The organism is Planosporangium flavigriseum (genome assembly GCF_011947225.1).
In the GTDB taxonomy this organism is placed as follows: Bacteria; Actinomycetota; Actinomycetes; order Mycobacteriales; family Micromonosporaceae; genus Planosporangium; species Planosporangium flavigriseum.
Genome location: NZ_JAATVW010000010.1, coordinates 113,474 through 170,358 on the forward strand (window position 1 = coordinate 113,474; position 56,885 = coordinate 170,358).

Below are 56,885 nucleotides of genomic sequence, written 5' to 3' on the forward strand. Positions count from 1 at the left end.
CCGGGCACCAGGCGACGGTACGAGTTGACCGTGGGGTTGGTGAACGCGCACAGGCTCGGCGCGTGGCGGAGCAGGCCGCCGATGTACCAGCGGGCGGTGTCGGACAGGCCGGCGTACCCGGTCTCGTCGTAGAACAGCGGTTCACCGTGCAGCGCCAAGCTCTGGTGCGTGTGCATGCCGGAGCCGTTGTCACCGAACAGCGGCTTGGGCATGAACGTGGCCGTGTGGCCGGCCGCCCAGGCGGTGTTCTTGACGATGTACTTGTACAACTGCAGGTTGTCCGCGCAGCGCAGCAACGAGGCGAACGCGAAGTTGATTTCGGCCTGGCCCGCGGTGCCGACCTCGTGGTGGGCCTTCTCCACGGTGAAGCCGGCGTCGATGAGGTGACGAACCATTTCGGCGCGCAGGTCGGTGAAGTGATCGACCGGCGGGACGGGGAAGTAGCCACCCTTGTACGGGGTCTTGTAGCCGCGGTTGCCGCCGGGCTCGTCCCGTCCGGTGTTCCACCACCCCTCGACCGAGTCGATGCAGTAGAACGACTCGTGCGTGGAGGTCTCGTACCGGATCGAGTCGAAGATGTAGAACTCGGCCTCGGGCCCGAAGTACGCCGCGTCGGCGATGCCGGTCGCGGTCAGGTACGCCTCGGCCTTTCTGGCGACGTTGCGTGGGTCGCGGCTGTACGGCTCGCGGGTGAACGGGTCGTGGACGAAGAAGTTCAGCGCGAGCGTCTTCTCCGTACGGAACGGGTCGACGAAGGCGGTCGACGGGTCCGGCAGGAGCAGCATGTCGGACTCGTGGATCTCCTGGAATCCCCGGATCGACGAGCCGTCGAAGGCCACCCCGTCGTGGAACATGCTCTCGTCGAACGTCTCGGCCGGCACGTTGAAGTGCTGCATCACGCCGAGCAGATCGCAGAAGCGCACGTCGACGAAGCGGACGTTCTCGGTGGTGAGGTAGCGCAGGAGCTCTTCCGAATTGGCGAACACAGATCCTCCCGACGAAGGCGGGCGAAGGCAACCTGATAGTGAGCCAAGCGTGACGTTAGAACCGGGGCGTTGCTTCGGCATGTCCCGCCGATTTCCGACGTGTTTCGCGCCCGCCGGGCCGCCCTGATCGGCGCTGCGGCGCCCCCTCGGCCGCGCCGCGCGACAGTAGGCTCTCGACAGAGAGGGGGAGCCATGACGTCCGTACGGAATCGGTCCACCGGGAGACCGACCCTGGATCAGGTCGCCTCTCTGGCAGGGGTGGGGCGGGGCACGGTCTCCCGGGTTGTCAATGGATCCGAGCAGGTCAGTGTGCGGGCCCGGCAGGCTGTCGAGCAGGCCATCGCGGAGTTGGGCTACGTGCCCAACCGCGCCGCCCGGGCGCTCGTCACTCAGCGGACCGACTCGATCGCGTTGGTGGTGCCAGAGCCGGGGGAGCGCTTCTTCACCGAGCCGTTCTTCGGCCGCATCGTGCAGGCGATCTCGGCCGCGTTGGCCGGCAGTGAACTGCAGATGCTGCTGATGATCGCGCAGTCGCCGGACGAGCGCCGGCGGCTGGACGGGTACCTGAGCCGACAGCACGTCGACGGTGCCCTGTTGCTGTCACTGCACGGAAGCGATGACGCGCTGCCCGAGCGGTTGGAGGAGCGCGGGGTGGCGGCCGTACGCGTCGGCCGGCCGGCTCACCCCGGTCCCGCTTGCTACGTCGACGCCGACAACCGGGGTGGTGCCCAGAAAGCCGCGTCGTACTTGGTCGAGCAGGGCCGGAAGCGGATCGCCACGATCACGGGGCCGCTGGACATGGCGGTGGGCCTGGATCGACTCGGCGGCTATCGCGATGTGGTGAAGTCCGGTCCGGTGGCCGTGGCCGATTTCAGCGAGGAGAGCGGCGCGGCGGCGATGCGGTGGCTGCTGGAGCACTATCCGGACGTCGACGCGGTCTTCGCGGCGTCGGACCCGATGGCGGCGGGCGCCCTGCGGGTCATCAAGGAGAGCGGCCGCCGCGTACCCCACGATGTCGCCGTGGTCGGGTTCGACGACTCGTTCATCGCCCGGCACACCGATCCGCACCTGACGACTGTGTACCAGCCGGTCGAGGCGATGGGGAAAGAGCTGGTGCGCCTGCTGCTGGCCAAGTTGGCCGGGGAGTCGCCAGACCGCCAGCAGGTCGTCCTCGACACCCACCTGGTCGTGCGCGACTCGGCGTGAGGAGCCCCCATCCGTCGTTGTCGTGACCGGTGGATGGTTATCCCGGCCACTGCCGCACGTCGACGGCGGAGGCGGCGACCTAGAGTCGGGATCATGCGGGAATCTCGGGTGCGGCAACGCCGAAGCCTTCTCCTGCCCGCCTTTGCGGTGGCCCTCGTCCTGCTCGTTGTCGTGATCGCGGTCGTGCAGCTGACCCGGTCGAGCGGTGGTGACCGGCCTGCCGCGCCCGGGGGAGGAGTCGGCGCGCCGACGCCAGGCGACGCGCCGGCGGGTGGAGCGCCGGCGCCGGGCGGGTTGCCGGCGGCACCGATGAACGGGACCGTGACGGGCCAGGTGCCGACCGACTGCCGGGTGCGCAACGCCGCGAACGGGCAGCCGCTGCCAGACCCCACCTGCACGCCCGGCGTGATCAGCACCGAGGTCACCCAGGACAACCTCAGCTCCACGATCTGCCGGTCGGGCTACACGAAGACGGTCCGCCCCCCGCAGTCACAGACCGGCGCGTTCAAACGCAAGGTGATGGTGGCTTATCACCAGTCGGGTCCGCTCGGCGAGTACGAGCTCGACCACCTGATCAGCCTGCAACTGGGCGGCAGCAATGACGCCGGAAACCTCTGGCCCCAGTACAACGACCGCCCCGGCCGGGAGTCCAACAGCAAGGACCCGGTCGAGACCGCGCTCAACCGGGCCGTCTGCTCGCACCGGATCACCCTCGCCGCCGCGCAGGCCGCGATTGCCACCGACTGGACCACCGCGCTCGCCAGGCTCGGGCTGCCGCCGGTGGGCTCGGCGCCCGAGCAGTTCGCGCCGGTCGACTAGCCGGGGCCCCGGCTAGCGCGGGCCGGTGCGCTCCCGGCGTACCGTCGCCTTCTTGCCCTTGATCGTGCTTCCGCGCAGCGCCGCGATCACGTCGTTCGCCGCGGACTCCGGCACCTCCACGAGAGAGAAGCGGTCGGCGATCTCGATGGCCCCGATGTCGCGACCGCTCAGGCCCGCCTCGCCGGCGATCGCGCCGACCAGGTCCTGCGGCCGGATTCCGGCGCTGCGGCCGGCGCTGACGAAGAGGCGGGTCATCCCAGCGGACGGGCCACGCCCACGCCGCTCCTCCCGGCCGGCAGGGCGCCCGCCGGCCGGGCGCCCGCCGAAACGTCCGCCCTCGCGCGGGCCGCGGCCCTCCCGGGCGGTGACCTCCGGGATCTCCTCCTCATCGGCCGCCGCGCCGCCGGCTTCGTGCGCCAGTTTCACCGCGGCGAGCGCCACCTCCATGACGTCGAACTCGGTCGAGAGCGTGTCCACGACGACCCGGTATCGCTCCAGATCGCCCTCCACGATGTTCTCCTCCAACGCGGCCCGGGTCAGTTCCAGTCGCCGGGCCCGCAGGTCCGCGATGGTCGGCACCTTCTCCATGGCGATGCGGCGCTTGGTCACCCGCTCGATGGTCTGCAACATCCGGTGCTCCCGCGGCTCGACCAGGGTGATCGCCACGCCCTCGCGGCCGGCCCGGCCGACCCGGCCCACCCGGTGCACGTAGGACTCCGGTGCGGACGGGACGTTGTAGTTAACCACGTGCGTGAGTTGCTCGATGTCGAGGCCACGGGCCGCCACGTCGGTCGCGACGATCAGGTCGGCCGTACCACTGCGCAGCCGGGCCATGACCCGGTCACGCTGTTCCTGGCCCATCCCGCCGTGCAGCGCCTCGGCGCGGTAACCACGCCCGTTGAGGCTCTCCGCGAGGTCGTCCACCTCTTCCCGGGTACGGCAGAAGACGATCGCGGCTCTGGGCGCCTCCACGTCCAGCACCCTCCCGAGCGCGGCCGGCTTGTACGCCCGCGGCACCAGGTAGGCGCTCTGCCGTACCCGCGGCGCCTGGCCCGGCGCCGGCGCGGGGCGGGCGATCTCGATGCGTACCGGGTCCTGGAGGTGCTGGCGGGCGATGCTCTCGATGCGCGGCGGCATGGTGGCGGAGAAGAGCAGCGTCTGGCGGTCCGCTGGGGCGTCCTGCAGGATCGCGTCGATGTCCTCGGCGAACCCCATGTCGAGCATCTCGTCGGCCTCGTCCAGGACGACCGTCTGCACGCCCTCCAGCCGGAGCGTCCCGCGGCTGATGTGATCCGCCGCCCGGCCAGGGGTCGCGACGACGACGTCCACCCCGCGGTCCAGTTCTCGCAACTGCCGGCCGATGGGCTGACCGCCGTAGATCGGTAGCACCCGCGTGCCCAGGTCGTGACCGTACCGGTGGATCGCCTCCGAAACCTGCATGGCGAGCTCGCGGGTGGGGACCAGGATGAGGGCCTGCGGCTCCCTGTGCCCGCCGTCCGGGGCCAGCCGCTGAAGTATCGGAAGTGCGAACGCCGCCGTCTTGCCCGTTCCCGTCGCGGCCTGCCCGAGCAGGTCACGACCCGCCAACACCGGGGGGATGGCCTCCCGCTGGATCGGGGTCGGCTCCTCGTAACCCAGTTGGGAGATCGCGTGCAGGAGTTCGGGGCGCAGCGACAGGTCAGCGAAGCTGATGGTGTCGGTTGCTTCGGCTACCGCTTCGGCGACCGTGGGGCCGGTCGTGCCACCAGGCACGTCGCCGGTCGGGCGAGCGGTTGCGCCGGTGGTCGGGTCGGCTGTGTTCGGGTCCATGATCGGGCTCCTCGTTGCGGGTCGGATGGGCGCCGCACTCACCCTCAACACTTCCACTTCCGATGCGCGACGCGTCGCGCAGGCCGGCGGGCGGCGGACGGGAGGCCTGAGATCAGTGCCGGGAGGCCACAACGAGGGGTAGAACACGCCCCGGGGCGGAAGAAAAGCCGACCGGCGGCGGTTGAAGGACCTTGTGATCAACGTGCCCCTGTCAGTTCTTGACCTCGCTCCGGTAGCCGCCGGTACCACTCCGGGCGAAGCCCTTCGCCACACCACCGAACTCGCCCGCCGCACCGAGCAGTTGGGCTACAACCGCTTCTGGGTCGCGGAGCACCACAACATGCCCGGAATCGCCAGCTCGGCGCCGGCCGTGCTGATCGCGCACCTGGCCGCGGCCACCTCCACGATCAGGGTCGGCTCCGGTGGGGTCATGCTCCCCAACCACGCTCCGCTGGTGGTCGCCGAGCAGTTCGGCACCCTGGAGGCGCTGCACCCGGGCCGCATCGACCTGGGTATCGGCCGGGCGCCCGGCACCGACCAGATGACCGCGCTGGCCCTGCGCCGGACCATGGAGGGGCTCTCCGCGGAGGCGTTCCCGCAGGAGCTCCAGCACCTGATGGGGTACTTCGCCGGCGACGAGCGCCTGCGGATCACGGCCACCCCGGGCCGCGGCGACATGCCCGCGATCTGGCTGCTGGGCTCCAGCGGGTTCAGCGCGCAGCTGGCCGGCCTGCTCGGGCTGCCGTTCTCGTTCGCCCACCACTTCAGCGCCCAGAACACGGACGCCGCGCTGGCGCTCTACCGCGAGAACTTCCGCCCGTCGCAGTGGCTGGACAAGCCGTACGCGATGGTTGCGGTCAGCGCCGTCTGCGCCGACACCGACGAGCGCGCCGAGTGGCTGTCCTGGCCGAGCGCGCTGTCGTTCATCCGGCTGCGCGAGGGCCGGCCGGGGCCCATGCCGACGCCGGCGGAGGCTGCCGAGTACCCGTACAGCGACCTGGAGCGGGAGTTCGTCCTCTCCCGCCGCGAGGGTCAGGCGATGGGCTCGCCGGAGACGGTCCGCCAGCAGTTGGAAGCGCTGCTGCGGCGCACTGAGGCCGACGAGCTGATGCTCACCACCCAGGTCTACGACATCGCCGACCGGGTGCACTCGTTCGAGCTGATCGCCGAGAAGGTCGTCGGCGGGTTGCGCCGGGAGGGCTGACCGCCGCCGCACGCCATTACCGGCGTGGTTGTCGACCCGAGATGAGGGGGCGATGGCCACGCCGGTTTGTCGTTACTGGGCGATAAGGACATTTAACGGCTTTTGCGACTATTTCAACACAGCGAAGTGAACCTTTACTTAGCGTTGCTAATTGAATGCGGTGAGTGGTAAACAGGCGAAAGGAGCACCTTTACCCGTGTGGCGCATCGTTTGAGCGACCCAGGGAGTTTTGATGTGTGGAGTCGTAGGTTGGGTTGATTTTGGCCGCTCGCTGACGCGCGAGCACGCGCCGGTGCGGGCGATGGCGGCGACCATGGCCTGCCGTGGACCGGACGCCGAAGGCCTATGGTTCGGCGAGCATGTCGGGCTCGGCCACCGACGGCTGGCGGTCATTGACCTTGCCGGTGGCGCGCAGCCGATGCTCGCGCGAGGGGACCCGAGCGCGGGCCCCGCCGGCGTCGTCACAGGCGCGGACTCGATGACCTCCGGCGGTGCGGCTCACCAAGGCTCGGTGATCGCGGCGCTGACCTACAGCGGCGAGGTCTACAACTTCCGCGAGCTGCGCGAAGAGCTGCGCGCGCAGGGGCATCAGTTCCGCACGTCCAGCGACACCGAGGTGGTGCTGCGAGCGTACCTGCAGTGGGGTGACGGCTTCGTCGAGCGTCTCAACGGCATGTTCGCATTCGGGCTGTGGGACGGCCGCCGCCAGCGGCTGCTGCTCGTGCGCGACCGGATGGGGATCAAGCCGCTGTTCTACCACCCCAACGCCGACGGGGTGGTGTTCGCCTCCGAACCCAAGGGGATCCTCGCGCACCCCGAGATCGACGCCGTCGTCGACACCGACGGGCTGCGTGAGCTGCTGGCCTTCGTGAAGACGCCGGGCCATGGCAGCTACCGCGGCCTGCGCGAGGTACGCCCGGGCGAGATGGTCGTCGTCGACCGCGCCGGCGTGCGGCCGCGCCGGTACTGGAGCCTGACCGTGCGGCGGCACACCGACGATCTGGAGACGACCGTACGCACCGTGCGTGAACTTCTCTCCGACATCGTGGCCCGGCAGCTGATCACCGACGTACCGCTGTGCACGCTGCTCTCCGGCGGCCTGGACTCCTCGGCGATCACCGCGCTGGCCGCGTCCGCCCTGCGCCGTAACGGCGGGGGACCGGTGCGTTCGTTCGCGGTCGACTTCGTCGGGCAGACCGAGCACTTCCGGCCGGACGAGCTGCGCAGCACGCCTGACGCGCCGTACGTGCACGAGGTCGCCGAACACGTCGGCGCCCAGCACACCGACATCGTCCTGGACACCGCGGCGCTGATCGACCCGCTCTACCGGACCGGGGTCCTGACGGCGAGCGACCTGCCCAACTCGATGGGAGACATGTACACCTCGCTGTACCTGCTGTTCCGCGCGGTGCGGCAGCACTCGACCGTAGCGTTGTCGGGCGAGTCCGCCGACGAGGTGTTCGGTGGCTACTCCTGGTTCCACGACGAGCAGGCGGTCAATGCGGACACGTTCCCGTGGATGAGCGTGATACGGCCCGGCGGGAGAGATCCCGAGACCGTCACCGAACTGCTCGACCCCGACCTGGCCGGGCTGCTGAACCTGGACGAGTACCGCGATGCCGCGTACCGGCAGGCGCTGGCCGAGGTGGACCACCTGCCGGACGAGGACGGCCGGGAGCGCCGCATGCGGGAGGTGTGCTACCTGCACCTGACGCGGTTCGTCCAGGTCCTGCTCGATCGCAAGGACCGGATGAGCATGGCCCACGGCCTCGAGGTCCGCGTACCGTTCTGCGACCACCGTCTGGTCGAGTACGTCTACAACACCCCGTGGTCGATGAAGACCTTCGACGCCCGCGAGAAGAGCCTGCTCCGCGCGGCCGTGGCGGACCTGCTGCCCGAGTCGGTGGTGCAGCGGCGCAAGAGCCCGTACCCCTCGACGCAGGATCCGGGGTACGAGCGCGCGCTACGCGACCGCCTGGCCGAGATGCTCGCCGACGGCGAGGCGCCAGTGGTGCCCCTCCTCAACCCGAAACGGGTCGAGGAAGTACTGAACACTCCCGTGGACAGTACCGGGTTCGGCCAGGGGCGCCGCGCCGTCGAACTGGCGCTCGCCCTGGACCGGTGGCTGCGTCGCTACCCGGTCCGGCTGGCGTTCGACGGCGGGTGACCGCGCCGGTCACGTCATCGGCGAGTACTCCGTGGGCGCCAGGATCGAGTTCTCGATCCTGGTGGTCAGCGGGCCGTCCCGTTCGGACTCGGCGCGCGCCTGGAGCCACTCCGGGTCGGTGCTGAACGCCGCCCACCGCTGCTCCCGTTCGGCCAGGTTCTCCCAGCGCAACAGGTAGGTCAGCTGCATGTTGGACGGACCGATGTAGGTCGTCCAGAACCCGACCGGCGTGATGCCGTGACGGGCGAACAAGCGCAGCGTGTGGTCGGTGAAGCGGGCGTGCAGCGCGGGGAGTTTCCCCGGTGCGGCCTCGTAGACGCGCAGTTCGTACAGCACGATGACCTCCTACTCACGGTATGGGGAAGATATGGGGAAGATACTGTGCTCACGGCTGTGGACTGCGGTCGCGGTGGCCGGCGATGATGTCGGCGACCGCCGCGACCAGGGCGACCAGTACGAGGGCGATCGCGACGAACAGGGCGGTGCGGAAGGCCTGCGTCCAGTGGCCGTGGGTCGCGGCCAGGCGGGCGAAGAAGACCGATCCCACACACGCGATCCCGATCGCGGCGCCGATCCGCTGGCCCGTCTGGATCATCCCACCGGCGCTGCCGCCCCCGCGGGGTGGTACCTCGGACAGCGTGATCGTCTGGTTGGGTGTGATGACCAGGCCGCTGCCGAGACCGGCGACGAGCAGGGGAGCAGCGGCGGCGAGCGGCGCGGCGTGCCCGGGGAAGAAGCGCACCGCGAGCGCGGTGCCCGCGAGGCCGATCGCGACCAGCGCGAGGCCGGCGGCGACCAGGGGGCGCCCGAGCCGGTTGACGAGGCGTCCGCCGAGGGCGGCGGCACCGGCGGACCCGAGCGCGAACGGTGTTATCGCCAGCCCGGCGAGCAGCGCGCTGTAGCCCAGGCCGTTCTGCAGGTACAGGGTATAGATGAAGAAGATCGCGGTGAAGCCGGCGAAGTAGAGCAGCCCGATCAACGCGCCGAGAGCGTACGACCGCTGGCGGAACAGGTCCAGGTCCACGACCGGTTCGGCGCGTCTCTCGTGGTGGCGTTCCCAGCCGACGAACGCGGCCAGCACGGCCGCCCCGGCGACCAGCAACAGCCACTTCGCCCGGCCGGGCCACTCCTGCTCCTGGACCAGCGGCAGGAGGATCAGAACCACGCCGGTGCCCAGGAGGACGACGCCCAGCGGGTCGAGGCTCTCCCGGCGACGCCGCTCCGGCGGGCGCGCCGGGATCAGCCGCCAGCCCAGCACGATGGCGGCGGCGCCGATCGGGATGTTGACGTAGAAGACCCACCGCCAGCCCTCGTGCGCGCCCGCGAGCTGGATCAGCGCGCCGCCCAGCAGGGGACCGATCGCCGTGGAGACACCGATGGTGGCGCCGAGCAGGCCGAACGGTCGGCCGCGCTCGGCCGGCGGGAACAGCACCTGAACCAGGCCGACCACCTGCGGGTTGAGAATTCCGGCGGAGAAGCCCTGGACCAACCGCGCGACGACGAGCCAGGTCGCGTTCTGGGCGAGCCCGGCCGCGGCGCTGGACAGGGTGAACAGGGCGAGGCCGGCGATGAAGACGTTGCGCCGGCCCCGAGCGTCGCCGTACCGCCCGGCGGGAACCAGGGCCAGCCCGAACATGAGCGCGTACCCCGACAGCACCCACTGCACGTCGCTCGTGGTGGCGTGCAGACTGGTGCGGATCGATGGGATCGCCACGTTGACGATGCTCACGTCGAGCAGCGTCATGAACGCGGCGACGAGGCAGACAGAGAAGGCCCGCCATCGTCGCCGGTCGGCCTCGGTGCGCTCCGGACTGGTCTGTTGAGCTTCGTGCGTCATACCGGGCTGTTGCCCGGTCCTGCCCGTTGCTATCAAACGGCCGGCGCGAGCGCCCGCATCATCTCGTCGGCTCGGCGGGTGGCGGACGTCGGATCGGCGTCGGGCGAACCGATGAGCGGATCCCAGTTCAGGTCGTAGAACACCTCCGTCACCCCCGCCTCGCCGAGACGGCGGGTGTCCGCGCGAATCTGTTCGTACGACCCGGACAGCGGCTGGCGCTCGCCACCACCTGTCGGCTCGCCGACCCGCACCACCCCGCGGGAGACGATCCGGAGCGACTCCGGATCCCGACCGGCTTCGCGCGCGGCGCCGTGGATGACGGCCACGCTCTCGGCGATCTGCGTCAGGTCCATGGCGCTCCCGCTGACCCAGCCGTCCGCGGCCCGGCCAGCCCGCCGCAGCGCGCTCTTGGCGGCGCCGCCGAGCAGGACCGGCGGGCCCGGTCGCTGGATGGGCTTGGGCGCCATGCGACTCGGCGGGATGGTGTAGAACTCGCCATCGAACTGGCTCACCTCGTCGGCCCAGAGCGTGCGCAGCACCTTCAGGTACTCCTCGGCCCGGGCGCCACGCCGTTCCATCTTTGCGCCGGTCGCGATGAACTCGGCTGGTGACCAACCGGCGCCGAGGCCGAGGTCGTGCCGGCCGCCGGAGAGCACGTCGAGGCTGGCGGCCTGCTTGGCGAGGTAGGCCGGCGACACGAACGGGAAGTTCACCACCGCGACACCCAGCCGGATCCGGGTGGTGTGGGCGGCCGCGTACGCCAGCGACACCAGTGGATCGAGCACACTCTGGTACACCGGAGCCAGTTCTTGGTCTGCGCCGACGAGCAGCCGCTGGAAAGTCCACAGTGAGTCGTAACCGAGCTGTTCAGCCTGAGCGGCGAAGCGTGCAATGTTGTCCGGGGTGGCCCACGCGCCCGACACCGGCAGTCCGAATCCGATCCGCATGCGGTCTACCGTAGGGGATGCAAGCGCCGGGGGCGCCCTGCCCTCGGCGGCGGCCGGTGCTGCCCGGTGATCGGTTTGGCTGCTGTCGTGGCGGGCATGACCCCGCGCATGGGCAGATTCGTGGCCAGGCTGGAGCGGCTGACCGCCCTCGATGGAATCGCCGAGCGGGCGCGCAAGCTGGTACGCGGCGCGATCCGTTCCCGGCGGGTAGCCGACCTGCTGCACGGTGTCTGGCTGGGCCACCCGCTGCATCCTGCCCTGGTCCAGGTTCCGTTGGGGGCGTGGACGAGCGCGGCCGTCCTCGACGTGCTGCCAGGACAACGCGCCGCCGCGACGACGCTCGTCGCCATCGGTACGGCCAGTGCCGTGCCGGCCGCGCTGGCGGGCGTGAACGACTGGGCGGCGCTGTCGCGCGAGCAGCGTCGGGTCGGCCTCGTGCACGCGGCGGCGAACACGATGGCGTTGACGCTGTACGGCGTCTCGCTCAGTGCGCGCATGCGCGGCCGACATACGATCGGCCGGCGACTGGCGTACCTCGGGCTCGCGGTGGCCAGCACCGGCGCCTACCTCGGCGGTCACCTGTCCTACGCGCTCGGCGCGCAGGTGAATCAGTCCGTGCCGGGTCTGTGGCTGCTGCGCGGTACGTGGCAACGCGTCGGGAACGTCGACGAGTTCAACGAGGGCGAGCCGGCCGTGCGCAAGCTCGGGGAGACGCCCGTGCTGGTGTATCTGGAGGCCGGCCGGTTCACCGTCATGCTGGAGCGCTGCGCCCACCACAACGGCCCGCTCGGTGACGGCAAGGTCGTTGAGATCGACGGCTGGCCCTGCGTGGTCTGCCCATGGCACGGGAGCACGTACCGGCTGGCCGACGGCGTGGTCGTACACGGTCCGGCCGCGACCGACCAGATTACGCTCCGCACCCGGATCGTGGACGGTCGCCTCGAAGCCGCTCCCGTCTGACCGCGCGTCGGTGTGATTTCTCGCGGAGTCCACTGTGGCGTGACGGCGGTACGATTCGCGCCCATCGCCGCTGTCGCCCACAATGGGTCCGCGACCCACGCCACCGTTCCGAACCCTGTTCGTCCTGACCATCGCCGTCTCCGCCTGTCCTGTGTGGATAGGGGGCCTGGGTCGGCGGTCCGAATGAATCCACGCAGCGCGAAGCTGTGCCCTGGGAGAGGGGGCAGGAGATGGCCAAGAAAGCCGTCACCTGGGCTGTCATCGCGTTTCTCGTATTTTTCGTCGCCTTCCACCCCGACACCGCTGCCCGCGTGACCCGTTCCCTGGGCACCATGGTCGTCAACGTCGGAAAGGGCTTCGGCGACTTCTTCACGAGGGTGGCTGGCTGAGGCCGGGCACTCCCGTGCGGTCAGCCGAATGTCGGGCTGACGACTGCCGCGGCGGCCATGAGGGCGGCGGTCAGCCAGCCGACTGCGGTCGCGAGACGCCTGTTGACGTGGTCGGGTGAACGGGTCGCCGGCAGTTAGTTGTAGCATGCTAAAAGTTGTATTAGTGCAAGTAACTTGGGGTACCACGTGCCTGAGCTCGACCGCCGCAGGCGGATGCTCGTCCTGGCCACCTGCTGCATGAGCCTACTCATCGTCAGCCTCGACAACACGATCGTGAACGTTGCGCTCCCGTCCATCCGGCGGGACCTGCACGCGCCGATGTCCGGCCTGCAGTGGACCATCGACGCGTACACGCTCGTCCTGGCCAGTCTGCTGATCCTGGCCGGCTCGACCGCCGACCGGGTCGGTCGGCGACGTACGTTCCAGACCGGGCTGGTCATCTTCACGATCGGTTCCCTGCTGTGCAGCCTCGCGCCCAGCCTCGGCTGGCTCGTCACCGCTCGGATGGTGCAGGCGGTCGGCGGCTCGATGCTCAACCCCGTGGCGATGTCCATCATCACCAACACGTTCACCGAGCCGAAGGAGCGCGCCCGGGCCATCGGCGTCTGGGGATCGGTCGTGGGTATCAGCATGGCGCTCGGGCCGGTCGTCGGAGGGGTGCTGGTCGCGGCGCTGGATTGGCGGTCGATCTTCTGGATCAACATCCCGGTCGGGCTGTTGGCGCTGGTGCTGACCGCGCGATTCGTGCCCGAGTCCCGGGCCGGGCATCCCCGCCGCGTCGACCCGGTAGGCCAGGTGCTCGTTCTCACCGTTCTCGCGTCGTTGACGTACGCCATCATCGAAGGCCCGAACGCCGGCTGGTCCTCGGCGGAGATAATCGGATTCTTCGCCCTCGCCGCCGCGGCGCTTGTCGTACTGCTCCGCTACGAGGCGCGCCGCGATGAGCCACTGCTGGACCTGCGCTTCTTCCGGAGCGCGCCGTTCTCCGGGGCGACCCTGATCGCGGTCAGCGGGTTCGGCGCAATGAGCGGTTTCCTCTTCCTCAACACGCTGTACCTGCAGGAGGTGCGGGGGCTGTCGGCGCTGCACGCCGGGCTGTACACGGTACCGATGGCGGCGATGACGGTGGTGTTCGCCCCGCTCGCGGGGCGGCTCGTCGGCAGCCGGGGGCCGCGCCTGCCGCTGCTGCTCGCCGGCGCGGCGATAGTCGTCAGCATCCTGCCGTTCACCTGGTTGACCGCCGACACACCCGTGAGCTGGCTGATCGCGAGCTACATCGTTTTCGGCTTCGGGTTCGGGATGCTCAACGTCCCGATCACCAACACCGCCGTCTCCGGCATGCCCCGGTCCCAGGCCGGCGTCGCGGCGGCGATCGCCTCGACCAGCCGGCAGGTCGGCCAGTCCCTCGGGGTGGCGGTCGTCGGGTCGGCGGTGACGGCCGGCTTCCGCGGCGACATGGCGACGCGGTTCGCGCAGGCGAGCCACCTCGGGTGGTGGATCGTCGTGGGCTGCGGCGTGGCCGTGTTCGCCCTCGGTGCGATCACCACGAACCGCTGGGCGCGGCGAACCGCTGAGGACGCCGCGGCCCGTATCACCCCCGCCCGGTCCGCGACCCCGGCCGGTACGCGGTGATCGAGCGCGCTGAGACCGTGCGCGCCGAGACCGTGCGCGCCGAGACCGCGGACCGGGCCTGGCAGGGGATGAGGGCCCTGGTGCTCGAGCGACACGACCGGCGCCGGGAGGTGTGCGGGGCCCTCGACATGAGCTTCATCCGGGTCAAGGCGCTGCGGTCGTTGGCCGGCGGTCCCATGACGATGCGGCAGCTGGCCGAGCGGCTCGCGACCGACCCGCCGTACACGACCCTCGTCGTGGACGACCTGCAGAAGCGCGACCTGGTCCGGCGAAGTACGCATCCGACCGACCGGCGACAGCGGATCGTGACCTTGACGCCGGCCGGGGCCCGGGCCGCCGAGACGGCCGACCGCATCCTCGGCCGCCCACCGACGGCTCTCCTCGAGCTCGGCGACCGGGAACTGGCGGCGCTCGACCGGATAGTGGCGAAACTCCTCGGGTAGGGGCCGCGGAGTGACGATCTGATCATTTGAGAGATCACCCCGGGTTCTGCTCGTGTCTTGCGTTTTTCTGGGTAGTCGGTTCGCCTGGTACCAGCCGGCTCACTTCGGTCACGCGGACGCGTCGGGAGCGGTCGGCCGGGTTGGGTGATGTGAAGGCGCCGCCGGCCAATGCGGCTTGCGGATCTGGGTTCGTAGGTCATCGGGCCTGACAAGGGAGAACGGAAATGCCACAGGGCACGGTGAAGTGGTTCAACGCCGACAAAGGCTTCGGGTTTATCAGCCAGGACGGGGGCGGCCCCGACGTGTTCGTTCACTTCTCCGCCATCCAGTCCGGCGGTTACCGCTCGCTCGAGGAGGGCCAGCGGGTCGAGTACGAGGTCACCCAGGGTCAAAAGGGACCGCAGGCGGAGCAGGTGCGCCCTATCTGATCGCCACCATGAACTGAGCGCCAACATCGTGGTGCGAACACTGTCCCCGGCGGAGGGTCCCGACTGGGTCGGGCCCTCGCTGCCGCTGTCGCCGTTGTCGCGGGTACGCCTCGACCAACTGCTGCAGGAACTGCTCGACCGCGTCGGCGAGGTGACAGCGAGCCGGGAGCGGCTGCGCGCCCTGCTCGATGCGGTCATCAGTATCGGCACGGATCTCGACCTGCGCTGCACTCTCGAACGCCTCGTGGCCGCGGCCTGCCGCCTGACCGACGCCGAGTACGGCGCCCTCGGTGTGATCGGTCCCGACCGTAGCCTGGTGGAGTTCGTCACCCACGGCGCCAGGCGGGAAGACCACTGGCTCATCGGGGCGCTGCCGCGCGCGCCGGGCGTGCTCGGCCCGCTGGTCGAGGAGCCCCGGCCGGTCCGCTTGCCCGACATCGCCGCGTACCCGGGAGTCGACGGCCTGCCGCCGCAGCACCCGCCGATGCGGGGCTTCCTGAGCGTGCCGGTACGCGTTCGCGAGCAGGTGTTCGGCAACCTGTACCTGGCTGAGAAGCGCCGGGGCAGCCAGTTCACCGACGACGACGAAGAGTTGATGACCGCGCTGTCCGTCGCGGCCGGCATCGCAATCGAGAATGCCCGGCTGTACGCGCAGATGCGCCGCCGGCAGCGGTGGCTGGAGGCGGCGGCGGAGATCACTGCCGTGCTGCTCGGCGAGGTCAACCGCACCGCCGCGCTGCGGCTGGTCGCCTCCCGAGCCCGCGAGGTGGCCGAGGCCGACATCGCGCTGGTGACGGTCTACGACGAGGCCTATGACGCGCTGACCGTGGAGGTCGCCGCCGGGGTCGTGCCGCCCGGGCTGGTGGGTGCACGCGTGCGTTGTTCGCACAGCGACTTCGGCCCGGTGCTGGCCGACCGGCACATCGTGGTGGTGGACGACCTCGGAAATGCCGGTGAATGGCCGGTGCCGCTGGAGACCGCGACGGCGCTGCTGGTGCCGCTCGCCGCTGGTGGGGAGGCCCTGGGAGCGCTTGTGGTGGCGTACCGGCGCGGCGTGGCGTTCGCGGAAAGCTCGGACATCCCGCTGGTCGAGACGTTCGCCGGGCAGGCGGCGCTCGCCCTGGAGCGTTCCCGCGCCCAGGAGGAGCGGGAGATGCTGGCCGTCCTCAGCGACCGCGAACGAATCGCCCGTGACCTGCACGATGTGGTGATCCAGCGGCTGTTCGCGGCCGGGATGCAGTTGCAGGGCACGGCCCGCTACGAGGTCCGGTCGGAGGTCAGCGCCCGTATCGACGCGGTCGTCAACGACCTAGACACGACGATCCGCGACATTCGCGAAGCGATCTTCGAACTGCGTACGAGCGACAAGGGCGATCTGCGCGGTGAGATCCGCGGCTTGCTCACCGAGGCGCGCGGGCCACTCGGCTTCCGGCCGCATCTGACGCTCGGCGGGCCGCTCGACAGCGCCGTACCCGAGTTCATCGGCCCGGTCGTGCTCGCGGTGCTGCGCGAGGCGCTCTCCAACGTCGCCCGCCACGCCCGGGCCGGCCTCGTCGAAGTGAGCGTCCGGCTGGACGGCGGTCGGCTGGTCGTGATGGTTGCTGACGACGGAGTCGGCATCGGTGCCGCGGACGATCACCGGGGGACCGGGGGCCTGGACAACATGCGCAGCCGCGCCGAGGAGTTGGGTGGCGCGTTCACGATCGGGCCCGCCCGGCCGCGGGGAACGGTCCTCACCTGGAGCGCGCCGGTCTAGCCCCGGTTCAGCAGTTTCGCCGCCAGTACGGCGGCTTGGGTGCGCCGTTCCATGCCGAGCTTGGCAAGCACGCTCGACACGTAGTTCTTGATGGTCTTCTCCGACAGGAACATCCGCTGGGCGATCTCCCGGTTGGTCAGCCCTTCGGCGACCAGGGCGAGGATGCGCCGCTCCTGTTCGGTGAGGTCCCGGAGCGCGTCGGGCTGTTGCGGGCCGCGGCGGATGCGATCGAGTACGCGGGCGGTGACGGCCGGGTCGAGCAGGGACTGGCCGGCGGCGACCCGGCGGACGGCGTCGACGAGATCCGTGCCTTTGATCTGCTTGAGGACGTAGCCGGCGGCACCGGCCATGATCGAGGCGAACAGCGCCTCGTCGTCCTCGTACGAGGTGAGGATCAGCGCCTGGATCGTCGGGTCGACCGATCGGATCTGGCGGCACACGTCGATGCCGCTGCCGTCGGGCAGCCGGGTGTCGAGGACGGCGACGTGCGGGCGTAGCGCCGGGATCTGGTGCCCGGCGTCCACGGCGGACCCGGACTCGCCGACGACCTCGATGTCGCCCTCGCCTTCGAGCAGGTCACGCAGGCCGCGCCGGACAACCTCGTGGTCGTCGAGCAGATACACCCGGATCATCCGGCGTCTGTACCCCGTCCAGTGCCGGGTACGGCCGGCCGAAGGCCTGAAAAACCGACAACGCCGTGGCCAACCGGGAGGCCCGCGGCCGACGTGATCCTCGGTTAATCGGGTAGTCGGCATGTTTCGAGGTGGTGCCTGGCCAAGGAGTGAGGTGGCGGCTGTGGAACCGCCGAGGGTACGAGACGTCATGACCAACCCGGTGGTGGCGGTGCGGGAACGCGCGAACTACAAGGAGATCGTGGACGCGCTGGACGAGTTCGGCGTGAGCGCCGTCCCGGTCCTCGACTCCGACGACCGCGTCGTGGGCGTGGTGTCCGTGGCCGACCTGTTGCCGAAGGTCGAGTTCCCCGACGAGGGCCCGGGGCCTCGCCTGTTCGAGCGGCTGCGCCGGCGGACGGCCCGCGCCAAGGCGGCGGGCGAGACCGCCGGGGAGCTGATGAGCAGTCCCGCGATCACGACCAGGGCCGATACAACGATTGTCGAGGCGGCGAGGTTGATGGAGGCCGAGCGGGTCAAGCGCCTGCCGGTGGTCGGCGAGGAGGGCCGACTCGCCGGCATCGTCACCCGCCGCGATCTGTTGCGGGTGTACCTGCGGCCCGACGCGGACATCCGGGCGGACGTGCGGGGAGAGGTGCTCGACAAGGCGCTGGGGGTCGGGCCGTCCGAGGTCACCGTGGAGGTCGACAGCGGCGTGGTGAGACTGGCGGGCAAGGTCGAACGGCGCAGTACGGCGCAGGACGCCGTCCGGCTGGCCCGTACCGTGCCCGGGGTCGTGCACGTGGTGGACGAGTTGACCTACCGGCATGACGACCAGGTGGATATCGGCAGCGGGCGCGTGTTTGAAACGAGGCTCTGACGGCAGAACAGTGCGTCGTGGACTTTCGTTTCAGACCAATGATGGCGACCGCTTACGACCTACTGGCTGCCCAACCTTTCCTGGCCGGGCTGTCGGAGCAGCACCTGCGACAGTTGTCGTACATGGCGAGCCGGACCGTGCTCCCCGCCGGCAGCCGGGTGTTCTCCGAAGGTAGCCGGGCCGATCGGTTCTGGCTCATCAACCGTGGCCGGGTCGACCTCGACACGTACGTTCCCGGACGGGGCAGGGTCGTCGTGGAGTCCCTAGGCGCCGGCTCGGTACTCGGCTGGTCCTGGATGTTTCCGCCGTACCGGTGGCACTTCGGTGCGGTGGCGGTGGAGACGACGTTCGCGGTGGCGCTGGACGCGTTCGGAGTGCGCCGGCTCACCGACGCCGACCACGAGCTCGGCTACCAACTGACGAGGCGCTTCATGCAGGTGGTGGTGGAGCGGCTGCAGGCTACGCGGATGCGGCTGCTCGACCTGCCCTGCCCACCGGTGGGACCCAGCTCACCGATGGATCACGGCGACCGGGCAGAACGCGTGGTGGATCGCGGCGTGGCTGACCGAGCCGAGCAGGAGCGCCGCGAGGCCGCCCCGGCCGCTCGAGCCCACGACGAGTAGTTCGGCGCCGCCCGATTCGTGGATCAGGGCCGCCGCCGGCGAGACAGCCTGGACGGACACCGGACGCACCGGCACTCCGGGATAGCGCTCCCGGAACGGCGCGAGCACTTCGGTGAGCAACCGCTGGTCGCCGTCGGCGAGATCGACCCGCTCGTAGACGGCGAAGAGCATGTCGCCGGTGCCCGCCGCGACGGGGAAACGCCAGGCGTGAACCGCTGTGAGGCCGACCCCCCGCAGTTCCGCCTCCTCGAACGCGAAGTCCAGGGCGGCCTCTCCCAGCGCCGAGCCGTCGACCCCGACGACGACGCGCCCCACCCCGTGGTGCGGGTCGAGGTCGTCGGCCAGGGGCGCGACGTGCGGCCGCACCACGACCAGCGGGCAGCGCACGGCTGCGGTGAGCCGGATCGGCACCGAGCCGGCGAGCAGGCTGCGCAGGCCGTGCAGCCCATGGTCTCCCACGGCGACGACGGCGGCCCGGGCGGATTCGTCCGCCAGTCGCCCTGCCGGCTCACCCACCAGCACCTCGGCGGTCACCGCGACATCGGAGACACAGGCGTGGGCGTACGCCTCGGCCCGGTCGGTGATCTCGTCCGTCGCAGCTACCCGCCGTGCCCGGACCGCTGCTCGGCCGGGCGCGCTCCCGAGCGGCGCGCTCCCGGTCGTCGCGCTGCCATCGGACCGCCCGACGACGTGTACCAGGCGCAGCGGAGCCGTGCGCCGTTGCGCCTCGCACACCCCCCAGTCCACTGCGGCGTACGACGACATCGAGCCGTCGACGCCGACGACGACCGGTGCGCCCGGCTCCGCAGCCATGTCAGCATCCCGGTTACTCAGTCGCTCGGGTACTTAGCGAGGATCTCCTTGAGACGGGCCACGAAGCGCAGCGACTCGTTGTGTTCGCGCTGCCAGACGTTGCGGCCGAAGATGAGCCCGACGGCGCCGGCCTCCATCGCTTCCCGGGCCTTCTCCAGCATGGCCTGGTCGCCGGCCTTCTCGCCGCCGGAGATGAGTACCAGCGTGCGGTTGGCCGACCGGACGACCGCCTCGACGGCCTGCTGCGGGGTGAACTCCCGGTCGTACTTGCTGGGTACGCCCTCGCGCTTGTCCGGGTTGGGAAAGTTCACCTTGACGACGTCGGCGCCCAGTTCGCTGGCCGTACGCGCGGCGTAGTCGACGGCGTAGAAGGAGTCCTTGCCGCCCTTGGCGTCGATCGCCTCGCCACGCGGGTACGCCCACACGATCAGCGGCATGCCGAGGCGGTGTGCGTCCTCGCGGACGACCCGGAACTGGGCGAAGTCCTGCTCCTGTACCGGCGAACCGATGTACATGGTGTAACCGACCGCGTCGGCGCCCAACCGTACGGCGTCGTCGACGCTCGCGTGCAGCGGCGACAGCGGTTCGGCGTCGGACGGGATGTCGGTCTTTCCGTTGAGCTTGAGGACCAGCGGCACCTCGCCGGCGTAGTCCCAGTAGAACTTCTCCGCCAGGCCGATCTGGAGGGCGATGCCGTTGAAGCCGCCCTCGACGGCGAGTTTGACGATGTAGCCGGGGTCGCTCGCGGCGGGGTTGGCGAAGAAGTCGCGCGGGCCGTGTTCGAGGCCCTGGTCGTACGGCAGGAACAGCGCGGTGCCGTTGCCCAGGCCGTGCTTGTACAGGATGCGGTGCAGGCGGCCCTTCTTGCCCGTGTTGAGTCCGATCACGTCGAGGCGGGGTCGACTGGTCATGGTTGATCTCCGTTCATGCGGATCCGGATTGAGTGTCCGTACCGGCGATCAGGACCGGGCAGTCGGCGTGACGGATCAGTTGGCGTCCGACCGAGTCGGACAAAGGGGCAGCACCGGATCGGCGCCCCACGGTCACCAGTTGCGCCTGCCGTGACCACCACGTGAGCAGCGCGCCCGGGCTGCCCCTGCCGACCGCGTACCCGACCTGTACGTCCGGGTACTTGTGGCGCCAGCCGGCGAGGTGGTCGACCAGCGCTGCTTCCAGGCCGGCGCGGATCGGCGCCCCGGCGCAGCCGGCCCGCAGCGCATTTGCTGGCCGCGGTGGCATCCAGCCGGAGTAGGCGAGTACCGCCCGGAGGGCACAGCGTCGGCTGGCGGCTTCCTCGAAGGCGACGCCGGTGGCGACGTCGGCGGAGGTGGAGCCGTCCACTCCGACGATCACCGGACCGGTATTCGCGTCGCTTCGGCCCCGGACCACGACGGTCATCGGGCAGGATGTCTCAGCGGCAACGTGTGCGCTCACCGATCCCGTTCCGTGGCAGGCGAAGCGATCGCCGCCCCGGCTTCCGACCACTACCATGTCGGCCCCATCGCTCGCTTCCAACAGTACCGGCGCGGGCTCACCGGGCGACGCCTCGCCGCGGACGTGGACGCGGGGCGCGATCGTCCGCACCTCCGCCATCGCCGCGTCCACGATCGCGACGGCGAGGTCGCGGATGTACTCCTCGAACTCGTGGTCGCCCAACAGGCGCGTCGCCAGCGTGCGCCAGTTGTACGCCAAGACCACGGTCAGCGGGACCTCGCGGCGCTGGGCCTCCCGCGCCGCCCACCATAGGGCCATGAGACTTGACGGTGAACCGTCGGTACCGACGATGACTCTCGCGGCGTGCATCTGTCCCCCTTGCACGGTGCCCCTATCAAGCGTGCCGCGCCGGCGGTCGGGCCACGGTGCCGTTGGACCCGACCGGGACCGGACTTTGGTCACTGGCCGGCAGTCACCTGCCGGCCGCACGCACGAGGAACCGGTGGGTGCGGACCAGCTTGCCGTGGCCGTCGGGGAGACCGGGTGCCAGAGTAAGAAGTAAGGAGTCAATGGCCGCGACGCACCCTGTGAGCTCGAGTGCGGAGGGGGTGGCTCACATGGGGAAGGACAGCCCGCAGCGCCCCGCCGAGCGCGGCGAGCAGACGCCGTCGACCCGCACCATGCTCGCCGAACTGCCCTTCCTTTCGGCGGCGCGGCCATCGACGGCCCGCGCCGAGCTCGGCACGTTCCTGGAGCGGCCGGTCGCGCGGGCCGGTGGCATGCAGGAGACCCAGGATCGCCTGCGCGGTCTCCTGCGCGCGAATCTGGCGGTGGCCAGCGGCGTCGACCTGGAGGAGGTCCTGCGGCACATCGTGGACGCCGTGCGGGAACTGGTCCACGCGCGCTACGCCGTCATCGGCGTGGCCCGGCAGGGCCGGCTGCTCCGTTTCGTGCACGCGGGCGCCGATCACGACGTCGTGGCTCGGGTTGTCTGCATCATCGAGCAGGAGGCCGCGCCGAGCCTGGTCGTGGACCGGCCGCGGCGGATCTCCTCCTTCCTGGGCGCGCCCGTGCAGGTCGGGGGCCGGGTGTTCGCCAACCTGTACCTGGCCGGGAAGCGGGGCGCCGAGGAGTTCGCCGCCGAGGACGAGGACGTGCTGGCCGCGTTGGCCGCGGCTGCCGGTGTCGCGATCGAGGACGCCGGTGTGTTCGCCGAGTGCCAGCGGCGACAGCATTGGCAGGCGGGCATGGTCGAGATAACGACGCAGTTGTTGACCGGCAGCGACCCCGAGCAGGTGCTGCGGCAGATGGTTCGGGACGCGCTGGGTGTCAGCAACGCCGACGGCGCGAGCGTGACCGTGCCGACCGGCGACCCGCGGCGGCTGCGGGTCGCCGTCGCCGAGGGGTGCCTCCGCGCGTGGCAGGGAGAAACCTTCCCGGTGGAGGGGTCGGCGTCGGCGATCGCCATAGCCGAGCGGCGGGCGGTGCTGGTCGGGGATCTGGGCAGCGATCCGCGCCTCCGGGTGGCCGGGCATTGTCCGGACGAGGTGGGTGCCGCCGTGATCGCTCCGATCGCGAGCGACACCGGGGTGACCGGCGCCTTGATCGTGTCCAGGTTCCCGGACAAGGGTCACTTCGACGCGGCGGACCTGGAGATGATCGGCGGGTTCGCCGGGCAGGTGGCGCCGGTGTTGCAGGTGGCCGAGGCGCGCTGGTACGCCGAGTGGCTGCGGTTGCTCGAGGACCGGCAGCGAATCGGCGAGGACCTGCAGCACAGCGTGATCCAACGGCTGTTCACCCTCGGGCTGTCGATTCAGGCGATCGCCGGGCGGGTCGGCGACACCGAGGTGAAGCGATTGATCACGGACCGGGTCGAGGAGCTCGACGACATCATTCGTGACATCCGCGCCACGGTGTTCGCCCTACGCACCTCGGCCGGAGGCGACTAAAGCGGACCACGCCGGGAACACCGACATTCGAACCTCAAACCGTCCGCAGGGCGGTCGGGGTGACGTTCGCGGATCATGCCTGCGGGAGGTGGACCATGTCGACGTCGAAGCGTTGGAACGTGGAGGTTCTCGTCGACGAAGAAGCGGGACGGACGTACGCGGAAGCGTGCCTCCAGAGCGGTGCGGATACCCGGTTGGTGGGTGTCGGCCGAGCCAAGCTGCACCCGTCCGACCGCGACATCCCGGAGATCGGCGACGAGCTCGCCGCCGCACGGGCCCTATGCGATCTGGGCCAACGGCTGCTGCTGGCGGCCGCCGGTGACATTCAGGCAGTCACCCACGAGCCGGTGCACCTGGCCCGCTGATCGTCGGCTCATGAGCCGACGCCGGCTCGCCAGACGGCGGGGCGGGCCGGCCCATGAGTCGGTCAGGGCCGCAGTCGGTCAGGGCTTCACGATCTGACCCTTGCCGATCACGATGATCCCGTTGTCGGAGACCGTGTAGCGGCCGCGATCGCGCTCCAGGTCGACACCGATCTCGGTGCCCTCGGGGATGTGCACGTTCTTGTCGATGATGGCGTTGCGGATGACCGCGTGCCGGCCGACGTCAACGCCCTCCATCAACACCGAGCCCTCGACGTGCGCCCAGGAGTGGACGTGGACGTTGGGGGAGACGACGGAGTTTTCGACGAGCGAGCCGGAGATCACGGCACCCGGGGCCACCATGGAGCTGATGGCCCGCCCGAGGCGCTCCTGCCACCCGTGCACGAACTTCGCCGGCGGCCACGGCTGGTTCTCGGTGTAGATGGGCCACTCGTAGTTGTACAGGTTGAAGACCGGGTGGATCGCGATGAGATCCATGTGGGCGTCGTAGAAGGAGTCCAGCGTCCCGACGTCGCGCCAGTAGCCCCGGTCGCGGTCGGCGCTGCCCGGAACCTGGTTGTCGCGGAAGTCGTAGACGTTGGCGTCGCCGCGCTCCACGAACATCGGAATGATGTTGCCGCCCATGTCGTGCTTGCTGCTGAGGTCCTGCGCGTCCCGTTGGAGCGCGTCGATCAGCGCCTGGGTCGTGAAGACGTAGTTGCCCATGGACGCGTAGACCTCGTCGGGCGAGTCGGGCAGGCCCTGCGCGTCCGTCGGCTTCTCTCGGAAGGCGCGGATGCGCCGGCCATCCTCGGTCACGTCGATGACGCCGAACTGGTTGGCCATGGACAGTGGCTGGCGGATCGCCGCGACCGTGGCCCCGGCGCCGGAGGCAATGTGATCCTCGACCATCTGCCGGGGGTCCATCCGGTAGATGTGGTCCGCCCCGAACACGATCACGTAGTCGGGGCACTCGTCGTAGATCAGGTTGAGGTTCTGGTAGATCGCGTCCGCGGAGCCGGCGAACCAGCGCGGCCCGAGCCGCTGCTGTGCGGGCACGGGGGTGATGTAGTTGCCCAGCAGGTTCGACATCCGCCAGGTCCGGGTGATGTGCCGGTCGAGCGAGTGCGACTTGTACTGCGTCAGCACGACGATCTGCAGATAGCCGCCGTTGACGAGGTTGGACAGCGCGAAGTCGACCAGTCGGTACAGGCCGCCGAACGGGACGGCTGGTTTCGCGCGGTCGGCGGTCAGGGGCATCAGGCGCTTCCCCTCACCACCAGCGAGGACGATAGCGAGGACTTTCCGGGCCATACATCCGACGCTAACGATCAAACTGCCCCGCCACCAGCGGAGGGCGATACTTCTCAGGTTATGGTGCGGTGCGTGGCCGACATTTCTGCGCGCACCGGCAATCTCCGCGTCGACCTCCTGACCCGGGAGTACCCGCCGGAGGTCTACGGCGGCGCCGGGGTCCACGTCGAGTACCTGTCCCGGGAGCTTCGGCACCTCGCCGACACGCGGGTGCACTGCTTCGGGGCGCCCAGGCTCGAGGCGTGGGTGACCGCGTACGTCGAACCGCCCGGGCTGGACGGCGCCAACCCGGCGCTGCGCACGATGGGCGTCGATCTGGAGATGGCCGCGGGGTGCGCCGGGACCGACCTGGTGCACAGCCACACCTGGTACGCGAACTTCGCCGGCCACGTCGCCAAGCTCCTGTACGGGGTGCCGCACGTGGTGACCACGCACAGCCTCGAGCCGCTGCGGCCGTGGAAGGCCGAGCAGCTCGGCGGCGGGTACGCGCTGTCGTCGTGGGTCGAGCGCACCGCGATCGAGGCCGCCGACGCGGTGATCGCCGTGTCGCACGGGATGAAGCGCGACGTCCTGTCCGTCTACCCGGACGTGGACTCTTCCCGGATCCACGTCGTACACAACGGGATCGACACCGAGGAGTACAAGCCGGACCCGAACACCGACGTGCTGGAGCGGCTGGGGATCGATCACGAGCTGCCCAGCGTGGTCTACGTCGGGCGGATCACCCGGCAGAAGGGCCTGCCGTACCTGCTGCGCGCGGCGCGGTCGCTGCCGCCGCAGGCGCAGCTGGTCCTGCTGGCCGGCGCGCCCGACACCCCGGAGATCGCTGCCGAGGTGGAGGCGCTGGTCGACGAGTTGCGCGCCACCCGCGAGGGCGTGGTCTGGGTGCAGGCGATGCTCCCCAAGGACGAGGTCATCCAGGTACTGACGCACGCGACCGTGTTCGTCTGCCCGTCGATCTATGAGCCGATGGGCATCGTCAACCTCGAGGCGATGGCGTGCGAGACCGCCGTCGTGGCGACCGCGACCGGCGGCATCCCGGAGGTGGTCGAGGACGGGGTGACCGGCCTGCTGGTCGGAATCGAACAGGGCCCGGACGGCACTCCGCTGCACCCCGACACGTTCGTCGCCGAGCTTGCCGCGTCCATCAGCCAACTGCTCGAAGACCCTGACCGCGCCGCCGAGATGGGCCGTGCCGGCCGCCGGCGCGCCGTCGAGCACTTCTCCTGGGCGACGATCGCCGAGCGGACCCTGGAGATCTACCGCTCAGTGCTCAACACCCGTACTCCCTGAGTGCTGTCAGGCGGTGGACTCGTCTGACGCCGGTCGCAGCCAGAGCGCGCCGAGCGGCGGGATCCGCAGCGTCGCCGACGCGGGCAGGCCGTGCGACGGCGAGTTCTCGGCGTGCACGGTGCCGAGGTTGCCCACCCCGGAGCCGCCGTAGATGTCCGCGTCGGTGTTGATGACCTCCGCCCACGCGCCGGCCTGGGGCAGCCCGATGCGGTAGTTCTCGTGCGGAACGGCGGCGAAGTTGACCACGCAGACCAGCGGTGACCCATCCGGGGCGAGGCGGACGAAGGAGAAGGTGTTGTTCGCCGAATCCTCGGCGCTGATCCAGCGGAAACCAGCCGGGTCGGTGTCCCGCGTCCACAGCGCCGGGGTGTCGCGGTAGACCACGTTGAGGTCGGAGACCAGGCGCTTCATGCCGGCCCGGGCAGGGTCGGACAGCAGGCTCCAGTCGAGCCCCCGCTCCTCGCTCCACTCCCGGTCGTCACCGAGCTCCGAGCCCATGAACAGCAACTGCTTGCCGGGGTGCGCCCACATGAACGCCAGCAGCGCGCGTACGTTGGCGAGCTTCTGCCACAGGTCGCCGGGCATCTTGCCGACCAGGGACCCCTTGCCGTGCACCACCTCGTCGTGGCTGAGCGGCAGGACGTAGTTCTCGCTCCACGCGTACACCGTCGAGAAGGTCATCTGGTGGTGGTGCCACTGCCGGTGGACCGGCTCCTTGCTCAGGTAGGCAAGGGTGTCGTTCATCCAGCCCATGTTCCATTTGAAGCCGAAGCCCAGACCGCCTGCGTGGGTCGGCCGGGTCACGCCCGGCCACGCGGTCGACTCCTCGGCGACCGTGACGATCCCGGGGTGGTGCTTGTACACGCTCGCGTTCGTCTCCTGCAGGAACTCGATCGCGTCCAGGTTCTCCCGCCCGCCGTACTTGTTCGGCGTCCACTGCCCGGGTTGGCGCGAGTAGTCCAGGTAGAGCATTGAGGCGACCGCGTCCACCCGCAGCCCGTCGACGTGGAACTCCTCGCACCAGTACAGGGCGTTGGCCACGAGGAAGTTGCGCACCTCCCGGCGGCCGTAGTCGAAGATGTACGTGCCCCAGTCGGGGTGCTCGCCGCGCAGCGGGTCGGCGTGCTCGTACAGGGGCGTGCCGTCGAACCGGGCGAGGGCCCACTCGTCCTTGGGGAAGTGCGCGGGAACCCAGTCGATGAGGACGCCGATGCCGGCGGAGTGCAGCCGGTCGACCAGGTAGCGGAACTCGTCGGGGGTGCCGAAGCGGGCCGTCGGCGCGTAGTAGCCGGTGACCTGGTACCCCCAGGAGCCGCCGAAGGGGTGCTCCATGACCGGCATGAACTCCACGTGGGTGAAGCCCGTCTCGACGACGTACTCGGTGAGCTGGTCGGCCAGTTCCGTGTACGACAGGCCCGGCCGCCACGAGCCGAGGTGCACCTCGTAGATACTCATCGGCTCCACGTGCGGCTCGCTCTTGGCTCGCCGGGCGAGCCAGTCGGCGTCCTTCCAGTCGTAGTGCGACTCGTAGATCACCGACGCGGTGCGCGGCGGCACCTCCGTGGCTTTCGCGAGCGGATCCGCCTTCTCCCGCCAGACGCCGTCCTTGCCGAGGACGCGGTACTTGTACCGCTGCCCGACCTCGGCCTCCGGTACGAAGATCTCCCAGACCCCGCTGCCGCCGAGCGACCGCATCGGCCAGCCGTCGTCCGGGCCCCAGCCGACGAAGTCACCGGCGACCCGGATGCCCCGGGCGTTCGGCGCCCAGACCGCGAACGCGACCCCGTTTTCGCTGGGTTGCGAACCCAGCGCCTCCCACAGCCGCTCGTGCCGGCCCTCGCCGATCAGGTGCAGGTCCAGCTCGCCGAGGGTGGGCGGGTACCGGTACGGGTCGTCGTGCAGCTCGCCGTCGACCTCGATGCGGTAGTCGGGCACCCAGCCGGGCACCGTCGCCTCGAAGATGCCCCCGCGGTGGCACCGCTTCATCGGGTACCGCTTCACGCCGTCGGGAGTCTCCACGACGACCTCGACGATCGTGGCGCCGCGACGCAGTGTGCGGATCACCGTGTGGTCGTCGGTCGGGTGCGCGCCGAGGATGGCGTGCGGGTCGTGCACGTCGCCGCGGATCAGCTCGTCCATTCCACGTCCTTAGGAAGGCATAGTCGTACGGGAGGGTGCTAGCCGACGATCCGTTCGATCGCTTGCAACGGTATCCGCAGCCAGGTGGGGCGGTGCCGGGCCTCGTACGCCACCTCGTAGACGGCCTTGTCCAGCTCGTACGCGCACAGCAGCGCCTGCTGGTCGCGCGGGTCGAAGCCGGCGGTGCTCGCGTACCCGTCGCAGAACGCCGTCCGGTTGCGGTCGATCCACTCCCGTGCCCGGCGCGCGAGCTGGGTGTTGCCCGGCTCGTCGACGAGCATCTGGTACGCGGCGTACTCGTACGAGCGCAGCATGCCGGCGATGTCGCGCAGCGGGGAGTCGGGGCGGCGCCGCTCCTCGATCGGCTTGCCCGGCTCGCCCTCGAAGTCGATCAGCAGCCACGCCCGCGGTGTCCGCAGCACCTGGCCCAGGTGGAGGTCACCGTGGATGCGCTGGACGGCGACCTCGCTCGCGCCGGCCTCGCGGAACGTGTCGGCGATCGCCGACACGTACGGCGAGAGCTCCGGCACCTCGGTGGCGGTGGCGGTGAGCCGGGAGATCATCGCGTCGGTCGGCGGCGGCGCGGCGTGCGTGCCCAACTCCTTCGCGAGGGTCCGGTGTACCGCCGCGACCGCCTCGCCGAGCCGGCACGACTCGGCGGCGAAGTCGCCGCCCACCTCGTCGGGGTGCAGGTCGGCCTCTGCGAACAGGTCCCGCACGCTCGCGGTGGCCATCGCCCAGCCTTCGGCGGAGTTCTCCGCGTACTCGGTCACCATGCCGAGGGACACGGGCTGGCGATCGTCGTCGGTGGTTTCGATCGCTCCCAGCAACCGTGCGACGTGGACGCAGCCGGCCCGGGCGAGCACCCGGTTGAGTTCGAGGTCGGGGTTGATCCCGGGGGTCGCCCGGCGGAAGACCTTCAGCAGCGCCGCACCGTCGTACACGACGCTGGTGTTGGTCTGCTCCGCGTCGGACACCCGGGCGGGCGCGTCGAGCGGTAGCTGCGCACCGGGCTCGGCGCCGAAGCGCAGGTCGTCCACGACCGCATTGACGGCAATCATCGCGAGCAGTCGGCGCGCCGACTCCTCGTCGTAGAGCGCGTCGTAGGCGGTGCGTTCGCCGTGCGCACCGATCAGGGCCACCTGGGCATACTCGGCCAGCGGCGTGCGGTCCCAGCCGACGAAGACCTGGTAGCGCTCGGTGCCGCCGTCGGCGTACGAGACATCGAGCAGAAGGTGGTCGAGGTCGTCGTGCAGGCGGGTCACCTTCGCCGGCCGGGCGCCGGTCAGCGTGCGGTTGCGGCCGGCGAACCAGCGTTGGTGCGGCAGCCAGTCCGCGAACGGCAGGGCCATCATGTCCTCGACGGGAGTCATTCGTTCTCCTCGGGGCCGCACAGCTGGAACCAGTAGAACCCGTGTCCGGGCAGGGTGAGCAGGTACGGCAGCTGTCCGACGCGCGGGAACGGCACCCGTCCGAGCAACTCGATGGGGCGATAGCCGGCCCACTGCTGCAGGGGAAGTTCGATGGGTTGGGGGAAGCGGGACAGGTTGTTCACGCACAGCACCACGTCGTCGCCGTGCTCACGGATGAAGGCCAGGACGGTGGGGTTGGAGCCGCCGAGGTCGTGGAACGTGCCCAGGGCGAACGCCTCGTGCCTGCGGCGCGCCGCGAGCATGGTGCGGGTCCAGTTCAGTACCGACGGGCCGCTGTCGCGCTGGGCCTCCACGTTGACGGCCTGGTAGCCGTACACCGGATCCTGGACGACCGGAAGGTAGAGCCGGCCGGGGTTGGCCCGGGAGAACCCGGCGTTGCGGTCGGGGGTCCACTGCATCGGCGTGCGTACGCCGTCGCGGTCGCCGAGCCAGATGTTGTCACCCATGCCGATCTCGTCGCCGTAGTACAGCACCGGGGAGCCGGGCAGCGACAGCAGGAGCGCGGTGAACAGTTCGATCTGGTTGCGGTCGTTCTCCAGCAGCGGGGCCAGCCGCCGGCGGATGCCGACGTTCGCCTTCATCCGCGGGTCCTTGGCGTACTCCGCGTACATGTAGTCGCGCTCTTCGTCGGTGACCATCTCGAGCGTCAACTCGTCGTGGTTACGCAGGAAGATGCCCCACTGGCAGGTCTCCGGGATCGCCGGCGTCTGCGCGATGACCTCGGAGATCGGGAAGCGGGACTCGCGGCGGACCGCCATGAAGATGCGCGGCATGAGCGGGAAGTGGAACGCCATGTGGCACTCGTCGCCACCGGTCTCCGGGTCGCCGAAGTACTCCACCACGTCGGCCGGCCACTGGTTGGCCTCGGCGAGCAGCACCCGGCCCGGGTACTCGTCGTCGATGACCTTGCGGCAGTTCTTGAGGAACGCGTGGGTCTCCGGCAGGTTCTCGCAGTTGGTGCCCTCGGCCTCGAACAGGTACGGCACCGCGTCGAGCCGGAACCCGTCGATGCCCAGGTCGAGCCAGAACCGCAGGACGTTGAGCATCTCCTGCTGGACCGCCGGGTTGGCGTAGTTGAGGTCGGGCTGGTGGTGGAAGAACCGGTGCCAGTAGAACTGCTTGCGCACCGGGTCGAACGTCCAGTTGGACTCCTCGGTGTCGACGAAGATGACCCGGGCCTCGTCGTACTTCTTGTCGGTGTCGCTCCAGACGTAGTAGTCACCGTAGGGGCCGGTCGGGTCGCGGCGCGACTCCTGGAACCAGGGGTGCTGGTCGGAGGTGTGGTTCATCACCAGGTCGGTGATGACCCGGATGCCGCGCCGGTGCGCCGCGTCGAGCAGGGCCACGACGTCCTCGACGGTGCCGAACTCCGGCAGCACCTTGTAGAAGTCGCGGATGTCGTAGCCGCCGTCGCGCAGCGGCGAGTCGTAGAACGGCGGCAGCCAGAGGCAGTCGACGCCGAGCCACTGCAGGTAGTCCAGCCGTTCGATGAGCCCGCGCAGGTCACCCAGGCCGTCGGCGTTGGAGTCGTGGAAGGCCCGGACGAGCACCTCGTAGAAGACCGCCCGCTTGAACCAGGTCGGGTCGGTCGGCAGGATCCGGGCGTGGCCGAAGTCGTCCGCCGTCGGATGTTCGACCACTCCATCGGAAGCGACGTGACTTCCTTCAGCCGGGTCTAGAGTGTGCTGCGCCGCTTCCATAGTTTTTTTACCTACCCGCGTACAACTTGCTACTAAACGTTGATCGTGACTAATCGCGGCGATGAACCGAGAAGACGTGCGCCGGTTGCAGGTACGGGTCGATGCGGACCGCGTTGTGCTGTCCCCAGTCGTACTCCGTGCCGGTCAACTCGTCGCGCGCGGTGAACCGCTCGTGCCAGTCCAGGCCCAGCGCCGGCATGTCGAGGGTCGTATTGCCCCAGTGCACGTTGCCGGCGTCGAACGTACACACGACGAGCACCGTGTTGCCGGAGTCCGGGTCACGCTTCGACCAGCACAACAGGGCATCGTTGTCGATGTCGTGGAAGTAGAGGTTACGCAGCCAGTGCAGGGCCGGGTTGGCCCGGCGGATCTCGTTGAGCCGTGCGATGAACGGGGCCAGTGACCGATCCTCGGCCTCGGCCGCAGCCCAGTCCCGGGGGCGCAACTGGTACTTCTCGTTGTCCAGGTACTCCTCGGCGCCGGGCCGGGCGATGTGCTCGAAGAGTTCGAAGCCGGCGTACATGCCCCACGATGGGGACAGCATGCTGGCCAGGATCGCCCGGATCTTGAACATCGGCGGGCCGCCGTGCTGCAGGGTCTCGTGGAGGATGTCCGGGGTGTTGGGCCAGAAGTTGGGCCGCATGTAGTCGGCCGCCCGGACCAACTCCTCGCAGTACTCCCGCATCTCCCGGGCGTTCGTGCGCCAGGTGAAGTAGGTGTACGACTGGGTGAAGCCGACCTTTCCGAGCCCGTGCATCACGGCCGGCCGGGTGAACGCCTCGGCCAGGAACAGCACGTCCGGATCGGTCTCCTTGACCTTCCAGATCAGCCAGTGCCAGAAGTCGAACGGCTTGGTGTGCGGGTTGTCGACCCGGAAGATCTTGATGCCCTGGTTCATCCAGTGCAGCACGACCCGCAGGATCTCCGTGCGGATGCCCTCCGGGTCGTTGTCGAAGTTGAGCGGGTAGATGTCCTGATACTTCTTCGGCGGGTTCTCGGCGTACGCGATGGTCCCGTCCGGCTTGGTGGTGAACCACTCCGGGTGCTCGGTGACCCATGGATGGTCCGGTGCGGTCTGCAGCGCGAGGTCCATCGCGACCTCGAGGCCGTGCTCACGCGCCGCCTCGATGAACCTCCGGAAGTCCTCGAGCGTGCCCAGCTCCGGATGGATCGCGTCGTGCCCGCCCTCGCCCGAGCCGATCGCCCACGGCGAGCCTACGTCGCCGTCGGAGGCGACGAGCGCGTTGTTGCGCCCCTTTCGGTTGACCCGACCGATCGGGTGGATCGGCGGCAGGTACAGCACATCGAAGCCCATCCTCGCGACCTCGGGCAGCCGCCGGGTAGCGGTTTCGAACGTGCCGTGCCGGATCGGCCGGCCCTCGTCGGTCACCTCGGCGCCCTCGGAGCGGGGAAAGAACTCGTACCACGACGAGAAGAGCGCCCGCTGTCGATCCACCCAGATCCGGTACGGCTCACTGCCCGTGACCAGTTGCCGGACTGGGTACTGCCAGAGGAGGTCGGCCAGCGACAGCGCGGGGGAGACCCGCTCGTACAGCGGGGCGTCCTGCTTGCGCAGCGCGGCCACCGCTTCGAGGACCTGGGACTGCGAGGACTCGGGGACTCCTCCCGCGGCCCGCTCCAGGATCTCGGCGCCCTCGGCGAGGTCGTTGCCGAGGTCCTCGACGCCCTGACCAGCGTCGATCTTCTTCAGGATCGAGGACCGCCAGTACAGGTACGGATCGTCGAACGCCTCGATCCGGAAGCTCCAGAAGCCGATCGCCTCGGGTCGGACGGTCGCATGCCACATGTCGTCGTCACCGGGCTGCATCCGGGTGAACGGCCCCTGCTGGCCGTCCGGGCTCTCCAGGACGACGTTGCACCCGAGCGCTTGGTGACCTTCGCGGTAGCACCGGGCCGCCACCGGCACCAGTTCACCGACGACCGCCTTCGCCGGGTAGCGCCCGCACGCCACGGAGGGCGCGACATCCTCGATGAAAAACCGTCCGGCCATGATTGTTACGTTATCCACTTGACAGCGAATCGGCTCGGTCGGGATGAGAATCATCTCGGTCAGGTTCGATCAGTTCGGGTCCTGGGCAGGTCATTCCCGACGGTCCAGTCGTGCGCCCCGTGAGGAGGCTCATCCATGTCGGTCCACCCCCGTGCCGGTCAGCCCGCCCGGCCTGAAGACCTCGTCGACGTGCCCCGCCTCATCACGGCCTACTACGCCGAGCACCCGGATCCGGCCTCGCCCGCGCAGCGCGTGGCGTTCGGCACCTCCGGCCACCGTGGATCGAGCTTCACGTGCGCGTTCAACGAAGACCACATCGTGGCGATCGCGCAGGCGATCTGTGAGTACCGCCGGGAGCAGGGCACCGATGGGCCGCTGTTCCTCGGCCGCGACACGCACGCCCTGTCGTACCCCGCGACGGTGAGTGCGCTGGAGGTGTTCGCTGCCAACGGGGTCACCGTGCTTGTTGACAGCCGGGACGGCTACACGCCGACGCCGGCGGTGTCGCACGCGATCCTGACGCACAACCGCGGACGGACCTCGGGCTCTGTTTCCGGCCCCGGGTCCGGGCTTGCCGACGGCGTCGTCGTCACGCCGTCCCACAACCCGCCCGAGGATGGGGGCTTCAAGTACAACCCCCCGCACGGCGGGCCGGCCGGCACCGATGCCACCCGGTGGATCCAGGACCGGGCCAACGAACTGATCGCCGGCGGGCTGCGGGGCGTACGGCGCATCCCGTACGCCCGTGCCCGGGCGGCGGACACGACGCAGCCGTACGACTTCCTGGGAGCGTACGTCGACGATCTTCCCTCGGTCGTGGACCTCGAGGCGATCCGCTCGGCGGGCGTGCGCATCGGCGCCGACCCGCTCGGCGGCGCCAGCGTCGCGTACTGGGCGGAGATCGCGTCCCGGCACGGGCTGAACCTGTCCGTGGTCAACCCGGAGGTCGACCCGACGTTCCGGTTCATGACACTGGACTGGGACGGCAAGATTCGCATGGACTGCTCGTCCCCGTACGCGATGGCCTCGCTGATCGACAGGCGAGCGGAGTACCAGATCGCGACCGGCAACGACGCCGACGCCGACCGGCACGGGATCGTCACCCCGGACGCGGGGCTGATGAACCCCAACCACTACCTGGCCGTCGCGATCGACTACCTGTTTCGCAACCGCGGCGAGTGGCCCGCGGACGCGGCCGTCGGCAAGACGCTGGTCTCCTCGTCGATGATCGACCGGGTGGCCGCCGACCTCGGCCGCCCGCTACTGGAGGTGCCGGTCGGCTTCAAGTGGTTCGTGCCCGGGCTGCTCGACGGCTCCGTCGCCTTCGGCGGCGAGGAGAGCGCGGGCGCGTCGTTCCTGCGCCGCGACGGCAGCGTCTGGACCACCGACAAGGACGGCATCATCATGTGCCTGCTGGCCTCGGAGATCACTGCGGTGACCGGGCGTACGCCCAGCCAGCACTACGCCGACCTGGTCGCCCGCTTCGGCGACCCGGCGTACGCCCGGATCGACGCCCCGGCGACCCGCGAGGAGAAGGCCGTCCTCGGCAAGTTGTCACCCGATCAGGTGAAGGCGACGACCCTGGCCGGCGAGCTCATCACGGCCACCCTGACGGCCGCGCCCGGCAACGGCGCGGCCATCGGCGGGCTGAAGGTGGCCACCGAGTCCGGATGGTTCGCGGCGCGCCCGTCCGGTACCGAGGACGTTTACAAGATCTACGCCGAGTCGTTCCGGGGACCGGAGCACCTGGCGCAGGTTCAGGACGAGGCCCGGGCGCTCGTGTCGGAGGTGCTGGAGCGCGCTTGACGGCTACTTCCGCAGCGTGCTGAGAGCCTCGCGGGTGACGTCGGCCGTCGCCGGCAGCGCCGCGATGATGCGCTGGCGAACATGCCGCCCACGCCGACCGAGTTGATCGCCTTATCGCTCATCGTCGCCCAGAACGTCAGCCAGCACGCCGCTGCGAGCACCAGGATTCCGGTTGCTGCCCCGATTGCTCGACCAATGCCCATACCTGAATTCTCAATGATCACCGAGAGTTTTCGGGCGCGATGCCCCGAAAACTCTCGGTGATCAGTTGATGTGTCAGATCAGGGCCGGCACCTTCTTGGTGATCGGCACCGCGAGGACCGTCGGCCCTTCGGCCTTCGTCGCCGCGCCGAGCGCGTCGGCGAGCGCGTCGGCCGACTCGACCCGTTGGCTCTGGCAGCCGTACCCACGTGCGATCGTCGGAATGTCCAGGCCGGGCAGGTCCAGACCGGGCACGCCCGGGGTGTGCTCGAACTCGGCGAACGCCTTCAGGATGGCGTACTCCTCGTTGAACGGCACCACGAAGACCACAGGCAGGCGGTGCTGCGCGGCCGTGTACAGCGCCTGGATCGAGTACTGGAACGAGCCCTCGCCGATGACCCCGACCACCGGCCGGCGCCGGCCGGTGTGCCGCTCGCCCAGGGCGATCCCGACCGACGCCGGGAGCGCGTACCCCAGCCCGCCGCTCGACGCGGTGAAGAAGGACGCCGGACGCTTGATGCGCAGGTACTGCTTGAGCGCCTTCATGTTCGACGGGCTCTCCTCCACCAGGATGCCGTCCTCGGGCCACACGCGGGCGAGCGTGGCGTACAGCGCGTCCGGCGACAGGGGAGTGGTCATCTCGGGCTCGGACGGGGCCGATTGCGGCTGCGGACCCGACCGGTCCGACGCTGGGAGCTGCTCGGCGAGCGCGGCGCAGGCCAGGGCGGGGTCGGCCAGGAGACTGTCGCCCACGGGCGCGCGCGCCGCTTCGTCCGGGTCGTCGGTGACGTGCAGCAGTCGGGTGCCTTCGGGCAGGTACTGGCCGGGAACGTACGGGTAGTACCGGAACACCGGGGCGCCGATCACCAGTATGAGGTCGTGGCCCTGCAGCGTCTCGGTGACCGGCCCGATCGCCGGCGGCAGCATCCCCTGGTACTGGGGGTGGTCCTCGGGGAAACTGGCACGCATTGACCAGGGCGCTGACCACACCGGCGCGCGCAGCTTCTCCGCGAGCCGCACCGCGTCGTCCCAGCCGCCGGCACGGTCGACGCCACCGCCGAACACGATCGCGGGGTTACGTGCGCCGGCCAGCGCGTCGACGAACTCGCGCAGCATGTCGGGCTCGGCGGCGATGCGCGCACTGACCTTCCGCCGCGCCGGGGCGCCGTCGGCCGGCTGCTCCCAGTCGTCCATCGGGATGGACAGGAAGACCGGGCCGGAAGGCGGCTGCACGGCAAGAGCGTACGCCTGCATGAACGCCGCTGGGACGTCCTGGGCGCGCGCCGGCTCGTAGCTCCACTTCACGTACGGCATGGGCAGGAGGTGCGCGTACCGGTTGGTCAGCAGTGGTTCGAGCCGGAGCATGTCGCGGTGCTGCTGTCCGGACGACACGATGAGCGGTGTCCGGTTGTGCCAGGCGGTGGCGAGGTTGCCCATCCCGTTGCCGACGCCCGGCGTGGTGTGCAGGTTGACGTGCGCAGGCTTCCCGGTCACCTGTGCGTACCCGTCGGCCATCGCAACCGCCGAGGCCTCCTGCAGCGCGAGCACGTACGTGAAGTCGGACGGGAACCGCTCGAGAAACGGCTCCTCGGTGGAGCCGGGGTTACCGAAGACGGTGGTCATACCGAGATCGCGAAGCAGGTCGTAGGTGACCTCGCGGACCGTAGCCATGAAGAACCCCCCCTGGGTCGCGGGTGAGGCTTTCGCCGAGCCTCTTCCCCTTTATGACCCAGGGGGGTTTCTTCACTCGCGATCCGCGGGACTCAATCCCGCGACCTCACCTGATCAGGTCAGCCAGGGGAGCACCCGCAGTCGGATGGTCTGGGGCATGCCGCGCAGCTTGGTCAGCACGTCTTCGGTGTAGTCCTGGCCGATGTCGGTGAGCAGGTAGCCGACCTCGCCGCGGGTGCCGAGCAGCTGGCCCTCGATGTTGACGGAGTGCGCGGCCAGGATGCTGTTGACCTCGGCGAGCACACCCGGAACGTTGTGGTGCACGTGCGCCAGCCGGTGGTTGCCGGGCTGCAGCGGCAGCGCCAGCGTGGGGAGGTTGACGCTGAGCGTCGTGGTGCCATCGACGACGTACCGGTGCAGCTTCTCGGCGACGAACGAGCCGATGTCGGCCTGAGCCTCCTCGGTCGAGCCGCCGATGTGCGGGGTGAGGATCACGTTGGGCAGGCCGCGCAGCTCGGAGCGGAACTCGTCGCCGCGCCCCTTGGGCTCGGTGGGGAAGACGTCGACCGCGGCGCCGCCGAGGTGGCCGGAGTCGAGGTAGCGGCGCAGGGCGGTGTGGTCGATCACGAAGCCACGGCTGAGGTTGAGGAACAGGCTGCCCGGGCGCATGCGGGCGAACTGCTCCTCGCCGAAGAAGCCGCTGTTGCCGGGCCGGCCGTCCACGTGCAGCGTGACCACGTCGGACAGCTCGAGCAGCTCGTCGAGGGTCGCGCAGCGGTGCGCGTTGCCCAGCGCCAGCTTGTCGGCCGTGTCGTAGAAGACGACCCGCATGCCCAGGTTCTCGGCGAGCACGGACAGCTGGGTGCCGATGTTGCCGTAGCCGACGATGCCCAGCGTGCGCCCGCGCACCTCGTGGCTGCCCGCCGCGTCCTTGTTCCACACGCCGGCGTGCATCGCCGAGTTCTTCTCGGTCAGCCGTCGGGTCAGCGCGATGATCTCGGCCAGGGCCAGCTCGACCACGCTACGGGTATTGGAGAACGGGGCGTTGAACACCGCGATACCGGTGCGTGCGGCTTCGCCGAGGTCGATCTGGTCGGTGCCGATGCAGAATGCGCCGATCGCCCGCAGCTCCGGGGCGGCGGCCAGCGCCTTGGCGGTGACCTGCGTCTTCGACCGGATGCCGAGCAGGTGCACGCCGTCGAGCCGCTTGATCAGCTCGTCCTCGTCCAGCGCCCGGGAGATGGTTTCGACCTCGTGGCCCTGTGATTCCAGCAGGGCGACCGCATCCTTGTGGATGTTTTCGAGCAGCAGGGTACGCACGGGTTCGTTTTTGAGCACGCAACGAGGATAGTTCAGAGTGCTGGGTGAAATGGAACTGACCATATCGTGAGCGGCGCATCTCACATTTTGGGAGACCTGCAGTGGTCACGCAGATCAAGGCGTGCCTCAACGGTAGCCGGCGCCCTGCTGAGCACCGGGCGGTACCGGCCCCGGAGGCGAGCCGGTGCCCGATAACGCCGAATTGGTCCGGTTCGGGCTGGAGCTCTGGACCGGCCGGCTCGCGTTACCGCCCGGCGTATCCGGGAATGCGATGAGGGAGGACTAGGGAGGTACATGTGACCATGCCGTCGAATCCCGCAGACGGTCCGGCGCCGGGTCTTCCCGGTTCCGGATCCCCGAACATTCCGGCCGGCCCGGCCGGAGTGCCCACGGCGCCGGGTGGCAGTGTGACCGGCCCGTTCTCCGAGCGCCCGACGGTGACCGTCGCGACGTTCGAGGAGTACGAGCCGGCGCAGCGCGCCGTGGACTACCTGTCCGACAACCAGTTCCCAGTTGAGCACACCGTCATCGTCGGCACCGACCTTCGCCTGGTCGAAAAGGTGCTCGGCCGGATGACCACCGGCCGCGCGGCGCTCGCGGGCGCCGCTACCGGCGCGTGGTTCGGCCTGCTGATCGGTCTGCTGCTGAGCATCTTCACGGTGTCCGCGTGGTGGGCACTGCTGCTCACCGGCCTGATCATCGGCGCCCTGTGGGGCGCGGCCTTCGGCGCGATCGCGCACGCCATGACCGGCGGTCGGCGTGACTTCGCCTCCCGCAGTGCCCTGGAGGCGGGCCAGTACGCCGTCATGGTGGACACCGAGCACGCCGAGCAGGCCCGGCAGTTGCTGACCCGCCTGAACTGGCAAGCCAGCGGCGCCGGTACGCCCTGACCGCCCGTACCGGCTTCGGGGTGGTCCCGGCGAGGGAGCCACCCCGAAGATCCGCGGTCAGACGCCGACCGGGTACGTCTCGGGCTCTTGGGCCTCGACGCGGTAGACGTGCAGCGGCCGTACCGCACGGGTCTCGTCGAAGAAGCAGAACGCGTCGTAGCGGTCACCGAGCTTGGTCGGCACGTAGTTGCCCCAGTGCTCCCGGTTCGGGCGGTAGACCACGCCGATCGCGCGGTGGTCGAGCCAGTCGGTGAGCAGGCGGGGCCGCGGGCCACCGGCGGGCGGGAAGACGAACTGCGCCTGCGGTGGCGCGTCGGCGTGCAGCGCGTCCTCGAGCGAGCCAGGTCGGGCCATCGGTACCCGCATGACCTCCATGGGCGCGCCCCACTCGTTGCCGGCCATCACGGTGCCGCGGTGCGTGCCGAAACCGACGAGCACGACGTTGTCCCGCCCGTAGCGCTCCCGGCCGAGCTGGCCGATGTTGAACATCCCGGCGCGGGTCATGTCGGTGGCGCGCGCGTCGCCGACATGGGTGTTGTGCGCCCACACCACGGCCTTGGAGTCCGGCCCGTAGCGCGTCAGCAGCCGGTCGAGGGTGTCCATCATGTGCTGGTCGCGAACGTTCCACGAGTTCGCGCCGCCGGCGACCATCGCGCGGTAGTAGCGCTCGGCCCCGGCCACGACCTCGGCGTTCTGCCAGACGCCGAACTCCTCGCCGCCGCCTTCGGCTGCGTGCTCCCGCGCCGCCCGCAGCAGCTTGACGACGTCCTCCTCGCAGCTCATGGGTATGAACCGGGTGGCCATGGCGTAGCGCTGCGGGTCCTCGCCGAACGGCTCGAAGCACCGGTAGGCGTCCACCGCCATCCCGACCTTGTCGGGGTCGTGCTCCTGCAGGTGGAGGATCAGCTCCCGCATCGACTCCCACAGTGAGTACACGTCCAGCCCGTGGAAGCCGGCCCGCGCTGCCGGCTCCAGGTTGACGTTGCGGTCGCGCAACCAGCAGCAGAAGTCGACGACCTCCTCGTTGGCCCACATCCAGGTGGGCCAACGCTCGAACGCATCGAGGGCCTCGCGGGGGTCGTCGGGCGCGTCGCCGCGGCAGCGCACCGACCGGTCGACCCGGTCGCAGTCGGGCCAGTCACCCTCCACGCCGACGAACGAGAATCCGCGCTCCTCGATCAGCCGCCGGGTAAGGATCGCCCGCCACGCGTAGAACTCATGCGTACCGTGGCTCGCCTCGCCTAGCATGACGATCCGGGCGTCGCCGACGCGGTCCAGTAACGGGTCTAGGTCGCGGGCGTCGGTGAGCGGCGCCGCGAGTTGTCTGATGTCGTCGGTGTAACGCCTCACGTCGGGCCACCTCCTCATGGCTGGCCGGCAGGTTCCGTCGATGCTCGGGCGGGGTGTCACTACCCACTGTCGAGCAGCTAAACCCGCTTTCCGGTGGCTAACCTGACTGGCCAGCCACGCCGGGTCAGCGCGCGCCGGTGGCGGTCGCCACGCTGACCTTCTTCACCTGCGACACCAGCTCCCGGCAGAAGGCCGGAAGGTCGTCCGGCTTGCGGCTGCTGATGAGGGGGAAGTTCCCGCCCGTGCACACCACCAGTTGCTCGTCGACCCATTCGGCCCCGGCGTTGCGGTAGTCGACGGCCAGGCTCGGCCACGAGGTGACCCGGCGGTCGCGTACCGCGTCGACGTCGATGAGTACCCAGCCGCCGTGGCAGATCACGGCCACGGGCCGCCCGGTGGCCACGAAGCGACGTACGAAGTCGCGGGCCGGCTCCTGCCAGCGCAGGAGATCGCCGTTGGCGACGCCGCCCGGCAGGACGAGCGCGCTGTAGTCCTCGGCGCGGGCCGCGTCCGCGGTCTCGTCCACGCTGAACGTGTCGGCCGGTGTGAGGTGGTTGAACGCCTGTACTGTTCCGGGCTCGACCGAGATGAGGCGGGCATCTCCGCCCGACTGCTCGACCGCCTTCCATGGCTCGGTCAGCTCGACCTGTTCGATACCTTCCTTGGCGACAAGGAACGCGACGGACTTTCCATTGATGCTCATGTTCGCCTTCCCGTGTTCGACGTCTATACCGGTTGGTTACCGCCGATCGAGGGGCCTAAACTCCGGCCAGTTCGGCTACGGCGACGCGCTCGCCCCCGTGAAGGTGAACGCGGCGGCCGTACGCCGTGGGCGGCTGCCGCGTGCCCGGTCGGGCGTCGCGCTTTCCCCGGTGTGGGTGAGTCGCACGCAAGCCTGGAACCCCGGCTATGCATTTCTCCATGTTCTTGCTAGCGTTAGCGACGTTTTTGGGTAGGTGGTTCGCCTAATCGCAGCCGTTTGACGGATCGCGGTGTTGAGTTGCTGCTGTCAGTGGGTCAGGCGATGTGGGGCCGCTAGACCAAGACGGCCAAGGCCTGCGAGTGCAGGTCTTCCCGCCTGACAAGGAGTTTGCAATGGCACAGGGCACCGTGAAGTGGTTCAACGCTGACAAGGGCTTCGGCTTCATCAGCCAGGACGAGGGCGGCAGCGACGTGTTCGTCCACTTCTCCGCCATCCAGTCCAACGGCTACCGTTCGCTGGAGGAGAACCAGCGGGTCGAGTTCGAGATCGTGCAGGGCCAGAAGGGTCCGCAGGCCGAGCAGGTCCGCCCCCTCTGAATCGTGCACCGGGGCCCGGTTTTCCGGCTCCGATGAACGACCGGTTGCGCGAAGGCGGTTGACCTGGCGTTACCGTCCGGCGTTCGATCCCCGCATCTTCCGATGCGGGGATCGTCGTGTTTTGGTAACTGCCGGTTACCGAAGGAAAACGGGCAGCGACGGGAGCCGTCACTAATGAATATCCCGTTGCGCGGCGCTGATTGGACGCGCGATAAACATGTCTTTGCGCTGTTGCCGTTTCGCGGCTACCGTTACTCGACGGTAGGGCCGCAAGTTTTTGGAAGGACCATTCTGATGGCGAAAAAAACGATCCACATGCTGATCGACGACCTCGACGGCGGCGAGGCGGCGGAGACCGTCAAGTTTGCTATTGACGGCGTTCAGTACGAGATCGATCTGTCCGCGGACAACGCCGCGAAAATGCGGGACGCGCTGGCCCCCTTTGTGGCGGCCGGGACGAAGGTCGGCCGCTCCGGTGGCGTCGTGCGAGTGGCAGCGCCGCGCGGACGTGGTTCCGCGCCGGTGGACCGCGACCAGAACCGGGCCATCCGCGAATGGGCTCAGGCCAAGGGCATCGCGGTTTCCGACCGCGGCCGGATCAAGCAGGAGATCGTCGATCGGTACCACGCCGAGGCCGGTCACTGACCACCCCCCATCGAAGTCTCCGGCGGAATTCAACTCTCCGCCGCGCAACTGACTCGGGCCGGATGCCGCACTCGCGGGCGTCCGGCCCGAGTGTGTAAACGCCTGGGTTGATCTCGTGCGGATTTCGATATCACCGGCGGCCTGATCGCCGGCCTGGGTGACCTGGCCATTGTGGCCCGGCCCGTGACTTGATTGACGTAGGCCATTGTGATGGCGGTCTGTTCAGGGCCGCCGCCTACCGCGACAATGACCCCGTATGAGTCAGTCGGGGCCTGATATGCGCGCGTCGCACCGGGAACGGCAAGAGACGGTCCGAGCGGTGCGCGGGCAGTTTCGCGAAGGCCGCCTGTCCAGTCCGGCGCCGGTCGGCCCGGGAGACCTGCTCGACTTCGGATCATGCCGGTTCGTGATCGTGGACAAGTGCCCCCGGCCGGACGGCGGCACTGTGCTGCTCTTCCCAGGCAATGTGGCCGGCCGCTGAGTGGTTCGAGTCGCTGAGGGGGTCCGGTAGGTTGCAGGTTTCGCCCGGTTTCGGCCGGGTAGCGCGCCTTTTAATGGAGCTCCGGTCGACGAGGGGGCACCTGATGACGACCGTACGTGAGGTCATGACTCGCGATCCCATCACGATGGACGTCGACACCGTCATCTCGGCGATCGCCCGACAGATGCGCGACGCCTACATCAGCGACGTGATCGTCACTGAGGGAGACCGGGTCCGCGGCATCGTAACCGAGCGCGACATCCTGATACGCGCCGTGGCGGAGGACGCCGACCCCCGGGCCACGACCGCGGGCGACGTGCTGACCCGCGACCTGGTGACGGTCGCACCGGACGACGACATCAAGGCGGCCGAGGGGCTGATGCGCGTCAACGGGATCAAACACCTGCCGGTGTGCGACGGTGACCGCCTCGTGGGGATCGTGGCCCTGGGCGACCTCGTGGTGGAAGAGCAGCCCGAGTCCTTCTTCGCCGGGGTCGAGGTCGAAGACCGGAACGGCTGACCACGCCGGGAGGTGCCGGATGCGGATGCGCGTCGGAGCCGTCTTCCCGCAGACCGAGATCGGAGCCGATCCGGCCGCGATCCGAAAGTACGCGACGGCTGTACAGGACCTGGGGTACGACCACCTCCTCACGTACGAGCACGTCATCGGCGCCGACCCTGGGTACTACCACGGCTGGACCGGTCCGTACACCATGTACAGCCAGTTCCACGAGCCGATGGTGCTCTTCGGGTACCTGGCCGCGATCACCTCGCTGGAGCTGGTCAACGGGATCCTCGTGCTGCCCCAGCGGCAGACCGTGCTGGTGGCCAAGCAGGGGGCGGAGGTCGACATCCTCACCGGCGGTAGGTACCGGATGGGTGTGGGCGTCGGCTGGAACCCGGTGGAGTACGAGGCGCTCGACCAGGACTTCGGCCTGCGCGGCAAGCGGATCGAGGAGCAGATCGAGCTGCTGCGTGAACTGTGGACCAAACCCAGCGTCACGCACGTGGGTGACTTCGAGAAAATCACCGCGGCGGGGCTCAATCCGCTGCCGGTGCAGCGGCCGATCCCGATCTGGATGGGCGCGGACTACCCGCCCGGGTTCCGGCGGGCCGGCCGGATGGCCGACGGGTGGTTTCCGCAGATGCGGCCCGGGCCGGATCTGGTAGCGGCCAAGCGCATTGTCGACGAGGCGGCGCGCGAAGCCGGCCGGGATCCGGACAAAATCGGCATGGAGGGGCGGATTCAGTACGGTCCGCACGGCTCCGACGCCGTCGTCGACGAGGCGTACGAGTGGGAGCGGCTCGGCGCGACCCACGTCTGCGTCAACACGATGGGTGCCAACCTGCCCAATGTCGACGAGCACATTGCGGCGCTGAGCGCGGTGGTACGCACCGACCGGCGGCTGGTCGCCGCGTCCGGGTAGTGGGTCGGTCGATCGCGTAGCTGTAGATTTCGGTACATGACGATCCTTACAGAAGATGACATCGCCCTGCTCAGCGAGGCTCAGCTGGCCCACGTCGCGGTGATCGACGCGGACGGGGCTCCGCACGTGACGCCGGTCTGGGTCGACACCGACGGCGAGCACGTCCTGTTCAACACGGCCAAGGGGCGGGCCAAGTACAACGCCCTGGCCCGCAACCCGCAGGTCGGGGTGTCGGTGGTCGACAAGGCCAACGACTACCGCACCCTCTGGGTGAAGGGCACCGCCGAGTTCGTCGAGGACGGCGCCGACGCGCACATCGACCGGATGGCGCAGAAGTACCTCGGGCAGGAGACCTACCCGTTCCGCAAGCCGGGCGAGGAGCGCGTGATCGTACGGGTCACGCCGACCGCGAAGCTCCGGCAGGGCTGACCGTCTGCTGTCGTCTGCTGTGGGGAGATCTCGCGTAGCTCCCCACAGCGATTCACGACACCATGTCCACAATTCGCGACACATGTGCGCCCAGCGTGCGGAGTGTGCTGGGCTGGTCTAACCTACGGGTACGTAACCGTAAGCATCCGGGAGGTTTCCAGTGCCGTCGCAGACCGAGCTGTTGCTCGAGCTCGAACCCGTTGTCGAGGCCAACCTCAACCGGCACCTGTCGCAGGCCACCGAGTGGATGCCGCACGAGTACGTGCCGTGGAGCCAGGGGCGCGACTTCGACGGCATCCTGGGTGGCGAGGCGTGGGACGTCTCCCAGTCGAAGCTGTCCGACGTGGCCCGGACCTCGCTGATCGTGAACCTGCTCACCGAGGACAACCTGCCGAGCTACCACCACGAGATCGCGACCCTCTTCGGTCGGGACGGCGCCTGGGGCACCTGGGTACACCGGTGGACCGCGGAGGAGGGCCGGCACGGCATCGTCCTCCGGGACTACCTGCTGACCACCCGGGCGGTCGACCCGGTCGAGCTGGAGCGGGCCCGGATGACCCACATGTCGACCGGCTACGCCTTCGAACACGACGACGACGCTCTGCACTCGATCGCGTACGTGTCGTTCCAGGAGCTGGCCACCAGGATCTCGCACCGCAACACCGGCCGGTTCAGCGGCGACCCGATCTGCGAGCAGATGCTCGCCCGGGTGGCGCAGGACGAGAACCTGCACATGGTCTTCTACCGCAACCTGCTGGCCGGCGCGCTCGAGGTGGCGCCCAACGAGACCATGCGGGCCATCACCGACGTGGTGACGACCTTCCAGATGCCGGGCACCGGCATCGAGAACTTCGGCCGTAAGGCGGTTCAGATCGCCCTCGCCGGCATCTACGACCTGCGTATCCACCACAACGAGGTGCTCACGCCGGTGCTGCGCAACCTCCGGGTGTTCGACCGGACGGACCTGACCGGCGACGGTGAGCGGGCGCGTGAGGAGCTGGCCGCGTTCATGGCCGGCCTCGACGCGAACGCCGCCCGGTTCGAGGAGCGCCGGGAGGCCAGCCGGCAGCGCGTTGCCGCTCGCGCCGGCTGAGTTGCCGCTCGCGCCGGCAGCGCGTCGCCGCTCGCGCCGGCTGAGTTGCCGGGCGGCCGGCGTTCGTCCTGCGGTGTGCCGGGGTAGCACAACCGTATGGGTGGCGTGAAGGAGCTTCCGGACTACAAGCGCGATCTGGTGCGGCTCGGCGACTACATGGTGCTCGACGAGGGCGACGACGACCCGGTGCTGCTCACCAAGGACGGCAAGCCGGTCGAGACGTGGCGTGAGGGGTACCCGTACCCGGAGCGGATGAGCCGGGACGAGTACGACCGGGAGAAGCGCCTCCTGCAGATCGAACTGCTCAAGCTCCAACGTTGGATCAAGGCCACGGGCGAGAAGCTGGTCATCGTCTTCGAGGGGCGCGACGCGGCGGGCAAGGGCGGCACGATCAAGCGGTTCATGGAGCACCTCAACCCGCGGGGCGCCCGGGTCGTCGCGCTGGGGAAACCCAGCGAGCGCGAGGTCACCCAGTGGTACTTCCAGCGGTACGTCGCCCACCTGCCGGCCGCCGGCGAGATCGTGCTCTTCGATCGGTCCTGGTACAACCGGGCAGGTGTGGAGCGGGTGATGGGGCTGACCAGCCGTGCGGACTACCTGGAGTTCATGCGGCAGACCCCGGAACTGGAGCGCATGCTCGTGCACTCCGGCATCAACCTGATCAAGTTCTGGTTCTCGGTCTCCCGGTCCGAGCAGCGCACCCGGTTCACGATCCGCCAGGTCGACCCGGTACGGCAGTGGAAGCTGTCGCCGATGGACCTCGCCTCCCTCGACAAGTGGGACGAGTACACCGAGGCCAAGGAGGCGATGCTCTTCTACACCGACACCGCCGACGCCCCGTGGACGATCGTCAAGAGCAATGACAAGAAGCGCGCCCGGGTGGAGGCGATGCGCTTCGTGCTGAACCAGTTTGATTACACGGGCAAGGACCCGGAGCTCGTCGGCACGCCCGACCCGCGGATCGTCGGGCGCGCGTCGCGGTTGTTCGAGGAGGGCGAGCAGCCCGGCAGCCTGCACGTACGCCTCTGACCCTTTTCATGATCACCCGGAGTTTTGGGCGCCATGACACCTAAAACTCCGGGTGATCATGAGAGATATCCACAGTTTCGAGTTGCTTCTGGTGAGCCCCGGTATCAGTCCGACACGCTTTGTCGGTGTTCGATGAGCAGGGCGGAGTGGTGACGCGGGCGCAGGCGCTCGCGGACGGCATGACCACCGATGCGGTCCGGGAGCGTCTGCGCGCGGGCCGGTGGCAACGACTCTTCCGTTCGGTGTACGCGACGTTCAGCGGCCCGGTGCCGCGCGAGTCAATGCTGTGGGCTGCAGTGCTGCGCGCCGGGTCGGGGGCCATGCTCAGCCACCAGTCCTCGGCGGAGCTGATCGGTCTGATGGACGAGCCGGATGGGTTGATCCACGTGACGGTGCCGACCGGGCGGGATATCTCGCCGATCCCCGGCGTCGTCGTCCACCAGTCCAGCCGTGCGGACCGGGCTCGGCATCCGATTCGGTTGCCGCCTCAGACGCGGGTCGAGGAGACTGTGGTCGACCTGACGCAGACTTCCGCCTCGCTGGGGCAGGCGCTAGGGCTGATCGCGAAGGCGTGCGGCCGCAGGCTCACCCGGGCTGACCGGATCGTCACGGCGATCGAGACCCGTAAGAAAGTGCGGTGGCGGGAGGACCTGCTCGCGGCGCTGACCGACGTGGCCGATGGGGCGCACTCTTCCCTCGAACTGCGCTACTTGCGCGACGTCGAACGGGCGCACGGCCTGCTGTGCGGCAGTCGTCAGCACGTCGTCAAGCGCCGCAGCGGCCGGTGCTATGACGACGTGCGCTACGTCGAGTTCGGTGTAGTCGTCGAGTTGGACGGTCGCGTCGCGCACCCCGACGAGGCACGCTGGCGAGACATGCGCCGAGACAACGCGGCCATCCTCGATGGACGGAGGGTGCTGCGCTACGGCTGGGCCGATGTCACCGGGCAGCCGTGTGCGGTGGCGGCCCAGGTGGTCACGGTGCTGCGGGCCGCGGGCTGGCGTGGTGTGCCACGCCGCTGCCACCGCTGCCACCGCTGCCGAGTTCATGATCACCCGGAGTTTTGGGCGTCATGACACCTAAAACTCCGGGTGATCATTGGAAGGGGCGGCCCTGAGCGGGCGCAGGCGCTGCCAGAGCAGGAAGAACCCGCCGAGCACCAGCATCGCGAGCCCTGTCCAGAGGTTGATCCGTACCCCGGCCGCTTTCTGGATCTCTTCCGGGCTGTCGAACAGCCCGGCCAGGCCGACGATCAGCCCGTACACCACGAAGATGCCGCCGATGACCCGGCGTATGTCGAACAGGCGAGCCTTGCTGGTGGGAATCGGTTCCTCAGCCATCACATACCTCTCACAGGAACGGCAGGTAGAACGCTGCGGCCAGGGCCAGCGCACCGCCGCCGAGCACGACGGGGGAGCGGTACCAGGCGCGGTCGGCCTTCTCCATGTCCGCAGTCAAGTCGATCTTGTCTACGCCGTAGACCAGTCCGCGAAGCTCGGACACCGGCTTCGGCGTGGTGAACAGCGTGACAATCACCGCCACGATCGCGACGGTCACGAACGCGATGCCGGCCCCCCAGAAGCTCTGGTCGAGGTCGGAGCCGAAGTGCAGCACGCCGGCCTGGTACAGGATGTAGGTCGAGACCGCCGTCAGCGTGCCGGTCAGCAGGCCGATGAAGCCGGCCCACGGAGTCATCCGGCGCCAGAACATGCCGATGATGAACGTGGCGAACAGCGGCGCGTTGAACACCGCGAACAGCGCCTGCAGGTAGTTCATGATGTTGCTGAACCCGGCGGCGATGAACGCGGTGCCGATGCCGATGGCGATACCGACGATCGTGATGATCCGCCCGACGCGCAGGTAGTGCGCGTCGTCGCGGTCACGCCGGATGTACGCCCGCCAGATGTCGTACGTGAAGACCGTGTTGAAGCCGCTGATGTTGGCCGCCATGCCGGCCATGAACGAGGCCATCAGGCCGGTCACCGCGACGCCGAGCACACCGTTGGGCAGCAGGTCGCGCATCAGCAGCGGGATCGCGTTGTTGTACTGCAGGTCGCCGGTCTTGGCGCCGAGCCCCTTCACGGTCACCAGCGCGATCAGCCCGGGAATGACGGTCACCGCCGGGATGATGAGCTTCGGGTACGCGCCGATGATCGGCGTGAGGCGGGCGGCCGTCATGTTCTTCGCCGACAGCGCGCGCTGCACCTCGGCGAAGTTGGTGGTCCAGTAGCCGAACGACAGCACGAAGCCCAGGCCGAACACGATGCCGAGCCAGTGGGCGCCGAGCGGGTTGTGTGAGCTGCCGGTGCCGATCCAGGTGTGCAGGCCGGCCTCACCGAGGGGGGATTGGCGCACCTCGTCGAGCAGGCCGGCCGGGCCGCCAACCTTGATCAGGCCGACCACGGTGATCGGGATCAGACCGGCGAGGATCACGAAGAACTGCAGCACCTCGTTGTAGATCGCCGACGACAGGCCGCCGAGGGTGATGTACACGAGCACGAACGCGGCCGCGACGACGATCGACACCCACAGCGGCCACCCGGCGAGCGCCCGCATGACCAGCGCCAGGGCGTACAGGTTGACGCCCGCGATCAGGACCTGCGCGACCGCGAACGAGACCGCGTTGAACAGGTGGGCGGGCGCGTTGAAGCGGCGCCGCAGGTACTCGGGGACGCTGTGCACCTTGGAGCCGTAGTAGAACGGCATCATCACGATGCCCAGGAACACCATGGCCGGCACCGCGCCGATCCAGTAGTAGTGCAACGTCATCATGCCGTACTGCGCGCCGTTGGCGGCCATGCCGAGGATCTCGATCGCGCCCAGGTTGGCCGACACGAAGGCGAGGCCGGTCACCCAGGCTGGCAGCGCCCGGCCGGAGAGGAAGAAGTCGGCGCTGGTCGAGATGGCTCGCCGCACGGCGAACCCGATGCCGAGAACGGTCACGAAGTACAGCGCCAGAAGCGTGTAGTCGAGCGCGTTCAGGTTGAGACGCAGTCCGGTGGTCTGCGCGACGGTTTCCACGGTGCCTCCTGCCGCCGGCGAGCAGCACCGGCGCAGGAGGGGTTCCCTAAGCTGATATTCACTCAAACGAGATTCGTGTCACTCGCCGGCCGGCTCGCGGCGTTGGAACATCCCCAACAGCCAGGCGATGGACGGCACCAGCAGGACCGCGCTGAAGGCGATGACGCCGAGGGTCGTACGCAGGACGGTCGGGTAGGCGGCGGCCCGGTCGATGGTCAGGTCCGGGTACAGCAGGATCGGGTACTGGGCGGCTCCCCAGCCCCACAGCAGCGTGCCGACCGTGGCGGCGGCGACGACCCGGGCGGCCGCCAAGCGGCGCCGGGCGAGAAGGATGAGCGACACCGCTCCGCAGACCAGCGACAGGAGCACGATCGGCAGGCCGCGGTGGGTGATCCCGTGGACCAGTTGGGGCGCGTCCGTCCGCAGGATCGCCAGACCCGCGAACGCGACCACGCCGAGGCCGATCCCGGTGCCCAGCGCCCGGCGCCGGAACGCCTCGGCCAGGGCGGGCTCGCCCTCCCGCTCCGCGTCCCGGCTCAGGTACACCGCCGCGAGGTAGGCACAGCTGCCGACCGCGAGCAGGCCGGTGTAGATGGACGTCGGGTTCGTCCATGCCCAGATGATGTCCCCGGCGCCGATCACGGGCGGCACCCGCCCGGACGCCACCCCGCCCGCGATCATGCCGAGCACGAACGGCGTGAGCACCGACGAGATGCCGAAGGCCAGCCCGTACGCCTTGAACTGCCAGCCGACGTCGGTCGCCTTGCGGAACGCGAACGCCGCGCCGCGGCCGATGATGCCGAGGGCGGCGATGGTCAGCGGGATGTACATGGTCGCCGCGAACGCGCCGAACGCCGACGGGAACGCCGTCCAGAACACGGTGATGACGAAGATCAGCCAGACGTGGTTGGCCTCCCAGACCGGGCCGATGGTGTGCTCGAGGAGGTCGCGCTCGCGCGCCGGATCGTACGGGCCGCCCGGCTTGCGTCCGGTCACCAGGTGCCAGACACCGGCACCGAAGTCGGCGCCGCCGAGCACGGTGTACAGGGTGAGGCCGATCCAGAGGATCCCTAACAGGGCGACGGCGTCGGTCATCATCGGCGTCTCCGAACCGGTTCCTCCTGCGGCGCCTCCACGGGCGTCGCCCGCTGAGCGGGTGCCTCGCCCGGCACCGCCAGCTCCAGCGGCATCCGGGCCAGTCGGCGCAGCACGGCGACGGACGCGACGGTGAGCACCGTGTACACGACGATGACTGCGACCAGCCCCACCGTGAGGCCGGGTTCGGGGTTGACCGCCTCGATCACCCGCATGCGCCCCCACGCGATCCAGGGCTGGCGTCCGAGCTCCGTGGTCACCCAGCCCGCTTCGAGCGCCAGCACGGCGCCGATGCCCGCGACCGAGGCCGCTCGCAGGAACCAGCGGGTCTGCGAGAAGTCCTTGCGGCGCCAGCGCAGGAACGCCCACCAGGCGGCAAGAAGGATGAACGCCGTCCCGAAACCGACCATGACCTGGAACGCCAGGTGTACGGCCGTGACCGGCGGGCGCGCGTCGGGCGGCGCGATCTCCAGCCCGTACACGACCGCGCTCGGGTTCCAGTGCGCCAGGATCGACAGCGCGTTCGGGATGTGGATCGCGTACTTGAGTTCGCCGTTGACGTACACGCCACCCAGCGACAGCGGCGCGCCGGCTGTGGTGCGGCTCAGCCCTTCGATGGCGGCGAGCTTGACCGGCTGGTTGGTGGCCAGGAACTTCGCCGCCCAGTCACCGACGAGCAGCTGGATCGGCGCCAGCACCGCGGCGACGGTGAACGGGATGGCGAAGCCGAGGCGGTGGTACCGGTCGCGCTTGCCGCGCAGCATCGCCACGGCGTAGACCGACGCCGCCGAGAACCCGGCGACCATGAACGCGGCGATGATCATGTGAGTGGTCTGGGGCGGGGTGGCCGGGTTGAACATCGCCTTCCAGGGGTTGACGTTGGTGACCCGGCCGTTGTCGAGATCGAAGCCGCGTGGCTGGTTCATCCACGCGTTCGCGCTGACGACGAAGAAGGCCGAGGCCACCCCGGCGACGACCACGGGGATCGCGGTCAGCAGGTGCAGCCGCGGCGGCAGCCGGTTCCAGCCGTACAGGTAGATGCCGAGGAAGATCGCCTCGATGAAGAAGGCGGTGCCCTCCAGGGTGAACGGGAAGCCGACGACCTGGCCGTACATCGCCATGAACCGGGGCCACAGCAGCCCCATCTCGAAGCTGAGGATCGTGCCGGAGACCGCGCCCACCGCGAAGAGCACGCCCATGGAGCGGGCCCACCGGTGCGCGAGGGTCGTGTAGACGGGATCGCCGCCCTTGCGCTGGCCGCGCCACTCGGCGTACGCGGTGAACGCCGGCATGGCGACACCGAAGCAGGCGATGATGATGTGCCAACCTAGCGAGAGCGCCATCTGGGTGCGGGCGGCTACGAGGTCACCGGGGGTGGCCGCCAGAACGGACCGCATCGGTCCCCTCCTCAACGGTCGGGGCACCGTAGGCCTCTTGGTGTACCCGCTTGAAGGTGGCCGAAACTCGGATGATCAGGATCGATGTTCACGGTTCCGGCGATGCGCTTCGTCGGCTATCGTCGCCTTTCTGTGACTACCGAGCAGAGCACGCAGTGGTGGCGCGATGCCGTGATCTACCAGGTCTACCCGCGCTCGTTCGCCGATGCCGACGGCGACGGGGTGGGGGACCTGCCGGGGATCACCGCGCGCCTGGATCATTTGGCCGGGCTGGGCGTCGACGCGGTCTGGCTGTCACCCTTCTACCCGTCGCCGCAGGCCGACGCAGGCTACGACGTGGCCAACTATCGTGACGTCGACCCGCTGTTCGGTCGCCTGGCCGACTTCGACGCGCTCGTCGCTCGGGCACATGCGCTGGGTATCCGGGTGATCGTCGACCTCGTCCCGAACCACACCTCCGACGAGCACCCCTGGTTCCAGGCGGCCCTCGCCGCCGGGCCCGGCAGCCCGGAGCGCGACCGGTACTGCTTCCGCGACGAGCCCAACGACTGGGAGAGCATCTTCGGCGGCTCCGCCTGGACCCAGGTCGAAGACGGCCAGTGGTATCTGCACCTGTTCGACGTCCGTCAGCCGGATCTCAACTGGAACAACCCGGAGGTGCGCGCGGAGTTCGTCGAGATCCTGCGCTTCTGGCTCGACCGCGGGGTGGACGGGTTCCGGGTCGACGTGTCCCATGGGCTGATCAAGACGTGGGAGCCGAGCGACAAGGTCGACGCGCCGCCGCCCGCCATCCCCGACGGGCCCGAGCCGATGTGGGACCAGGACGGTGTGCACGAGATCTACCGCTCCTGGCGCAAGGTCGTCGACTCCTACCCGGGCGAGCGGATCCTGGTCGCCGAGGCGTGGGTGGACCCGATCGAGCGGATGGCCCGCTACGTGCGGCCCGACGAGATGCACCAGGCGTTCAACTTCGCGTACCTGCTCGCATCGTGGAGCGCCGACGCCATCCGCGAGGTGGTCGACTCCTCGCTCGCCGTCTGTCAGGCCGTGGGCGCCCCGACGACGTGGGTGCTGTCCAACCACGACGTCGTACGCCACACCAGCCGGTTCGGGTACGCCGACGGCACGCTCCCGCGTAACGGCATAGCCGCGGCCGATCCGCAGCCGGACGAGGCGCTCGGGCTGCGCCGGGGGCGGGCGGCCAGCATGCTGATGCTCGCGCTGCCCGGTGCCGCGTACGTGTACCAGGGCGAGGAGTTCGGGCTACCCGAGCACAGCACCCTCCCCGACGACGTGCGCCAGGATCCGACCTGGGTGCGCTCGGGCCACACCGTGGTCGGGCGGGACGGCTGCCGGGTGCCGATCCCGTGGGCGGCGGGCGGCCCGTCGTACGGGTTCGGCCCGGATTCCCGTAGCTGGCTGCCGCAGCCGCCCGCCTGGGACCGGTACGCCCTGGACCGTCAGCGCGGAGTCGAAGGCTCCACCTACGAGCTGTACCGGGCGGCGCTGCGGTTGCGGCGCGAGTACGCGTTAGGGGCCGGGACGCTTACGTGGTGGCCCGAGGCCGGGCCGGACGCCGTCGCCTTCCGCAACGGCGGCGTCGTCGTGGTGGCCAACCTCGGCGCTGAGCCGGTCGCGTTACCGGCCGGGGCCCGCGTGCTGCTGGCGAGCGGTGACCTTGACGTCGACGGCAGGGTTCCGACCGACACGGCGGTGTGGGCCCTCGTCTAGGGCATGAAGCGGCGGGGGTGCTCCGGAGTTCCGGAACACCCCCGCCGAATGCTGAGCCAGATCAGTGCTTGAAGACGTCCTTGATCTTCTCGCCGGCCTGCTTCAGGTCCGACTTCATCTGGTCGCCCTTGCCTTCGGCCTCAAGACTCTCGTCGTCGGTGGCCTTGCCGACGCCTTCCTTGACCTTGCCGGCCAGGTTCTCAGCCTGGTTGTCAACCTTGTCGTCGAATCCCATGTCAGCCTCCGTATCCGTACTCGGCTACTACTGGTTACCTACCCGCCGGCCGGCAATTCCAATCAGGCCGTGGCCGTACGACGGGTGCTGCTGCTGGCGCCCGCAGTTCGGGACACCGCCGACAGCGGCTTGGCCACGTGTTCCAGCGAACGCTGGTGGGCCGGCACCGCGAAGAACAGCGCGACCAGCCCGCCGACGGCCATCAGTCCGGCGCCGACGAGGTACCCGTAGAACAGCGGCGTCGGGTTCTTGGCGTCGCCGATCAGGCCGGCGAACAGTGCCGGCGCGATGACGCCGCCGAAGAACTGCGAGATGGCGAAGAAGAACGAGATTGCCTGCGCCCGCAGTTCAATCGGGAAGATCTCGCTGACGGTGAGGTAAGCGCTGGACGCGCCCGCCGAGGCGATGAAGAACACGACGCACCAGAGGACCGTCTGGGTGACCGCGTTGAGCGCGCCGATCCAGAACAGGTACCCGCTGACGGCGAGGATCGCCGCGGACAGCAGGTAGGTACCGGCGATCATCGGCTTGCGGCCGACAGTGTCGAACAGGCGCCCCAGCAGGAGCGGGCCGAGGAGGTTGCCCAGCGCGAACGGGAAGAAGTACAGCGGGATCGTCTGGTCGGAGATGCCGTAGAAACCGGAGAGCACCAGCCCGTACGTGAAGAAGATCGCGTTGTACAGGAACGATTGGGTGACCATCAGCGCGAAGCCCAGCAGCGACCGGCTCGGGTACTCCTTGAGCATCACCCGCGCGATCTGCCGGTACGACACGGAGTCGGTCGGCTTGACCTCGATAACGGCGTCGTCGTCCAGGTCGGGCAGGGACTTGCCGTCCGCCCGGACCCGCTCCTCGATGCCGGCGACGGTGCGCTCGGCCTCCTCGACGCGACCGTGGGTGAGCAGCCAGCGCGGGCTCTCCGGGACGTGCTTGCGCAGTTGCCAGATGGCGAGACCGATCACCGGGCCGACGAACAGGCTGATCCGCCAGCCGAGGTCCTTGGGCACGATGTCCGGGTTGAGCAGCACCATCTGCGAGGCGGCGCCGATCATCGCGCCCATCCAGTACGTGCCGTTGATCGCGATGTCCACGCGGCCGCGGTAGCGCGCCGGAATGAGCTCGTCGATCGCCGAGTTGATCGCGGCGTACTCACCGCCGATGCCCATGCCGGCGATGAAGCGCAGGGCGAGGAACGACCACAGGTCCCAGGCGAAGCCGGACAGGCCGTTGAAGATGAGGTATACGCCGAGCGTGATCAGGAACAGCTTCTTGCGGCCCAGCCGGTCGGCGAGCCGGCCGAACCAGAGCGCGCCGACGACCTCGCCGAGCAGGTAGACCGACGCGGTCAGGCCGACCTGGCTGGCCGTCAGGTGAAGCGTCCCCTCGTCCTTGAGGACCGAGGCGATGGACGCGGCCATCTGGATCTCGAGGCCGTCGAGCACCCAGGCCACGCCGAGGGCCAGTACCACCAACCAGTGGAACCGCGCCCAAGGTAACCGGTCGATACGGGCCGGTACGTCACTTCGAACCGTTTGTTCGGTACTGGTCATAGGGGCACCTCCGCCAGCGGTGGTGCCCCTACGTCCGGTGAACCAAACGCGGGCCCCTGAGCAGCCGTTAAGGTGCGGTTTCCGCAGATCTTGGAGATTTTGGCATCAAATCCGATGTCAAAATCCCCAAGATCCGTTTAGAAACGCCGGCACAATCGGCGGATGGCGTCGTGGGCTGGGGCGCGATCACGATCTCCGAGACGCCCGGAGGCTATCTGCGCGACCAGGTCGGGGGCGTCCTTGAACAGCTCTTTGAACCTCGCGTACGCCTGTTCCTTGGTTTCCAGGCTGAGGTTCTGGATGCTGGGCAGCGCACGCAGCTTCTGTTCGACCGTGCTGCGCTCCTCGTTCGTCACATCGCTGGTCAGGAAGACGCTGAGGTTGCTGCCGGCGCTCCGTTTGTCGCTCTCGTGCGAGGTCGTCTTTGAACAGCCGACGAGGCTCAACGTCAGGGCTAACGCGGCAACCGGCAGTGATCTACGCACGGGGTTGGATGGTGGCTGACACAGCACCCGCCGGACGGCCCCGGAGATGCCGTAGCATCCGCGACGGCGGCAGTGGAGGAACCCGGTGGAAATCCGGGGCGGTCCCGCCACTGTCACCGGGGAGCGACCCCTCACCGACGCGCCACGGCCGCATCTGCGGCGGGAAGGCCGAGGGGGACTGCTCTGGGTCGCTGACGCCGAGCCAGAGTTGTCGTACGCGCTGATCCGGGAGCCAGGACACTCCGGCCGCCGGGGGACGACCGTCCCCGCCTTCGACCCTGCGACCGGGGCGCGGACCCCGACGGGAGGTGCCGTTCATGACGGCTACGTTCGTACTGCTGTCCACGGCCGACACGGACCTGCTCGCTGCTCGGGCCAGCGGCGCTCCGTGGCGGGTGGCCAACCCGACCCGGCTGGACGCCGCCGACGTGCCCGCGCTGCTCGACGGCGCGGCGGTCGTCGTGGTCCGGCTCCTGGGCGGCCGGCGTACCTGGCCGGAGGGCATGGACGCGGTCCTGCGGGCCGGCCTGCCGGTGATCGCCGTCGGGGGTGAGGCCACTCCGGACGCCGAGCTGACCGCACTGT

The 56,885-nt window shown here is 69.4% G+C and carries 53 protein-coding genes and 1 riboswitch (2 of these 54 running past the window's edge); of the genes, 28 read left to right on the plus strand and 25 right to left on the minus strand.

The window, feature by feature from the left end; translation table 11 throughout:
* On the minus strand, positions 1–986 hold the 5' portion of the coding sequence (gene glnA / locus HC028_RS15780) for a type I glutamate--ammonia ligase (protein ID WP_168078027.1). 439 nt of this gene lie to the left of the window's left edge; 986 of the gene's 1,425 nt are visible here — the first part of the coding sequence; its start codon is at positions 984–986; the stop codon falls past the left edge of the window.
* 192 nt (positions 987–1,178) lie between these two features.
* Between glnA and HC028_RS15785 the strand changes: the two genes are divergently transcribed.
* Positions 1,179–2,192, plus strand: a complete 1,014-nt coding sequence (locus tag HC028_RS15785) for a LacI family DNA-binding transcriptional regulator (protein WP_168078029.1) — start codon at positions 1,179–1,181, stop codon at positions 2,190–2,192.
* Positions 2,193–2,285: 93 nt separating this feature from the next.
* Entirely contained in the window at positions 2,286–3,011 is a 726-nt protein-coding gene (locus HC028_RS15790; RefSeq protein ID WP_203981377.1) for a hypothetical protein, read from the plus strand.
* Positions 3,012–3,023: 12 nt separating this feature from the next.
* On the opposite strand, the gene HC028_RS15795 is transcribed toward HC028_RS15790, so the two are convergent.
* Positions 3,024–4,862, minus strand: a complete 1,839-nt coding sequence (locus HC028_RS15795) for a DEAD/DEAH box helicase (protein ID WP_373313946.1) — start codon at positions 4,860–4,862, stop codon at positions 3,024–3,026.
* A gap of 151 nt (positions 4,863–5,013) precedes the next feature.
* On the opposite strand from HC028_RS15795, the gene HC028_RS15800 reads away from it, so the two are divergent.
* Positions 5,014–6,024 (plus strand): LLM class flavin-dependent oxidoreductase, encoded by a 1,011-nt coding sequence (locus HC028_RS15800; protein WP_239075531.1) that lies wholly within the window; start codon positions 5,014–5,016, stop codon positions 6,022–6,024.
* A 232-nt stretch (positions 6,025–6,256) separates the two neighbouring features.
* Positions 6,257–8,191: an asparagine synthase (glutamine-hydrolyzing) gene (asnB, locus tag HC028_RS15805; RefSeq protein ID WP_168078035.1), complete on the plus strand. Its 1,935-nt coding sequence runs from the start codon at positions 6,257–6,259 to the stop codon at positions 8,189–8,191.
* 9 nt (positions 8,192–8,200) lie between these two features.
* Here asnB and HC028_RS15810 read toward each other — a convergent pair whose 3' ends face one another.
* The 3 genes from HC028_RS15810 to HC028_RS15820 are packed head-to-tail and all read right to left on the minus strand — an operon-like array spanning position 8,201 to position 10,975.
* Positions 8,201–8,527 (minus strand): NIPSNAP family protein, encoded by a 327-nt coding sequence (locus HC028_RS15810; RefSeq protein WP_168078037.1) that lies wholly within the window; start codon positions 8,525–8,527, stop codon positions 8,201–8,203.
* Positions 8,528–8,576: 49 nt separating this feature from the next.
* On the minus strand, positions 8,577–10,028 hold the full coding sequence (locus tag HC028_RS15815; protein WP_168078039.1) for an MFS transporter: 1,452 nt from the start codon (positions 10,026–10,028) through the stop codon (positions 8,577–8,579).
* Between the two features lie 32 nt (positions 10,029–10,060).
* Entirely contained in the window at positions 10,061–10,975 is a 915-nt protein-coding gene (locus tag HC028_RS15820; protein ID WP_168078041.1) for a TIGR03619 family F420-dependent LLM class oxidoreductase, read from the minus strand.
* A 108-nt stretch (positions 10,976–11,083) separates the two neighbouring features.
* On the opposite strand from HC028_RS15820, the gene HC028_RS15825 reads away from it, so the two are divergent.
* From HC028_RS15825 to HC028_RS15850, 6 genes are all read left to right on the plus strand, one after another.
* Positions 11,084–11,935, plus strand: coding sequence for a Rieske (2Fe-2S) protein (locus tag HC028_RS15825; protein ID WP_168078043.1), 852 nt, complete (start codon positions 11,084–11,086; stop codon positions 11,933–11,935).
* Positions 11,936–12,165: 230 nt separating this feature from the next.
* Positions 12,166–12,324 carry a hypothetical protein gene (locus tag HC028_RS15830; RefSeq protein WP_168078045.1) on the plus strand — a complete coding sequence of 53 codons (159 nt, stop codon included), beginning with the start codon at positions 12,166–12,168 and terminating at the stop codon, positions 12,322–12,324.
* Between the two features lie 186 nt (positions 12,325–12,510).
* On the plus strand, positions 12,511–13,956 hold the full coding sequence (locus tag HC028_RS15835; protein ID WP_168078047.1) for an MFS transporter: 1,446 nt from the start codon (positions 12,511–12,513) through the stop codon (positions 13,954–13,956).
* Positions 13,953–14,399: a MarR family winged helix-turn-helix transcriptional regulator gene (locus HC028_RS15840; protein WP_239075530.1), complete on the plus strand. Its 447-nt coding sequence runs from the start codon at positions 13,953–13,955 to the stop codon at positions 14,397–14,399. The genes HC028_RS15835 and HC028_RS15840 overlap by 4 nt, the downstream gene beginning before the upstream one ends.
* Before the next feature lie 224 nt (positions 14,400–14,623).
* A complete protein-coding gene (locus HC028_RS15845; protein WP_168078049.1) occupies positions 14,624–14,827 on the plus strand; it encodes a cold-shock protein in 204 nt (67 codons plus the stop codon).
* Between the two features lie 85 nt (positions 14,828–14,912).
* Positions 14,913–16,583 (plus strand): GAF domain-containing sensor histidine kinase, encoded by a 1,671-nt coding sequence (locus HC028_RS15850; RefSeq protein ID WP_168078158.1) that lies wholly within the window; start codon positions 14,913–14,915, stop codon positions 16,581–16,583.
* On the opposite strand, the gene HC028_RS15855 is transcribed toward HC028_RS15850, so the two are convergent.
* On the minus strand, positions 16,580–17,215 hold the full coding sequence (locus HC028_RS15855; protein ID WP_168078051.1) for a response regulator: 636 nt from the start codon (positions 17,213–17,215) through the stop codon (positions 16,580–16,582). The two genes, HC028_RS15850 and HC028_RS15855, sit on opposite strands and share 4 nt — an antisense overlap.
* 190 nt (positions 17,216–17,405) lie before the next feature.
* Between HC028_RS15855 and HC028_RS15860 the strand changes: the two genes are divergently transcribed.
* A complete protein-coding gene (locus tag HC028_RS15860; protein WP_240940142.1) occupies positions 17,406–18,074 on the plus strand; it encodes a CBS domain-containing protein in 669 nt (222 codons plus the stop codon).
* A 38-nt stretch (positions 18,075–18,112) separates the two neighbouring features.
* Entirely contained in the window at positions 18,113–18,697 is a 585-nt protein-coding gene (locus HC028_RS15865) for a Crp/Fnr family transcriptional regulator (RefSeq protein WP_239075529.1), read from the plus strand.
* On the opposite strand, the gene HC028_RS15870 is transcribed toward HC028_RS15865, so the two are convergent.
* The 3 genes from HC028_RS15870 to HC028_RS15880 are packed head-to-tail and all read right to left on the minus strand — an operon-like array spanning position 18,584 to position 21,664.
* Positions 18,584–19,510: a universal stress protein gene (locus tag HC028_RS15870; protein ID WP_168078055.1), complete on the minus strand. Its 927-nt coding sequence runs from the start codon at positions 19,508–19,510 to the stop codon at positions 18,584–18,586. The two genes, HC028_RS15865 and HC028_RS15870, sit on opposite strands and share 114 nt — an antisense overlap.
* A gap of 17 nt (positions 19,511–19,527) precedes the next feature.
* Entirely contained in the window at positions 19,528–20,421 is an 894-nt protein-coding gene (locus tag HC028_RS15875) for a class I fructose-bisphosphate aldolase (protein WP_168078057.1), read from the minus strand.
* A gap of 13 nt (positions 20,422–20,434) precedes the next feature.
* A complete protein-coding gene (locus HC028_RS15880) occupies positions 20,435–21,664 on the minus strand; it encodes a universal stress protein (RefSeq protein ID WP_338091283.1) in 1,230 nt (409 codons plus the stop codon).
* On the opposite strand from HC028_RS15880, the gene HC028_RS15885 reads away from it, so the two are divergent.
* Positions 21,562–22,893: a GAF domain-containing protein gene (locus HC028_RS15885; RefSeq protein WP_168078061.1), complete on the plus strand. Its 1,332-nt coding sequence runs from the start codon at positions 21,562–21,564 to the stop codon at positions 22,891–22,893. The genes HC028_RS15880 and HC028_RS15885 overlap by 103 nt on opposite strands.
* A 95-nt stretch (positions 22,894–22,988) precedes the next feature.
* A complete protein-coding gene (locus HC028_RS15890) occupies positions 22,989–23,258 on the plus strand; it encodes a DUF1876 domain-containing protein (protein ID WP_168078063.1) in 270 nt (89 codons plus the stop codon).
* A gap of 78 nt (positions 23,259–23,336) precedes the next feature.
* Here the strand turns inward: HC028_RS15890 and glgC are convergent, their stop codons facing one another.
* Positions 23,337–24,569, minus strand: a complete 1,233-nt coding sequence (glgC, locus tag HC028_RS15895; RefSeq protein WP_168078065.1) for a glucose-1-phosphate adenylyltransferase — start codon at positions 24,567–24,569, stop codon at positions 23,337–23,339.
* Positions 24,570–24,641: 72 nt separating this feature from the next.
* Between glgC and glgA the strand changes: the two genes are divergently transcribed.
* On the plus strand, positions 24,642–25,862 hold the full coding sequence (gene glgA, locus HC028_RS15900; protein ID WP_239075528.1) for a glycogen synthase: 1,221 nt from the start codon (positions 24,642–24,644) through the stop codon (positions 25,860–25,862).
* Positions 25,863–25,868: 6 nt separating this feature from the next.
* On the opposite strand, the gene glgB is transcribed toward glgA, so the two are convergent.
* The 4 genes from glgB to HC028_RS15920 all read right to left on the minus strand — a co-directional run bounded on the left by glgB (position 25,869) and on the right by HC028_RS15920 (position 33,145).
* Positions 25,869–28,001 carry a 1,4-alpha-glucan branching protein GlgB gene (glgB, locus tag HC028_RS15905; protein ID WP_168078069.1) on the minus strand — a complete coding sequence of 711 codons (2,133 nt, stop codon included), beginning with the start codon at positions 27,999–28,001 and terminating at the stop codon, positions 25,869–25,871.
* 38 nt (positions 28,002–28,039) lie between these two features.
* On the minus strand, positions 28,040–29,374 hold the full coding sequence (locus HC028_RS15910; protein WP_203981375.1) for a maltokinase N-terminal cap-like domain-containing protein: 1,335 nt from the start codon (positions 29,372–29,374) through the stop codon (positions 28,040–28,042).
* Positions 29,371–31,074 (minus strand): maltose alpha-D-glucosyltransferase, encoded by a 1,704-nt coding sequence (treS, locus tag HC028_RS15915; protein ID WP_239075527.1) that lies wholly within the window; start codon positions 31,072–31,074, stop codon positions 29,371–29,373. The genes HC028_RS15910 and treS overlap by 4 nt, the downstream gene beginning before the upstream one ends.
* A gap of 109 nt (positions 31,075–31,183) precedes the next feature.
* Positions 31,184–33,145 carry an alpha-1,4-glucan--maltose-1-phosphate maltosyltransferase gene (locus HC028_RS15920; RefSeq protein WP_168078073.1) on the minus strand — a complete coding sequence of 654 codons (1,962 nt, stop codon included), beginning with the start codon at positions 33,143–33,145 and terminating at the stop codon, positions 31,184–31,186.
* A 135-nt stretch (positions 33,146–33,280) separates the two neighbouring features.
* Here HC028_RS15920 and pgm point away from each other — a divergent pair, with 135 nt between their 5' ends.
* Positions 33,281–34,951, plus strand: a complete 1,671-nt coding sequence (pgm, locus tag HC028_RS15925; protein ID WP_168078075.1) for a phosphoglucomutase (alpha-D-glucose-1,6-bisphosphate-dependent) — start codon at positions 33,281–33,283, stop codon at positions 34,949–34,951.
* A 276-nt stretch (positions 34,952–35,227) separates the two neighbouring features.
* Here pgm and mdlC read toward each other — a convergent pair whose 3' ends face one another.
* Positions 35,228–36,823, minus strand: a complete 1,596-nt coding sequence (gene mdlC / locus HC028_RS15930; RefSeq protein ID WP_168078077.1) for a benzoylformate decarboxylase — start codon at positions 36,821–36,823, stop codon at positions 35,228–35,230.
* Positions 36,824–36,937: 114 nt separating this feature from the next.
* Complete coding sequence (gene serA / locus HC028_RS15935; protein WP_239075526.1) at positions 36,938–38,161, minus strand: phosphoglycerate dehydrogenase; 1,224 nt, start codon at positions 38,159–38,161, stop codon at positions 36,938–36,940.
* A 284-nt stretch (positions 38,162–38,445) separates the two neighbouring features.
* On the opposite strand from serA, the gene HC028_RS15940 reads away from it, so the two are divergent.
* Positions 38,446–39,033, plus strand: coding sequence for a YflT domain-containing protein (locus tag HC028_RS15940; RefSeq protein WP_168078162.1), 588 nt, complete (start codon positions 38,446–38,448; stop codon positions 39,031–39,033).
* Between the two features lie 57 nt (positions 39,034–39,090).
* On the opposite strand, the gene HC028_RS15945 is transcribed toward HC028_RS15940, so the two are convergent.
* Both HC028_RS15945 and HC028_RS15950 read right to left on the minus strand, forming a co-directional pair.
* Complete coding sequence (locus HC028_RS15945) at positions 39,091–40,383, minus strand: erythromycin esterase family protein (RefSeq protein ID WP_420850187.1); 1,293 nt, start codon at positions 40,381–40,383, stop codon at positions 39,091–39,093.
* Between the two features lie 124 nt (positions 40,384–40,507).
* A complete protein-coding gene (locus HC028_RS15950) occupies positions 40,508–41,086 on the minus strand; it encodes a type 1 glutamine amidotransferase domain-containing protein (RefSeq protein WP_168078081.1) in 579 nt (192 codons plus the stop codon).
* Between the two features lie 392 nt (positions 41,087–41,478).
* Here HC028_RS15950 and HC028_RS15955 point away from each other — a divergent pair, with 392 nt between their 5' ends.
* The 9 genes from HC028_RS15955 (at position 41,479) to HC028_RS15995 (ending at position 47,862) form a co-directional block, all read left to right on the plus strand.
* The gene (locus tag HC028_RS15955; RefSeq protein WP_168078083.1) at positions 41,479–41,682 is read left to right on the plus strand and encodes a cold-shock protein; all 204 of its coding nucleotides are present in this window, start codon (positions 41,479–41,481) and stop codon (positions 41,680–41,682) included.
* A 294-nt stretch (positions 41,683–41,976) separates the two neighbouring features.
* A complete protein-coding gene (locus HC028_RS15960; RefSeq protein ID WP_168078163.1) occupies positions 41,977–42,327 on the plus strand; it encodes a histone-like nucleoid-structuring protein Lsr2 in 351 nt (116 codons plus the stop codon).
* Between the two features lie 319 nt (positions 42,328–42,646).
* Positions 42,647–42,808 (plus strand): hypothetical protein, encoded by a 162-nt coding sequence (locus HC028_RS15965; protein ID WP_168078085.1) that lies wholly within the window; start codon positions 42,647–42,649, stop codon positions 42,806–42,808.
* Positions 42,809–42,911: 103 nt separating this feature from the next.
* Complete coding sequence (locus HC028_RS15970) at positions 42,912–43,328, plus strand: CBS domain-containing protein (protein WP_239075525.1); 417 nt, start codon at positions 42,912–42,914, stop codon at positions 43,326–43,328.
* A 25-nt stretch (positions 43,329–43,353) separates the two neighbouring features.
* On the plus strand, positions 43,354–44,235 hold the full coding sequence (locus HC028_RS15975; RefSeq protein WP_168078087.1) for an LLM class F420-dependent oxidoreductase: 882 nt from the start codon (positions 43,354–43,356) through the stop codon (positions 44,233–44,235).
* A 36-nt stretch (positions 44,236–44,271) separates the two neighbouring features.
* On the plus strand, positions 44,272–44,664 hold the full coding sequence (locus tag HC028_RS15980; RefSeq protein WP_168078089.1) for a PPOX class F420-dependent oxidoreductase: 393 nt from the start codon (positions 44,272–44,274) through the stop codon (positions 44,662–44,664).
* A gap of 160 nt (positions 44,665–44,824) precedes the next feature.
* Positions 44,825–45,757, plus strand: a complete 933-nt coding sequence (locus HC028_RS15985; RefSeq protein ID WP_168078091.1) for an acyl-ACP desaturase — start codon at positions 44,825–44,827, stop codon at positions 45,755–45,757.
* A 96-nt stretch (positions 45,758–45,853) separates the two neighbouring features.
* Positions 45,854–46,786: a polyphosphate kinase 2 gene (ppk2, locus tag HC028_RS15990; protein ID WP_168078093.1), complete on the plus strand. Its 933-nt coding sequence runs from the start codon at positions 45,854–45,856 to the stop codon at positions 46,784–46,786.
* Between the two features lie 125 nt (positions 46,787–46,911).
* Positions 46,912–47,862: a type IV toxin-antitoxin system AbiEi family antitoxin domain-containing protein gene (locus HC028_RS15995; protein WP_168078095.1), complete on the plus strand. Its 951-nt coding sequence runs from the start codon at positions 46,912–46,914 to the stop codon at positions 47,860–47,862.
* A 3-nt stretch (positions 47,863–47,865) separates the two neighbouring features.
* Here the strand turns inward: HC028_RS15995 and HC028_RS16000 are convergent, their stop codons facing one another.
* The 4 genes from HC028_RS16000 to HC028_RS16015 all read right to left on the minus strand — a co-directional run bounded on the left by HC028_RS16000 (position 47,866) and on the right by HC028_RS16015 (position 52,299).
* Complete coding sequence (locus HC028_RS16000) at positions 47,866–48,126, minus strand: hypothetical protein (RefSeq protein WP_168078097.1); 261 nt, start codon at positions 48,124–48,126, stop codon at positions 47,866–47,868.
* Positions 48,127–48,136: 10 nt separating this feature from the next.
* Positions 48,137–49,807, minus strand: a complete 1,671-nt coding sequence (locus HC028_RS16005) for a sodium:solute symporter family protein (RefSeq protein WP_168078099.1) — start codon at positions 49,805–49,807, stop codon at positions 48,137–48,139.
* A gap of 78 nt (positions 49,808–49,885) precedes the next feature.
* Positions 49,886–50,905, minus strand: a complete 1,020-nt coding sequence (locus tag HC028_RS16010) for a cytochrome d ubiquinol oxidase subunit II (protein WP_239075524.1) — start codon at positions 50,903–50,905, stop codon at positions 49,886–49,888.
* Positions 50,902–52,299, minus strand: coding sequence for a cytochrome ubiquinol oxidase subunit I (locus HC028_RS16015; RefSeq protein ID WP_168078101.1), 1,398 nt, complete (start codon positions 52,297–52,299; stop codon positions 50,902–50,904). Before HC028_RS16015 ends, HC028_RS16010 begins: the two co-directional genes overlap by 4 nt.
* 102 nt (positions 52,300–52,401) lie before the next feature.
* Here HC028_RS16015 and HC028_RS16020 point away from each other — a divergent pair, with 102 nt between their 5' ends.
* Complete coding sequence (locus HC028_RS16020) at positions 52,402–54,030, plus strand: glycoside hydrolase family 13 protein (RefSeq protein WP_168078166.1); 1,629 nt, start codon at positions 52,402–52,404, stop codon at positions 54,028–54,030.
* Positions 54,031–54,091: 61 nt separating this feature from the next.
* On the opposite strand, the gene HC028_RS16025 is transcribed toward HC028_RS16020, so the two are convergent.
* The 3 genes from HC028_RS16025 to HC028_RS16035 form a co-directional block, all read right to left on the minus strand.
* Positions 54,092–54,265, minus strand: coding sequence for a CsbD family protein (locus tag HC028_RS16025; protein ID WP_168078103.1), 174 nt, complete (start codon positions 54,263–54,265; stop codon positions 54,092–54,094).
* A 62-nt stretch (positions 54,266–54,327) separates the two neighbouring features.
* Positions 54,328–55,815, minus strand: a complete 1,488-nt coding sequence (locus HC028_RS16030) for an MFS transporter (RefSeq protein WP_168078105.1) — start codon at positions 55,813–55,815, stop codon at positions 54,328–54,330.
* A 137-nt stretch (positions 55,816–55,952) separates the two neighbouring features.
* Positions 55,953–56,300: a permease-like cell division protein FtsX gene (locus HC028_RS16035; protein WP_168078107.1), complete on the minus strand. Its 348-nt coding sequence runs from the start codon at positions 56,298–56,300 to the stop codon at positions 55,953–55,955.
* Between the two features lie 75 nt (positions 56,301–56,375).
* Positions 56,376–56,543: riboswitch (cobalamin riboswitch) on the plus strand.
* Positions 56,544–56,617: 74 nt separating this feature from the next.
* On the opposite strand from HC028_RS16035, the gene cobN reads away from it, so the two are divergent.
* On the plus strand, positions 56,618–56,885 hold the beginning of the coding sequence (gene cobN / locus HC028_RS16040) for a cobaltochelatase subunit CobN (RefSeq protein ID WP_203981373.1). Its footprint extends 3,368 nt past the window's final position; 268 of the gene's 3,636 nt are visible here — the first part of the coding sequence; the start codon lies at positions 56,618–56,620; its stop codon lies beyond the right edge, outside the window.

Coding starts and splice junctions, on each gene's coding strand:
- HC028_RS15785 (WP_168078029.1), top strand. CDS start 1,179: ATGACGTCCGTACGGAATCGGTCCACCGGGAGACCGACCCTGGATCAG.
- HC028_RS15790 (WP_203981377.1), top strand. CDS start 2,286: ATGCGGGAATCTCGGGTGCGGCAACGCCGAAGCCTTCTCCTGCCCGCC.
- asnB (WP_168078035.1), top strand. CDS start 6,257: ATGTGTGGAGTCGTAGGTTGGGTTGATTTTGGCCGCTCGCTGACGCGC.
- HC028_RS15815 (WP_168078039.1), bottom strand. CDS start 10,028: ATGACGCACGAAGCTCAACAGACCAGTCCGGAGCGCACCGAGGCCGAC.
- HC028_RS15820 (WP_168078041.1), bottom strand. CDS start 10,975: ATGCGGATCGGATTCGGACTGCCGGTGTCGGGCGCGTGGGCCACCCCG.
- HC028_RS15825 (WP_168078043.1), top strand. CDS start 11,084: ATGGGCAGATTCGTGGCCAGGCTGGAGCGGCTGACCGCCCTCGATGGA.
- HC028_RS15830 (WP_168078045.1), top strand. CDS start 12,166: ATGGCCAAGAAAGCCGTCACCTGGGCTGTCATCGCGTTTCTCGTATTT.
- HC028_RS15845 (WP_168078049.1), top strand. CDS start 14,624: ATGCCACAGGGCACGGTGAAGTGGTTCAACGCCGACAAAGGCTTCGGG.
- HC028_RS15855 (WP_168078051.1), bottom strand. CDS start 17,215: ATGATCCGGGTGTATCTGCTCGACGACCACGAGGTTGTCCGGCGCGGC.
- HC028_RS15860 (WP_240940142.1), top strand. CDS start 17,406: ATGACCAACCCGGTGGTGGCGGTGCGGGAACGCGCGAACTACAAGGAG.
- HC028_RS15865 (WP_239075529.1), top strand. CDS start 18,113: ATGATGGCGACCGCTTACGACCTACTGGCTGCCCAACCTTTCCTGGCC.
- HC028_RS15870 (WP_168078055.1), bottom strand. CDS start 19,510: ATGGCTGCGGAGCCGGGCGCACCGGTCGTCGTCGGCGTCGACGGCTCG.
- HC028_RS15875 (WP_168078057.1), bottom strand. CDS start 20,421: ATGACCAGTCGACCCCGCCTCGACGTGATCGGACTCAACACGGGCAAG.
- HC028_RS15885 (WP_168078061.1), top strand. CDS start 21,562: ATGGGGAAGGACAGCCCGCAGCGCCCCGCCGAGCGCGGCGAGCAGACG.
- HC028_RS15880 (WP_338091283.1), bottom strand. CDS start 21,664: ATGGCCGCGCCGCCGAAAGGAAGGGCAGTTCGGCGAGCATGGTGCGGG.
- HC028_RS15890 (WP_168078063.1), top strand. CDS start 22,989: ATGTCGACGTCGAAGCGTTGGAACGTGGAGGTTCTCGTCGACGAAGAA.
- glgC (WP_168078065.1), bottom strand. CDS start 24,569: ATGGCCCGGAAAGTCCTCGCTATCGTCCTCGCTGGTGGTGAGGGGAAG.
- glgB (WP_168078069.1), bottom strand. CDS start 28,001: ATGGACGAGCTGATCCGCGGCGACGTGCACGACCCGCACGCCATCCTC.
- HC028_RS15910 (WP_203981375.1), bottom strand. CDS start 29,374: ATGACTCCCGTCGAGGACATGATGGCCCTGCCGTTCGCGGACTGGCTG.
- HC028_RS15920 (WP_168078073.1), bottom strand. CDS start 33,145: ATGGCCGGACGGTTTTTCATCGAGGATGTCGCGCCCTCCGTGGCGTGC.
- pgm (WP_168078075.1), top strand. CDS start 33,281: ATGTCGGTCCACCCCCGTGCCGGTCAGCCCGCCCGGCCTGAAGACCTC.
- mdlC (WP_168078077.1), bottom strand. CDS start 36,823: ATGGCTACGGTCCGCGAGGTCACCTACGACCTGCTTCGCGATCTCGGT.
- HC028_RS15940 (WP_168078162.1), top strand. CDS start 38,446: ATGCCGTCGAATCCCGCAGACGGTCCGGCGCCGGGTCTTCCCGGTTCC.
- HC028_RS15950 (WP_168078081.1), bottom strand. CDS start 41,086: ATGAGCATCAATGGAAAGTCCGTCGCGTTCCTTGTCGCCAAGGAAGGT.
- HC028_RS15955 (WP_168078083.1), top strand. CDS start 41,479: ATGGCACAGGGCACCGTGAAGTGGTTCAACGCTGACAAGGGCTTCGGC.
- HC028_RS15960 (WP_168078163.1), top strand. CDS start 41,977: ATGGCGAAAAAAACGATCCACATGCTGATCGACGACCTCGACGGCGGC.
- HC028_RS15970 (WP_239075525.1), top strand. CDS start 42,912: ATGACGACCGTACGTGAGGTCATGACTCGCGATCCCATCACGATGGAC.
- HC028_RS15975 (WP_168078087.1), top strand. CDS start 43,354: ATGCGCGTCGGAGCCGTCTTCCCGCAGACCGAGATCGGAGCCGATCCG.
- HC028_RS15980 (WP_168078089.1), top strand. CDS start 44,272: ATGACGATCCTTACAGAAGATGACATCGCCCTGCTCAGCGAGGCTCAG.
- ppk2 (WP_168078093.1), top strand. CDS start 45,854: ATGGGTGGCGTGAAGGAGCTTCCGGACTACAAGCGCGATCTGGTGCGG.
- HC028_RS16000 (WP_168078097.1), bottom strand. CDS start 48,126: ATGGCTGAGGAACCGATTCCCACCAGCAAGGCTCGCCTGTTCGACATA.
- HC028_RS16010 (WP_239075524.1), bottom strand. CDS start 50,905: ATGATGACCGACGCCGTCGCCCTGTTAGGGATCCTCTGGATCGGCCTC.
- HC028_RS16015 (WP_168078101.1), bottom strand. CDS start 52,299: ATGCGGTCCGTTCTGGCGGCCACCCCCGGTGACCTCGTAGCCGCCCGC.
- HC028_RS16020 (WP_168078166.1), top strand. CDS start 52,402: ATGCGCTTCGTCGGCTATCGTCGCCTTTCTGTGACTACCGAGCAGAGC.
- HC028_RS16025 (WP_168078103.1), bottom strand. CDS start 54,265: ATGGGATTCGACGACAAGGTTGACAACCAGGCTGAGAACCTGGCCGGC.
- HC028_RS16030 (WP_168078105.1), bottom strand. CDS start 55,815: ATGACCAGTACCGAACAAACGGTTCGAAGTGACGTACCGGCCCGTATC.